Raw genomic sequence first — 55,699 nt, 5'->3', positions numbered from 1 at the left:
CCCGCGAGCAGGACGTACTGCGTCTGCTCGCCCTCGGCCGCAGCAACCGGCAGATCGGCGAGGAGCTGTACATCACCGGCAAGACGGCGAGCGTCCATGTCTCCAACATCCTCGCCAAACTGGGCGCGGCGAGCCGTACGGAGGCGGTGGCCATCGCCTATCGGGAGGGACTGATCACCCGCGAGGAGACCGTGGGCTGACGCCTGTCACCCGCCGGCGTCGCAGTCGAGGGCGGTCAGGTCGACGGCGTCGGCCATCGCCTGCATGCCCTTGTCGTTGGGATGTATGTGGTCGCCGCCGTCGAGGGCGGGAAGCATCCTCGCCTGGTCGTAGGGGCTGCGCAGGACGCGGTCGAAGTCGGTGACGGCGTCGAACTCGCCGCCGCTGCGGATGAAGCTGTTGACCTCCTGGCGCACGGCCTCGGCGGCCGGGTCCCATTCGTGCCAGCCCTTGAACGGGCCCACGGTCGCGCCGACGACGCACTTGCCGGCCGCGTGCGCCCGGTCGACGATCTCGCGGTAGCCCTCGATCAGGTCCTCGGCCGTGACACCCGTATGGGCCTTGATGTCGTTCACGCCCTGGAAGAGGAACACGGTCCGCACGCCCGGCTGGGACAGCACATCCCGGTCCAGCCGGTTCGGGGCGCTCTGGCCGGGGCCGTCCGCGAGAACCTTGTTGCCCGAGATCCCCTCGTTGGCCACGCCCTTCACCGCCGTGTCCGTCTTCTGCAGTCGGCGGGCCAGGTAGTCGGGCCAGCGGCGGTTGAGGTCGGTGGTGGACTGCCAGCCGTCGGTGATGGAGTCGCCGAGGGCGACGACCGCTCCGGTGCGCGCGGGGGCGTGCACGGAGACGGCGTCGAGGTAGAACCAGGAGCCGGTCGGGATCGTCCAGGCGTCCCCGCTGTCCTCGGCGGTGTGGTCGCCCTGGGTGGCGTACGACGTCACGACGTCTGCATGGCCATCCAGTGGCCGCTCACCGGGCCGCCCGCGTCGGGGCTGTGCAGGCTGACGACGAGGTTGGTCGCCGGGGGCAGCCGGCCGGGCAGCGGGTCGCTCCACACCGTCTCGCCCGCCGGCACGGTGACCGAGCGTTCACCGCCGAAGGCCAGCCGCCGGTTGCTGCCCGGCCGCAGCTCGGCGCCCTGCTTCTGGACGCCCGCGTAGACGCTGTCGAAGGTGATCGGCCGGTCGCCGAAGGCGTTGGAGAGCCGGACCCGGACGCCGGTGCCGCCGACGCTGGTGTGCACGACGAGCCGGTAGCTGCGGCCGGCGGCTCCCTCGCTCATCCGATCGGCACTGGCCGCCCAGGTGACGACGCCGCTGGGGTCGGCGGTCGCCTCGGCGGGCGCGGACTGGCAGGCGGCGACCGTCAGCAGGACGGCGGCCAGCGGAAGCGCGGCCCTCACCGGGTGAAGTCCTTCAGGGTGACGGAGGCGCCGGGCGCGAGGGTGACCGTGCGGGACACGTCACCGTACGCGACCGTAGTGGTGCGGCCGCCGACGCTGTGGATCCTGGCCTCGGTCGGTTTTCCGTCGCGCCAGCGCAGGTCGACCTCGAAGCCGCCTCGCGCGCGGACGCCCTTGACGAAGCCGGAGCCGGCCCAGGCATCGGGGAGGGCGGGGAGGAGTTCGAGGTGTCCCGGCCGGGAGTACAGCAGCATCTCCACCATCGCGGCCGGTGTTCCGAAGTTGGCGTCGATCTGGAAGATGCCCCGGCCGCGCTCCACCTCGTAGATGTCGAAGAGGTTGAACGCCGTGCCGTTGCTGCCGTCGGTCGAGGGGCGGAGGTTGTTGACGACGAGCTGGTAGGCCTTGTCGGCGTCCTTCAGGCGGGCCCAGCACAGGCTGCGCCAGGCATTGGCCCAGCCGAAGCTCTCCATACCGCGCGCGGTGAGCAGGGCGGTGGCGCCGGCGACGAGGCCGGCCGGGGTGGAGCCGTCGGGGCGGATACGGTCGCCGGGGAACAGGTTGATCAGCGGCGACAGGTGGCGGTGCGTGGTCTCACCTAGGTTGTCGGGCGACATCCACTCCTCCAGCCAGCCGGTGGTGGGGCTGACTAGCGGCAGGTACAGCTTTCTGCGCAGTGAGGCGATCGTATCCGCGTAGTCGGTGTCCCGCCGGAGCTCGGCGGCCGCGGTGCAGTAGTTCCCGAACAGTGTCCACACGACTTCCTGAGCATAGGTGATGCCCTTGGCGTCCTGCGGGCCGTGCTCCGGGGACCAGTCGCTGTCGTCCACGAGCACCTCCTTCGAGGTGCCGGGGAGGGTGATGGTGAGCAGCCGCGCCTCCCAGAACTCGCAAGCGCCCTTGAGGAGCGGGTAGATCTTCCTCAGGTACTCGCGTGACCCGGTGTACTCGTAGTGCTCCCACAGGGTGGTGCACAGCCAGGCGTTGCCCGCCGGATGCCACCACCAGCCGCTTCCACCGTAGGGGTTGGTGGAGAAGGCGACGGCCCAGCCGGCCCTCTTGCCGCTGGAGTTGCGGTAGCGGTTGCGCGGGTCGCTGAACAGGCGGCGGGTGAGGTCGGTCCAGGACGGGAGCTGGGCGAGGCAGTAGTCCGTGAAGGCGTCGAAGCAGGGGGACAGGCCCGTGCGGTCGGCCATCCAGTAGTTCATCTGGATGTTGATGTCGGTGTGGTAGTCGCCCATCCAGTCCGGGTCGTTGCCACCCAGCCACAGGCCCTGGAGGCCCAGGGGCAGGCTGTCGCGTGAGCGCAGATCATCAGGTAGCGGCCGAACTGCAGGTAGGCCGCCTCCAGCTCGGGGTCGGGTTCGGGATCCCGGGTACGGGCGTGCAGGCGCTCCCAGGTGTCCAGTTCGCGCTGTGCGTCGGTGGATGTGCCGAGGGAGAGGTCGAGCCGTCCGTACAGGGCGCGGTAGTCGGCGACGTGGCTGCGTCGCAGGGCGTCGGCCGGTTCCGCGGCGGCGGCGCGGACCTTCGTACGGGCCAGTCGCTCGGGGTCGAGGGAGGGGTTGCGGAAGCCGGCCTCGGCGTCGGGCGCGTAGTCGGTGCCGGCACTGACCACCACGGTGAGGCTCCGGCAGCCGGAGAAGTCGATGCGGGTGCCGTTGACGGTGACCTTGCCGCCGCTGCACCTGGCGCTGACGGCGGCGCCGTAGCGCAGGCCGTTGGGGAGGGTCGCGCCGAAGGACTCGGCGGCGGTGGGGTTCTCACCGTGGGTGCCGGTGAGGGTGATGGTGCCGGTGTAGTGGCCGCCGCCGCTCTGGGTGAAGTGCAGGACGATGACGTCGTCGGGGTGGCTGGCGTACATCTCGCGCCGGTAGGTGACGCCGGAGCGGACGTAGGAACTGGTGACCAGGCCCTGGGCGAGGTCGAGGGTGCGGCGGTAGCCGCTGACGGCGCCGAGGTCGTGGTCGGGGAGGTCGACGGTGAGCTTGGCGAGCAGTGTGAACGAGCCGAAGTCGGAGCGCCCGTAGGGGAACTGGCCGTCCTGGTCGAGGGTGTCGTTGAGGCCGCCGGTCCACATGGTGGCGTCGGTGATCAGCAGCAGTTCGCGGCCGGGGTCGTTGCTCGCGAGGGCTCCGATGCGGCCGTTGCCGAGGGGCAGGCCCTGTTCGATCAGCGAGCCCTCGTCGCCGGGGGCCTGCCACCACAGCCGGTGGCGGGCGGAGTCGGCGGGCAGCGGGACTTCGGCGGGGCGGGCGGGCGCGGCGGAGGCGGTGAAGGCGGGCAGGGTGCCGAGGGCGGCGGTGAGGCCGGCAGTGGTGGCGAGGGAGAGGACGGATCTTCTGCTCGGCTCGTTCGTGCTGGTGTCCATGTGCGGCTCCGGGGGCGGCTGGGCGGGGCCCGGCGGGCGGCCGAGCCCCGAAGACGGTGGGAGGTCAGAGAGACTTCTGTACGTCGATCCGGTCGATGTCCGGCGCGTAGCCGGTGCCGCTGTCGAACGTGATGGTGTTGGCCCCGGCCCTGAGCCTCACCGGCACGTAGACGCTGTTGACGGTCCCCCAGTCACCGGTGGACGCGAACCTGTGCGCGGTGGCGCCGCCTCCGTTGGCCGAGACGAGGGCCGAGCGGGAGTCACCGCTGACGTAGGCGACCTTGACCTGGTAGGTGCCTGCCTTGGCCACCACGACGTCGTCGACGGTGACCTTGCCGCCTATGTAGAGGTTGCCGACCTTGTGGCCGTCGGAGCAGACGGAGCAGTCCACCGCGGAGGCGTTGCCGCTCAGCGTGCCCGCTTCGGCCTCGTACCCGGTCCACGCGAGGTCGGTGCCGCGCGGGGTGACGGTGAAGAGCCGGGAGCCGTGCGCGGGGAGAGCCTGGGTGATCCTGTCGGTGTAGGTGCCGAGGCTCTCCTTGTTCCACACGTCGCCCACCGAGGCCTTGCCCTTGAAGCCGAGGGGCGACCAGTTCGCGGTCACCGAGGCGGGGGCGTCGGAGAGGTTGAACAGCGCCACCGTGTAGGTGCCGTCGGGGTTCTTCGCGGCCCAGACCTGCTGCGGGTCGGATGCGGTGACGGGCTCGGCGGGCGGGGCGCTGCTCTGGTTGATGGCGATGACCTCACGGTTGGTCAGCAGCGAGAGGCCGTAGGAGTCGAGCTTGGTGAGGTCGTCGCCGGTGAACAGCGGGGACTTGGCGATGGCCCACAGGGTGGCGTAGCTCTGCCGCTCGGCCCTGGTGAGGCCGTCCATCTCGCCGTTGCCGACGTTGAGGGAGTCGAGGTCGTTCCAGCCGCCGGGGCCGGCGTGGTCGGTCCAGGCCGGGGTGTCGTCCCAGCGGTCGTCGACCGAGTTCTCCCAGCTGACCAGGGTGTTGCAGTAGCACTCGACGTCGGTGTCGATGCGCCAGCCGTTGGAGTACTTCTTCCAGTCCTCGACGTGCCCGTAGTCGAGGGACCAGGACAGCTCCAGGTGGATCGGGCGGCCGGCGGTCTTGATGGCCTTCTGCCAGGCGGCGACATCGGCGACGTTGTTGTAGTGGTCGCCGCTCTTGAACGAGCCGGGGCCCACGCCGTCGAGCTTCAGGAAGTCGTAGCCCCAGTCGGCGAACATCTGCGCCTGGGAGTCGATGTACTTCTGTGCGCAGGGCTCCGAGAAGTCGATCTTGTAGGCGCTGTCCCAGCCGTTGGTGGTGCGCAGGTCGTCGTGGACGATGTCGCCGGTGGTGCAGCCCTCGGCGTTCCAGATCGGGTTCTCGCCGTCGTTGTACGCCCCCTTCTCCAGGCCGACCGGGAGGTAGATGCCGGCCTTGAGGCCCTTGGAGTGGATGCGGTCGGCGACGGCCTTCATGCCGCTCGGGAAGCGCGCCGGGTCGGCCTTCTGCCGGCCGTACTCGTCGAACTGGGACTTCCAGGACCAGTCCATCCACCAGCCGGCGTCTATGTTGACGTACTCGTAGCCGTACTTCTTCAGCTTGGCGGCCATGGCGTCGGTCTGCTTGGTGACGTTCGCCTCGGACAGATAGCTGTAGTCGCCCTTGGGGTTGAGGCCCGGGTACTTCGACGACTGCATGGTCCAGCTCGTCCAGCCCATGTAGGGCTTGGCGGCCACGGTGGTGGTCGCAGGCGCGGGGGTTCCGGCTCGGGCGGCGGGTACGGCGGCGGTGACACTGGCGGTGAGCGCCAGGACCACCATGGCTCTCAGGGCGCGTGCGGGCATGACGGAGTACGAGGATGACCGCATGGGTCGTGCCTCCCTGGGTTGGTTCAGCGGCTCTGGCGCTGGTCGTCGGCTCTGATGAAGGACTGGATCGCGGTGGCGGCGGCCCCGCGCGCCCACTCCTCGAAGGGCAGCGGGCGGGTCTGTACGTCGCACCGGTCGGCGGAGCCGAACGCGGCCGCGGTGAACGCGTCGCGGATCTGCTCGGCGAACAGGTCGTGGGCGGCGAGGCCCTCGCCGGAGATGATCACCCGCTCGGGCCCGAGCAGGTTGGCCACGGTGGCGATGCCGCGGCCGATCGCCTCGCCCGCGCGGGCGTAGGCCTCGCGTGCCCCGGCGATCCCCTGGTGGGCCAGCGCCACGGCCTCGGCGGTGTCGGCTACTTCGAGGCCCGTGGTCTCGCGGATCCGCCGCAGGATCGCCGCGTCCCCCGCGATGGCCTCCACGCAGCCGCGGTTGCCGCAGTGGCAGGGCGGGCCGGCCGGGTCGACGGTCACATGGCCGATCTCGCCCGCCACGCCGTGGGCTCCGGCGACCACCCGGCCGTGCACCACGAGGCCGCAGCCGATGCCGGCGCCGACGGTCACCACGGCGAAGTCGGACAGCCCGACACCGGCGCCGAACCACTGCTCGGCGACGGTGAGGGCCCGGACGTCGTTGTCGACGGTGACCGGCAGTCCGGTGGTCGCGGCGGCGAGTTCGGCGAGGGGGATGTCCCGCCACTCCAGGAACGGCGAGTAGCGGACGACGCCCGCGCCGCGGTCCACGTCTCCGGAGACGGCGATGCCGAGGCCGAGCACCGGGATCCCCAAGTGGCCGGCTTCCGCGAGCAGTTCGCCCGCCAGCTCGGCGATCGAGGCCAGCACGTCCTTGGGTTCCCGGTCGGGGAGCGGGGTGTGCCGGGCGACGCGGATGCGGCAGCACAGGTCGGTGAGCACGCCGATGATCTCGTCGCCGGTCACCTTGACGCCGATGAACAGCGCCCGTCCCCCGTCGACCCGCACCGGGTTGGCGGGCCGGCCGAGCGTGGGGCGGGCGGACTCGTCCACGTCCTCCACCAGGTAGCCGGCCTCGATGAGGGGCCGTACCGCCTTGGTGACGGCGGCCGGGGACAGTCCCGCCCGCCGGGCCGCCTCCAGGCGGGTGAGGGGCCCATGGCTGAGGACCGTGGTGAAGATCTGCGAGGCGGCCGGCGTGTGCGCCGGGAACGACTCGGCGTGGTGGATCGAGGACATGTGCGGAACCTATGACCCTTAATTTCCGCCGTCAATAAAAGAACCAGGATCAGTTGAACGAACACCGAAGGACTCCCACTCAGTGATCGACCTCTGTCCAACTGTGCGTCGTCTGTGGCGATGTGACGGGATGCGAGAAGGTTGCCCCGCACCAAGGTGATCGTTCTCGTATCGGCAGCACATCGACCCAAGCAGGAGGAATCCGGATGCTTTCCACAGCGGTGGTCAGAGGTACGGCGGTGGCGGCGGCCTTTGTGTCGCTCCTGGCGGTCCCCGCACATGCCGCGCCCCAGGAGCCCGGCGCCGTCACGGTCGCCGCCTCGGCGGGCGCGCCGGCCGCCCCGGACGTCACGGGCCTGTGGAACGTGCTGCGCACGGCGAGACGGCAGGGCGCGCCCGGTGCGATGGCGCGCCTCGACGACCGCGACACGGTCCACTGGGCGGCCGTGGGCGTCGCCGACCGCGGGACCGGACGGGCGCTCAGCAACGCCGACCGGTTCCGCATCGGCAGCGTCACCAAGGTCTTCTCGGCGGTCGTGCTGCTGCAACTCGCCGATGAGCGCAAGCTGAAGCTCGACGCCCCGGTCAACCGCTATCTGCCGGGGCTGCTGCCGGACGACCGCATCACGGTGCGCCATGTGCTCAGCCACCGCAGCGGCCTGCACGACTACACCAACGAGATGTTCGCGCGGTCGGTTCCCGGCTTCGAGGCGGTCCGCAAGCAGGTCTTCACCTACCGGCAGTTGGTGAACCGTTCCCTGAGCAAGCCGCGCACCACCAAGCCCGGGGGCGCATACTCGTACTCCAACACCAACTTCGTCGTCGCCGGCATGCTCATCGAGAAGCTGACCGGGCACTCCGTGCGGACGGAGTACCGCAACCGGATCATCGAGCCGCTGAACCTGCGCGACACGTTCTATGTGCACCCCGGCACGAAGATCCCCGGCCGGCACGCCCGCGGCTATCTCACCCCGGACACCGCCGGCGCGAAACTGGTCGACGCCACCGAGCAGACGGTGTCCTGGGCGCAGAGCGCGGGCGCGGTCATCTCCAGCACACGGGACCTCAACACCTTCCTGTCGGCGCTGCTCGGCGGCCGGCTGACCTCCCGCGCGCAGCTGGCCCAGATGCAGCGGTGGGTGCCGGCGGGCAGCACACAGGCGTACGGGCTCGGGCTCAGGCGGCGTGATCTGTCGTGCGGGATCTCCGTCTACGGCCACACGGGCGCCGTACAGGGCTACTACTCCTACGCGTTCGCGTCCAAGGACGGCAGGCGCAGCCTCGCCGCGCTGGCCAACGCCTCCAACAACGGCGCGGTGCACAACACGATGCTGAGCACACTGGAGTCGGCGTTCTGCGGCAAGCGGGCGAAGAAGTCGGGGCCGCCCGCCACGCCCGTCGAACGGCACGAGGACGTCGCGCCAGGGAACCTGCTGGATCCTGACGAGCTCTGAGGGCTCACGCCGGGCGGGAACCCTCGAGATCCGGTGTGCGTTTTCCGGACATCCCCACCGGATCTCGAAGCACCCACCAGGACGGCGCGATGAGCGAGTTGGTTCCCGGGGGCAATCTGCCCCTCCCGGGCGGCAGCGTGACCGTCCGGGTGCCCGGCCCCTTCGATGTGTCGGCGCTCATCACCGACGACAGCGGCAAGGTCCGGGGCGACGCCGACTTCGTCTTCTACAACCAGCCGTCCGCGCCGGGCGCCCGGCTCCACGGCGACACACTGACCGTCGACCCGCCACGCCTGCGCCCCGGGGCGACCCGGGTCACGGTGGTCGTCAGCCCGGCCGACCCCGGCACCCCGCTGGGCCGGCTGCCCGCCCCCTCGCTGCACGTCACCGACTCCGGCGGTCGGCCGGTCGCCCGGTTCGCCCCGCCGCGTCCACGACAGGAGACGTTGCTGCTGCTCGCGGAGCTCTACCGGCGGGGCGGCGGCTGGAAGTTGCGGGCCCTGGGACAGGGGTACGCGGACGGACTGGCGGGGCTGGCCCGCGACTTCGGGGTGGACGTGGTCGAGGAGGCCACGCCGACGCCGGCCCAGCGGGCCCCTGCCCCAGCCGCCGCGCCCACCGCGCGACCAGTGATGCACACGCTGTCCGATTTCAGCGTCCCGCACGCCCCCACCTCCGACCCCGACGGCTTCCTGGGCCTCGTCAACTCCGCCCGCGCGGGCGCCGGTTCGCCGCCCGTCAGCCTCGACACCCGGCTCGCCTCCGCCGCGCGGGCCCACGCCGCCGCCATGGCCTCGGCGGGACAGCTCGGTGTCGAGGGTCCCGACGGCGTCTCCGTGTACCAGCGCATCACCGCCGCCGGGTACACGTACGTCACCGTCGGCGAGCAGCTGGTGTCCGGTCCCCGCACCCCGAGCGAGTTCGTCTCGTACTGCCTGCGCACCGAACGCCCCCGCCGCACCCTGCACGACCCTGCCTTCACCCACGCCGCCCTGGCGTACGTCACGGGCGGCCGGTCGGGCGACACGTACTGGACGGCGCTGTGGGCGAGGCCGCTCACACCCGGTGACCTGTCCCGCACCGCGGCCGAGGTCGTCGACCTGACCAACCGGGAGCGGGCCCGGGCCGGGCTGCGCGCCCTGGCCGTCGACTCCGCGCTCTCCACCGCCGCGGGGGCCTACAGCACCGACATGGCGACCCGCGCCTTCTACTCCCACACCTCGCCCGAGGGGAGCCAACCTTGGGACCGGGCGGCCGCCGCGGGCTCCCGAATGCGCACGATCGGCGAGAACATCGCGTGCGGCCAGCGCTCCCCCGCCGAGGTCGTGGAGGGCTGGATGAACAGTCCCGGCCATCGCGCCAACATCCTCAAGCATGACTTCACCCACATAGGCATCGGCTTCGCGGGCGGCGGCCCGGCGGGCACCTACTGGACCCAGCTCTTCGGCGGCTGACGGCCCGAGACCGGCGCCACACCGCGATCTAGGCGGAAGGGAACCGTCCGGGACAGGATGCCCCTATGAAGGGTGACCTCTTTTCCAGCGAGTACATGGTCCAGCCCGCCACCGCGCCGGGCATGACGACAGAGAACGCCAAGTGCATCAAGTACGCGGTGAACGGCGAGATGCACGCCCGCCAGGGCGCGATGGTCGCCTACCGCGGCAACCTCCAGTTCGAGCGCAAGGGCCAGGGCGTCGGCGGGATGCTCAAGCGGGCGATGACCGGTGAGGGGCTGCCGCTGATGGCGGTGCGCGGACAGGGTGAGGCCTGGTTCGCGCACGAGGCACAGAACTGCTTCATCGTCGACGTCGACCCCGGCGACGAGTTCACGGTGAACGGCCGCAACGTCCTGTGTTTCGACGCGACGTTGTCGTACCGGATAGCGACGGTGAAGGGGTCGGGCATCGCCGGTGGCGGCCTGTTCAACAGCGTCTTCACGGGCCAGGGCAGGCTCGGGCTGGTCTGTGAGGGCAATCCTCTGGTCATCCCGGTCTCGCCCGAGTACCCGGTGTACGTCGACACGGACGCGGTGGTCGGCTGGACCGCCGGGCTCCAGACCTCGCTGCATCGCTCGCAGTCCCTCGGCTCGATGCTGCGCGGCGGTTCCGGGGAGGCCGTGCAGCTGATGCTGCAAGGTCAGGGCTATGTCGTCGTACGCCCGAGCGAGGCGACACCGCAGAAACCGCAGCAGCACTGAAACGGCGCCGCGAGGTGATCTGCGCCTCACAGGCAACCCCGTCCGCCCTGCCGACGTCTTGATCGACAACAGGTGAAGCCCTGGCCGACCTTTCGGTCGGGGCCGGTTTCCAACGCTCTATACACGCCGTGTATACCCATCACGTATACACACCGCCTATACACCGTGCGTATACATGGCGTGTATATCGATCGAAAGGCATCGATGTACGGTAAGGCATTCGCCCCGGAGTACCAGGGGGCCCTCACCACCCTGTCCGTGAACTCGTCGCTCACCGACGTACTGGCCGCCGGCACCGAGCAGTTGAGAGCGGCCGAGCGGGCCGGTCAGCACGGCGAGGCGGCGCGCTCGGGGCTCGCGGTCGCGGAGGCGCACCGCCGGCTGGGACAGGTCGGTGACGCGGACCGGGCGTGGAAGGCGAGCTATCGCGCCGCCCGCGAGGCCGACGACACCGCGGCGATGGCCTGGGCGCTGTGGAGCGGCGGCACGCTGGCCCGGCAGCGCGGCGCGTTCCCGCTGGCCCGCCGGCTCCTTCAGCTCGCGGCGGACCTCGGCGAGCGCGGCGGCGACATCGTCGTACGCGGCTACTCGCTGGCCGGTCTGGCGGAGACCGGCCGCATCCAGGGGGACTACGAGGCCGTCCACCGGCTGCACGAGCAGCTGCTGGCCGAGGCACGGCGGCGCGGCGAGGCGCGGCACACCGTGTGGGCGCTGGAGGGCATCGCCCAGATCCATCGCAACACCGGCTCGTACGACACGGCGTACGCCCTGTTCGAGGAGGCGGCCGAGATCGCCGCGCGGGCCGAGGACCGGCGCGGTCACGCCTGGGCGCTGCGCGGACTCGCGGACATCGTCTCGGTGCGCGACGGCGACGTGGAGCGGGCCCTTGCGCTGCTGTCCGAGGCGGAGACCATATGCCGGGCGATGAAGCTCTCCAGCGCGCTGGCCTACAACCACAAGATGCGCGGCAACGTCCTCTACCGCGCCGAGCGCTACGCCGAGGCCCGGGAGCTGTACGAGCAGGCGCTCGCGGAGTTCCGTGCGATGAGCGAGCCGCGCGGGGAGGCGCTGTCCCGGCTGGGGCTGGCCAAGTCGCGGGCCCGGCTGGGGCGCGACCGTACCGAGACCGCCGCCGAACTGGCCGAGCTGGCCGGGGTGTTGGAGCGGATCGGGTTGCGGCACGCGCGGCAGATGGTGGCGCGGGCGCAGGAGGAGTTCGGTATCGACGAGGACGCGATGGCGGGGGTCGGACGGTGACGGCGCTCCCTTCGGCGCTGCGGACTCCGACGGACACCCACCAGCGCGCCTCGTCGGTACACGCTCCGGTGGACGCCCGCCAGGTCCTCGACCGTTGCCGTGCCTTGGTGCGGCCCGCACTGCGGGAGACGGTGGGGCGGACGCATCCCTGGGTCGGTGAGATGGCCGCGTACTCCTTCGGCTGGTGCGAGGTGGGCGGCGCGCCGTCCGCCGGCTCCGGCGGCAAGGGCGTACGGCAGGCGCTGGCCGTGCTCGCCGCCGAGGCGGCCGGTGCGCCCGGCCGGGTCGCGGTGCCCGGGGCGGTCGCGGTGGAGCTGGTGCACGCCTTCTCCCTGCTGCACGACGACATCATGGACGGCGACGAGGCACGGCGCCGGCGCCCCGCGGTGTGGAAGGCGTACGGCACCGGCCCAGCCGTCCTCGCGGGCGACGCGCTGTTCGCCCTCGCCGTCGAGACGCTCGCGGCGGCACCGGCCGGCCCCGAGGCCGTACGACTGCTGTCGGTGGCGCTGCGGGACCTGGTGCGCGGGCAGGCGGACGACCTGCTGTTCGCCACCCGTCCCTGGACCGGGCCGGAGCGGGTGCGGCCGGACGAGTACCGGACGATGGCCGAGCACAAGACGGGCGCTCTGCTGGGCTGCGCGGCCGCGCTGGGCGCCCTGCTCGGCGGTGCGCCGCCCACGACCGTCTCCGCCCTCGACCGTGCGGGCCGGCATCTGGGCATCGCCTTCCAGATCGTGGACGATCTGCTGGGCATCTGGGGCGACCCGGCCGTCACCGGCAAGCCGGTGTACGGCGATCTTCGGGAGCGCAAGAAGACGTATCCCGTGCTGGCCGCGCTCGACTCCCCCGCCGCCGGACGGCTCTGCGCACTCCTGGAGTCGCCCGCCGACCCCGGCGAGGCGGCCGCCCTGATCGAGGAGGTGGGCGGCCGCACGGCCGCGCTCGCGCGGGCACGGCGTCATGTCGCCGCCGTGGAGACAGCCCTGGCGGACGTACCGTTGGCGGAGGGACCCGCCGAGGAGCTGCGGTCGCTGCTGGACTTCCTCGTGCGGCGCGATCTGTGACAGCGCGCCGCACACGTCCGGCGGTGTCTTGCGCCGCCCTCGCGAAACCGGGTTGACCGGCGACGTCTCCCGCGTCAGGGTGCCGAGCGGTGCGGATCCCGCCCCCGCGCCGGAAGGGTGACTGCCTTGATCGGGATCTCGGACGTCGAAGCCGCGGCCGGCCTCATCGCCGGACATGTGGTGCGCACCCCGACCGTACCCAGCCCCGGCCTCACGGCCCTGCTCGGTGTTCCGGTCACGGCCAAGCTCGAACTGCTCCAGCGCACCGGGTCGTTCAAGGCCCGCGGCGCGACGGCGAAGCTGCTGTCGCTGAGCGAGGCCCAGCGGGCCGCCGGGGTCGTGGCGGTCAGCGGGGGCAACCATGGCATCGCCCTGGCGATGACGGCCGCCGTCCTCGATGTGAAGGCCACGGTGGTGATGCCGCGTTCGGCGCCGGCCCGCTCCATCCGGATCGTCGAGGACGCCGGGGCGGCGGTGCGGCTGACGGACGACATGGACAGCGCGTTCTCGCTCGTCACCCGGTTGCGGGACGAGGGTCTGACGCTCGTCCATCCCTTCGACGACGCCCTGGTGATCGCCGGGCAGGGCACCGTCGGTCTGGAGCTGGCCGACGACGCCGGTGAGCTCACGGACGTGATCGTCAGCGTCGGGGGCGGCGGGCTCATCGCCGGTGTCGCGGTGGCGCTGCGGGCCAGGCGTCCGGGCGTGCGTGTCTGGGGCGTGGAGACCGAGGGCGCCGAGGCCATGTCCCGGGCGCTGGCTGCGGGCGGGCCGGTGCCGGTGGCGCTTTCGTCGATCGTGTCCACGTTGAGCGCGCCGGCCGTCTCGCAGTTGACGTACGACCATGTGTCCGAGTTGGTCGACGAGGTGCTGGTGGTGCCGGACCGGGAGGCGGTGCGGGGCGTGCTCGACCTCGCCGAGCACGCCAAGGTGTGGACCGAGCCGGCGGCCGGCTGTCTGCTGCCCGCGGCCCGCCGGGTCCTGGAGCGAGTGGGGGACGGTGCCCGGCTCGGGCTGATCGTGTGCGGAGGCAACGCGGCGACTTCGGACGTGCTGCGCTGGGCAGCCGATTTCGGCGTTCGCTGAAGGATTCGAACTCCATTTCCCTGCGCTTTTCCCGAAGTTACTCCCGCGTCAGAATCCAAATGAAAAGAAGCGCCCTTTAGTTGAGGTTTTGGTTGAACGCTTCCCGTCATGTCTCTCGTACTTCCTGTGAGAAATGAGAGCCCGGGTTCAGCGAGGGATGGCCATGGTCAAGGCGCGCGTCTCCACAGCCGAGTTGGTCGCCGCGAGGTATCGGCTCGTCGATGTCGTCCATCGCGAGACGAACCGCGTCAGCTACTACGCCGAGGACGTGGAGACCGAACGCCCGTGCCTCCTCACCCAGATCGGGCTCCCCGACGATCCGTGCCCGGACGACCGTCGCCGGGCGACCTCACGCCTTCTGCGGACGTCCGAGCGGATGGGGCTGCTGCGTCCGGGCCGGGTCGCAGCCGTGCTGGACGCCGTCGAGGACTCCGGGAGCCTGTGGATCGTCACGGAGTGGATCGATGGCACGCCCCTGGGCGAACTCATCGCCCAGCAGGGCTCGTTCAACTATGTGCGGGCCGCGCGCATCGGACTCGAACTGCTCGATGTGCTGGAGGCCGCGCACGTCGCCGGCATCACGCACGGCGAGTTGAGCCCTGGGCAGGTGTTCGTCGGCGGCGACGGGTCCGTCGTGGTCACCGGCTTCGGGCTGGCCGGCGCGACCCTCTCGCCCCGCGTGGCCGCGCCGTCGTACGCGTCGCCGGAACAGGCCCGTGACGAGCGCATCGGGCCGGCGTCCGATCTGTGGGCGCTCGGCGCGATCCTCTACACGATGGTCGAGGGGCGTCCGCCGTACCGCGAACGGGACCGCCCCGAGGCCACGTTGAAGGGAGTGGACCGGCTTCCGCTGCGCGCCCCGGTGCGCGCCGGTCCGCTCACCCAGGCCGTGCAGGGGCTGTTGCGCAAGGACTCCCGGGAGCGACTGAGCAGACCGGTGGTCCGTGAGGCGTTCACGCGTGTGCTCAACGAGGATCCCGACGCGGCCACCCAGGCCCTGAAGAGCCCCCGGCTGCGCGGTCGCTGCGCCGTCGGCCCCGCTTGGGGCAGACGCGCCATGGTCATCGGCACGGCCCTGGCCGTGGTCACTGTCGCGGCCGCCGTCCTCGTGGTGACCAACGGCCGCAATGACGACTCGGGCTCGGCGACGGGTGCGGCGCCCACTCCTTCCACCTCCGCCGGGGCACCGACCGGCGCTTCCCCCTCGGCCACGCCCAGCACATCCCCCTCCCAGGAAGCGACGGGGCCGGCGACGGAACCGGCGACGCCCACCGCCTCCCCCTCGGACCCGGGCCTGCCCGCCGGCTACCGGACGTACAAGGCGCCGGAGGGCTTCTCGGTCGCCCTGCCCGAGGGGTGGCAGCCGCTGGGCACCAAGCGTGCCTCGGACCTGGCGTTCCGCGTCTTCCTCGGCGCCGACGGCGATGAGCGCAGGCTGGCGGTCACCTACAGCGAGGCCCTGGGCCCGGACCCCGTCGCCGTCTGGCGCGACGGGGTCCAGCCCGAACTGGAGGAGCGCACCGGCTTCCAGCGGATCGGCGACATCGAGGCGACCACGTACCAGGGATACGAGGCCGCCGACATGGAGTGGGTCTCCGAAACGGACGACGGCACCCGCTTGCGTACCTTCGGCCGCGGCTTCCTCCTCGACTCGCACCGCGGCTACTCACTGCGCTGGACCGCCCCGGAGGACGACTGGGACGACCCCGAGAACCAGGAGGCCCTGGACTTGCTCCTGCGGACCTTCCGGATTCCCGGGGACTGAGTCAGGCCGACGCCCGGGGTGCGCCCATCGCCCGCAGCGGCAGTCCGTGCAGCGGGTCGGTGCGCCAGCGGGCCGTGAACGTCCGGTCCTTGAGCGAGCACGTCACGGCCAGATGGTGCGGGGTCTCCAGGAAGGCGACGTCCACGACGAGGGTGTCCTGGTCGGTCCAGCCGCCGCTCACCGCGGTGGGCACCGGGTCCTCGGTGACGGTCCAGCCGGCGCCCCCGAGCCGCAGCCGCAGCGGGTGGCCGTCCTCGGTGAGCGTCAGCGTCCAGCCGTCCCCGTCCGGCGCGAGGTCGACGGCGGTCAGCTTGGGGAGCCGCTCGCAGAGACCGCCCTCCGGGGTGAACGCCTCGGCGGACCAGGACCGGGCCCGCTCGGGCGGTGCCGGCTCACCGGCCGCGGGCGGCAGCGCCAGGCCGGCCAGCCGCTCCGCCAGGGCCGCGTCCGCCTCCTCGCCGCCGGTCAGGGGTGCTTGCCGGAACGCGGGCAGGAGATGCTCCCAGACCAGGTTCAGCAGGGCCTGCATGTCCCAGGTGTCCGCGGTCGTCGCGATCACGGCGTCGTGCTCCGGCAGCACCACACAGAACTGGCCGAACGCGCCGTCGCCGCGATAGCCGTGCCGGGACATCCAGAACTTGAAGCCGTACCCCCGTTGCCAGTCGTCCCCGGGCATGAGCTCCGAGTTCGAGATCTGCGCGCGCGTCGCCTCCGTCACCCACCACTCGGGCAGGAGCCGCTCGCCCTCCCACACCCCGCCCTGCAGATACAGCAGGCCGAGCCGGGCGATGGCGTCGGTGGTGGCGTGCAGTCCGCTGAAGCCGAGCTCCCGGCCGCTACGGTCCCTCAGCCAGGCGACGTCGCCGATGCCGAGCGGATCCAGCAGGCGCGGCCGCAGATACTCGGTGAGCGACACACCACTCACGCGCTGCACGATGGCGGAGAGCGTGAAGGTGGCGGGCTGGTTGTACGCGAAGACGGTGCCCGGGTCGCGGGGCGGCGGCACCTGGAGGAAGCCGCGCACGAGGTCCTCGCCGTCGCGGCTGCGTGCCTCGAAGAGGGTGTCGGTCTCGTGGCCGCTCGCCATCGACGCCACATGCCGCACGAGCATCGCGCGGCTGCGCGGATCGGTGATGTCGGCCTCGAATTCGGGGAAGTACGAGATCACCGGGTCGTCGAGCCGTATCAGCCCCTCGGCGGCGGCGAGTCCGGCGGCGGTCGCGGTGAAGCTCTTGCTGATCGAGTAGAGCAGATGCGGGCGTTCGGGGGTGTACGGCGCCCACCAGCCGGAGGCGACCAGGCTGCCGTGTCGCAGGATCATCAGGCTGTGCGGCTCGATCGTGGTGGCGGCGTCGAGTGCGTCGAGGAAGGCGAGGACGCCGGAGGCGTCGACGCCCTGGGCGGCGGGGGTGCTCGAAGGCAACGGGCGCGCAGACATACCGGCATCCTCTCCCGATGCTCGGGCGATGATCGAGGGTTTTCGCGTCCCGGACCCCGGCATCTCGTCCCGTCCGTCCCGTTTTCACCACCCGTGCCCGGGGACTCGGCGCGTATGGTGCAGATCGGATACACGATGATGACCGAGCAGGCCGGCCCGCGTGCGCTGGTGGACCATCTGGTCCGCGCCGAGGAGGTCGGCTTCGATTTCTCCGTGACCTCGGACCACTACTTTCCGTGGCTGGACTCGCAGGGTCACTCTCCGTACGCGTGGAGTGTGCTGGGCGCGGCCGCCCAGGCCACGTCGCGGATTCCGCTGATGACCTACGTGACGTGTCCGACGTTCCGCTACCACCCGGCTGTGGTGGCGCAGAAGGCGGCCACGATGCAGTTGCTGTCCGAGGGCCGCTTCCGGCTGGGTCTCGGCTCCGGCGAGAATCTCAACGAGCATGTCGTGGGCGGCGGCTGGCCGTCCGTGGACGTTCGGCACGAGATGTTCGAGGAGGCGGTGGAGATCATCCGGGCGCTCTTCGGGGGCGGCCATGTGAACCGCCGCGGCACGCACTTCGACGTGGAGTCGGCCCGTCTGTGGGACCTGCCGGACCAGCCGCCGCCCATCGGCATCGCCGTCTCCGGCGACCAGTCGTGCGAGCTCGCGGGCAGGCTCGGCGACCTGGTGATCGCCACGGAGCCCAAGGCGGACCTGCTGGCGGCGTTCGACCGGCACGGCGGCGAGGGCAAGCCGCGCGTGGGGCAGCTGCCCGTCTGCTACGACCCCGACCGGGACACCGCGATCAAACGCGCCCACTCCCAGTTCCGCTGGTTCGGCAGCGGCTGGAAGGTCAACTCGGAGCTGCCGCACCCGGATTCCTTCGACGCCGCGACCCAGTTCGTCACGCCGGACGACGTCGCGGAGTCGATCCCGTGCGGCGACGACCCCGACGCCTTCGTCGAGGCCGTACGCCCGTACGCCGAGGCGGGATTCACCGAGATCGCGCTGGTGCAGATCGGGGGCGAGGAGCAGTTGCCCTATCTCGACTGGGCGCAGACAACGCTGCTGCCCGCGCTGCGGGACGCTCTCGGCTGACCGCACTCGTGCCGCGGCGGGCGGGGCGGACAGCGGGCGAGCGTCGTCCGCTGGTGCCATAAGCTGCCGGTCGGCACTTCTGCCGTCCGAGCAGCCCTACAGGAGAGTCACCCGTGACACTGGCGTTCGTCCCGCCCGAGACGTCCCCCGCGCCCCAGGCCCCGCTGTCCGATCTCGTCGCGCGGGACGCGCGTGAGTTCGGGGTCTACGCGCGGACCGGAGGGTGGGCCTTCGGTCTGATGGTGGCGCGCAGCGTGCGGCCCGGCGGCCAGGGCGCGGGCGAGACGCCCAAGGTGTCCGCGAAGGAGTTCGCGGAGCTCGCCGGGTGCTCCGCCGACCGCGTCATGCGCTACTACAAGGCCTGGGACCGGGCCGCCGACGACGGTCTCGTCCCGCACTTCGAGGCGCTCGCGCCGGGCCAGGAGGTGGAGCTGCCGGACGCCGACGTATGGCTCAGCTACTACGTCTCCCGCAACAGCGCCACCTCCGAGCGCGGCACCGCCATCGCCGAGGCCGCCGAGGCCGAGGGCATCCGCCCGACGAAGGCCCTGGAGGTCGCCGAGAACCCCACCGCGCTGCGCGCCGCGATCCTCGCCGACCCCTCGACCGCCCGCGCGGCCCGCCAGGCCCTGCTCGACCGGGTGCGCGAGGACCCGGACCTGCAGGCCGAGTTGGCGCGGGACGTCGTACGCACCGACGATCTGAAGAAGGCCGTCGCCACGGAGAGCCGGTCGGCCGACCGGATCGGCTATGTCCGCCAGATCGCCGAGTCCGGCCAGATCAAGACGCCGGCCGGGCAGACCGTGGACGCGCCTCTCGATCTGCGTCAGGAGGCCGAGCGGCATCTGTCGCTCATCGACGAGCTGGAGGACGACGAGGACACCGGAGAGTGGGCCAGCGACGCCTACGACACCATGAAGTCCCTCGTCGTGGAGGCGGTGGAGGCCGATCCCGAGCTGCGGGTGCAGGAGCGGCGGACGAAGTTCTACAGCAGCCTGCAGCGGGCGACGAAGGTCTTCGAGGAGCTGACCTTCGACGATGTGCAGGAGTTCGTCGAGGACGACATGGTCGAGCAGCTGGAGGAGCTCCAGCAGGCCATCTCCACGTGCATCACGGCACTGCGCGGGGCGCGGGGCGGCTCGGCGCCGCAGGAGTAGCCGCCCTCGTCGCAGCCGGACGCCGCCGCTCACTCGGTGTAGCGGCGGCGGGTCCACATGGGCAGCACGAACCAGCACACGACGTACCAGACGACCACGCCCGCGACCAGCCACGGCACATAGTCGTCGTGGGTGGCGACCCGCAGAATCAGCAGCAGCGAGGACGCCATGGTCACCAGGAGCAGGACCAGGCCGACAAAGGTGAGCCTGGAGGCCCACTCCACCGCCTTCGGCTTGATACGGCGCCCGGCCACCAGGCGGTGCAGGGACACGGGGCCGATCAGCGCGCCGGTGGCCGCGGCACCCAGCACGACCGTCACGATGTAGATGGTCCGGTCGGTGGAACTCAGGGTGTCGTACTTGTTCGTGAACACCACGGTCAGCAGAAAGCCGAACAGGATCTGCACGCCCATCTGGGCCACACGGACCTCCTGGAGGAGCTCGCCCCACATGCGGTCGGCTCTCTCCTCCTCGGTCTCGTTGCGCCCCCTGCGCCTGGTCTCAGCCCCTTCGGTGGCCGTCACGTTGTCCTCCCGGGTTCGAACGACCTGAGTCCTTCCGTCCCGCGAGTACCCCCTGAGCGGGAGTTCTGTCCCGTCGGCCAGACGTACGTCCTACCAGCGGCCCTCGACCTGGTCCTTGATCCGCCGGTCATAGAGGTCCCGGATCGCCGTGAGCGTGTCGTCGGACAGCTCCGGCAGCGTGGCGGCGGCGGCGTTGGCGCGGGCCTGCTCGGGCGAGCGGGCGCCCGGGATCACGGTGGTCACACCCGGCTGCTGGATGATCCAGCGCAGTGCCAGCTGCGCCGGGGTGAAGCCCTCCGGGGCGAGGGCGGCGAACTCGACGGCCGCCTCCACACCGGACTCGTAGTCGACGCCGGAGAAGGTCTCGCCCTGGTCGAAGGACTCGCCGTGCCGGTTGTAGGTGCGATGGTCGTTCGCGGGGAAGACGGTGTCCTTGGTGTACTTGCCCGACAGCAGGCCGGAGGCCAGCGGCACGCGGGCGATGATGCCGACGCCCGCCTCCCGGGCCGCGGGCAGCACCTCGAGGAGGGGCTTCATGCGGAACGGGTTGAGGATGATCTGCACACTGGCCACGCCCGGCCGGGCGACGGCGGTGAGCGCCTCGGCGCAGGTCTCCACGCTGACGCCGTACGCCGCGATGCGCTCCTCCTCGACCATGGTGTCCAGGGCGTCGAACACCTCGTCGGTCGAGTAGACGGGCGTCGGCGGACAGTGCAGCTGGACCAGGTCAAGGCGGTCCACCCCGAGGTTGCGCCGTGAACGGTCGTTCCAGGCGCGGAAGTTGTCGAGGACGTAGTTCTCGGGGATCTGGTCGACGCGGCGGCCCATCTTGGTCGCGACGAGGATGTCGAGCTCGGGCCGGCCGCGCAGGAAGCCGGCGATGGTCTCCTCGCTGCGCCCGTCGCCGTACACGTCGGCCGTGTCGAAGAAGGTCACCCCTGACTCGACGGCCGCGTCCAGCACCGAAAGGGCTTCCTTGTCGTCCACGTCGCCCCAGTCGGCGCCCAGCTGCCACGTACCGAGACCGACGACGGATGCCCACTGACCCGACCTACCGATTACACGCTCGTCCATGGCGTCAGTGTGTCATCGACCTTCCGCCCGCACGGAGCGGGCCCCTCCGGTCTCGCCACCTGTGAATCGTTCACCCACAAGAGTGAATCGGTTCGATGGGCAAGCGATTGCTGTCAGGCCGATCCTAGCTTGGACATGTGATCGACAACTTCAGCCGCAGGGGCTTCCTGCGCACCGCCGCCGCACTGGCCGCTGTACCGACCCTCCTCCCGGCCGACCCGGCCGTCGCGGCACAGGAGTTGCCGGACTTCCCGCCGGATGTGCCGCTGTACCGCTCGGCGTACCGCAACTGGGTCGGCGAGATCACCGCGGACGGACTGTGGGCCTGCGCCCCGACCGGCCCGGACCAGGTGGTCACCGCAGTCAACTGGGCCTGGCGGCACGGCTGGAGGGTCCGGGCCCGGGGTTCCTCGCACGGTTGGTCTCCGCTGACCATCACCCAGGGCACTGCGTCGGACGCGCCGGTCCTCCTGGTCGACACCGCCTCCCATCTCACCGGCCTGTCCCTGGCGTCGCCCACCTCGGTGCGCGCCGGCACCGGCGTCACACTGGAGGCTCTCCTCACCCACCTGGAGGAACACGGCCTCGGCCTCACCGCCGCCCCCGCGCCCGGCAACCTCACCCTGGGCGGCGCCCTGGCCATCGACGCGCACGGCACCGCCGTACCGGCGCGGGGCGAGCGGCGACTGCCCGGTCACACATACGGCTCGCTGAGCAATCTCGTGCTCTCGCTGACGGCCGTCGTCTGGGACGAGGACAGCGGCGCGTACGCGCTGCGGACCTACGACCGTGCCGAGGCCGACTGCGCCGCACTGCTCACCCACCTCGGCCGCTCGCTGGTCACCGAGGTCGTGCTGCGCGTGGGCGCGAACGCCGACCTGCGGTGTGTCAGCCGTACGGACATCCCGGCCGGCGAACTCTTCGCCGCGCCCGGCACCGGCGGACGCACCTTCGAGAGCTTCCTCGACCGGGCCGGACGCGTCGAGGCGATCTGGTTCGCCTTCACCGAGCGCCCGTGGCTGAAGGTGTGGAGCGTCTCCCCCACTCGACCGCTGACCTCGCGGCATGTGACGACGCCGTACAACTACCCGTTCTCCGACCGCGTCCCGACCCCCGTGGCGGACCTCGTCGGGCGCATGGTGTCGGACGGGGCCTGGTATCTCGCGCCCGTGCTCGGCAACGCGCAGTACGACGCGGCCGCGCTCGGCCTGGTGGCGACGCTGTCGGCGGACATCTGGGGGCCGTCCAAGAACACGCTTCTGTATCTGCGGCCGACGACGCTGAGGATCGCCACGAACGGGTACGCGGTGCTGACCGGCCGGGACCAAGTGCAGCGCGTCCTGGCCGAGTTCACGGCCTTCTACCGGGAGAGGCTCGCGGCGTACGCCGACCGGGGCCAGTTCCCGGTCAACGGTTCGGTGGAGATCCGGGTGACCGGCCTCGACGATCCGGCGGACGCCGGTCTGGACGGGGCGCGGACCCCGCTGCTGTCGGCGCTCCGCCCGCGCGGCGAGCGACCCGAGTGGGACACCGCCGTGTGGCTGAACATCCTGACGCTGCCCGGGACTCCGTACGCGGAGGCGTTCCTGAGCCAGATCGAGCGGTTCCTGCTGCGCACCTTCGACGGTGAGTACGCCATGACCCGCGTCGAGTGGTCGAAGGGCTGGGCCTACACGAAGGACGCCGCCTGGAGCGACGGCGAGGTGCTGGGCGCGGTCGTGCCCGGCACCTTCGGGGAGAACGTGTGGGAGGAGGCTTCCGGGACCTTGGACCGGCTCGATCCGCACGGTGTGTTCGGCAACGCCTTCCTCGACCGGCTGTTCGGGTGAGGCGCGGCTACTTACGGGACGCCCTGGTCTGCGCGGCACGCGCGAGCCTCGGTCCGAGCCAGCGCTTGAGGCGGCGCAGCGCCTCCGACTGTGTGACCGCCTTGTCGAGTCGGTAGTACAGCTGGGGCGGCACATGGGGCAGCAGGGGCGAGTGTCGCTGGCCGAGCAGGGCGAACATCTGCTGTGGGGGCAGGTGGATGTAGCGGGGCAGGTTCTCGTACCACCGGGCGCTGTGGCGGGCCGCGCTCTGGACGGCCAACAGGGCCTGCTTGCGCTCCTGTTCGTAGCGGGCGAGCGCCTGCGGGATGGCGGGCTCTTCGTGCAGGGCGCCGGCCAGGGCGATGGCGTCCTCCAGGGCGAGCGTCGTGCCCGCGCCGATGGAGTAGTGGGTGGTGTGGGCGGCGTCGCCGATCAGGACCAGGTTGTCGCGGTGCCAGGTGCGGTTGGTGACGGTGCGGAAGTTCAGCCACCGGGCATCGCCGTCGCCGGACGCGCGACCGACGAGGGGGTGACCGTCGAGGACACCCGCGAACAGCTTCTCCAGCAGGGCCAGTCCGTCGGCCTCGTTGGCGGTGTCGAGGCCGAGGCCGGTCCAGGTCTCGGGGGCGCATTCGACGACGCAGGTGCTCGACTCGCGGCCGTAGCCGTAGCCGTAGCACCAGATCCAGCCGTGGTCGGTCCCGACGAAGGCGAAGGTGAAGGCGTCGAAGACCTTGCTGGTGCCGAGCCAGACATAGCGGTTGCGACCGGTGCCGATCTCCGTGCCGAAGTGGGCCGCGTGCCGGGTGCGCAGAGCGCTGTGGACGCCGTCGGCCGCCACGACCAGGTCGGCGGCCGGCAGGTCCTGCGGGGTGATCCCGTGCTCGAACTCCAGGCGTACGCCCAGTGAGCGGGCACGCTCGGCGAGGATCTCCAGCAGCCGGTGGCGGCCGATGCCGTGCCCCTCGTCGCCGGGCCGGCGGGTCGTCAGGCCCCGTACCTGCGCGACGCCCTCGCTCCAGCGGACCGAGTTCGTCTCGATGGCGTGTGCCGACTCGGGGTCGTGCCTGTGCAGTGTGTCGAGCAGGCCGCGCCAGTACGTGACGCCCCAGCCGTAGGTGGAGCCTTCGGGGTCGCGTTCGTGGACGGTGACGTCGTGGGACGGGTCCCGCAGTTTGAGCAGGATCGACAGATACAGGCCGGCGGGCCCGCCGCCGACGCAGATGACCTTCACGCGCACCTCTATCAATTACTCAATCCGGGCATTACGGAGCATTTCGGGTCCGCAGAGTAGCAGGGCGATACCGCCGTCCCGCGACGTTCCGGATCGCGCCAGTTTCAGCGGGTGAGGCGCACCACTGACGCCCCCTCCGTCAGCCAAGGACCACCGGCAACCTGACCCCCAGGAGAAGGAATTCCCCATTCCGGAGGTTCGCGAAGGTCACCACAGCAAGATCATCTTCATTCAACCTTGCACGACATGTAACTACTTGTCCGAATCGGACCCAACCACTGCCGACCGATTTCTCCCGCTCTCATCCGACCCGATAGGCATACGGAGCCAGCAACCGAACAAATCACCGAACGAACCCAGGAGGTCCGCATGCCGGAACTCAGCCGTCGCCGTGCGCTCACCGCCGCGGCCGCCCTCGCCACCGCCGCCGGTGTCCAGACCGCCCTCGCCCCCACGGCGTCCGCCTCGGGGCACGACCACCACTCGCCGACGTCCTTCGACGAGGTCTACAAGGGCCGCCGGATACAGGGCCGGCCGGCCTCGGGCGGCGGCCACGAGCATCACGGCGGCGGCTACGCCGTGTTCGTCGACGGGGTCGAGCTGCATGTGATGCGCAACGCCGACGGCAGCTGGATCAGCGTCGTCAGCCACTACGACCCGGTGCCCACCCCGCGCGCCGCCGCCCGCGCCGCCGTGGACGAGCTCCAGGGCGCCGCGCTCCTGCCCTTCCCCGCCAACTGATCAGCCGCACCCGCACCTTGGAGCACCTCCGAACATGACCGTCCGCAAGAACCAGGCCGCCCTGACCGCCGACGAGAAGCGCCGATTCGTCGCCGCCCTCCTGGAGTTGAAGCGCAACGGCCGCTACGACACCTTCGTCACCACGCACAACGCCTTCATCGTCGGCGACACCGACAACGGCGAGCGCACCGGCCATCGTTCACCGTCGTTCCTGCCCTGGCACCGCAGATTCCTGCTCGACTTCGAGGGCGCGTTGCAGGAGGTGGACGCCTCGGTCGCGCTGCCGTACTGGGACTGGAGCACCGACCGCTCGATACGGTCCTCGCTGTGGGCGCCCGACTTCCTCGGCGGCACCGGGCGCAGCCGCGACGGGCAGGTGATGGACGGGCCGTTCGCGGCGTCGACCGGCAACTGGCCGATCAATGTGCGCGTCGACGGCCGTACGTTTCTGCGCCGCTCCCTCGGCACCGCCGTAAGGGAGCTGCCGACCCCGGCCGAGGTGGAGTCCGTGCTGGCCATGCCGACGTACGACATGGCGCCCTGGAACAGCGGCTCGGACGGCTTCCGCAACCACCTCGAAGGCTGGCGCGGCGTCAATCTGCACAACCGGGTCCATGTCTGGGTCGGCGGCCAGATGGCGACCGGCGCGTCGCCCAACGACCCGGTGTTCTGGCTGCACCACGCCTACATCGACAAGCTGTGGGCGGACTGGCAGCGGCGGCACCCCGGCTCCCGCTATGTGCCGGCCGCCGGGACACCGAACGTGATCGACCTCAACGACACGATGAAGCCGTGGAACGACGTACGCCCGGCCGATCTGCTGGATCACACCGCGCACTACACGTTCGACGCGGCCTGATCCACCGCCCGCCCGTCGGTCAGGCCTCGGCGGTACGGCACTCCGGGTGGCCCCAGCCCTGGGCGTTCTTGGCGATGGGCTCTCCCGCCGCGTAGCCGCGACCGCAGACGCAGCGGCCGGGGAACTTGGCCTTGATGGTGCGCGAGGAGGTGCCGTTCTTCCGGGACGCCGTCGCCTTGCGGCGCGGTGCCTTGCTCTGCGGGGTGTCCGGGGAGGGCGGCGGCGCCGGTGAACCGAGCTCGCTGCCCGCGGACTCCTGCACGATGGCCGCCTGACTGGCGGCGCGGTCGGCGAAGTCGTTCAGCGGATCGCCGTCGACCTGGTGGGCGGGGACGTAGCGGAACTCGACCGTGCGGCCGTCCAGCAGTTCGTCGATGCGTACGACGAGGTCCTGGTTGGCGACCGGCTTGCCGGCGGATGTCTTCCAGCCGTTGCGCTTCCAGCCCGGCAGCCAGGTGGTGACGGCCTTCATGGCGTACTGCGAGTCCATGCGGATCTCCAGCGGTACACCGGGGTCGGTGGCGGTGAGCAGGCGCTCAAGGGCGGTGAGTTCCGCGACGTTGTTGGTGGCCCTGCCGAGCGGACCCGCCTCCCAGTGGGCCGGGGTCTGAGTCTCGTCGGCGACGACCCAGGCCCAGCCCGCCGGCCCGGGGTTTCCCTTCGAAGCCCCGTCGCACGCGGCCACCACACGTTCACGCATGTGCCCGATCATGCCATGGGCCGGCGGGCCGTCCGGTCGCAGGTGCGCTACACGTCCGTCGTCTTCGGCATGTCCCCCTCGGTCGTGGTGACGTCGATCACCGAGAAGTTCGCGCCCTGCGGGTCGCTGAGCGCCGCGAACCGGCCGAACGGAGAGGTCATCGGGCCGAAGCGCAGCACGCCGCCTTGCTTGGTGGCGCGGGCCACGGCGTCGTCGCAGTTCTCGACCGTGAAGTAGACGTTGATGTAGGAGGGGACCTCGGGCGGGAAGTCGTCGGTCATCTGCATCCGGCCGAGAGCCATGTCCTCGCCGATCGAGTAGATCCGGAAGTCGACGGCGTCGTCCTCCATCTGCTTCGCGTTGTACCCGAAGACCGCCGGGAAGAAGGTGTCCGGCTTCTCCGGCTCGCGCGTGAAGACCTCGCCCCAGCAGAACGCGCCCGGCTGCTCCGGCGGCGCCTCGAAGCCCTCGTGGGTGCCGGCCTGCCACAGGCCGAAGACCGCGCCGCTGGGCTCGCGGGCCAGGCACATGCTGCCGAACTCGCCGACCGCCATCGGCTCCATCAGGATCTCGCCACCGTTGTCACGGATCTTGGCGGCGGTGGCGTCGACGTCGGGGGAGGCGAAGTAGAGGCACCACTGCGACTGGCCCTCCTGGCCCGGCATGGGCGGGACCACCGCGGCGGCGGCCTTGCCGTTCGCGTAGGCCTGGGTGTAGTTGCCGTACTCCGACGCCTGCTCGCCGAACGTCCAGCCCAGGACGTCGCCGTAGAAGCTCTTGGCCTGCTCGATGTCGGTGAACATCGCGTCGGCCCAGATGGGGGTTCCCTCAGGTTTCACGGCCATGACTGCGGCCCTCTCCCGGCTCGGTGAGTTGTCCGGATTCTTACGCTAGTCACCGGGTGGACGGGTCGCGCGCCGAATGCCCGGTTCCGTTCCAGACTGGGGTGCGAGGGCGACCGGTCGACGGACGGGACTCGGCATGGCGGACGGAACGATGCGCGCGTGGTCGGTGGTCGAGCCGGGGCCGGTCGAGGCAGGGCCGCTGCGGCTGGTCGCAAAACCGGTACCGATGCCGGGGGACGACGAGCTGCTGGTGCGGGTGCGGGCGTGCGGGGTGTGCCGTACGGATCTGCATGTCGCCGAGGGCGATCTTCCGGTGCGCCGGCCGGGCGTGACCCCGGGGCACGAGGTCGTCGGGGAGGTCGCGGGGTTCGGGTCGGCGGTGCGTGGCTTCGGCGTCGGGGAGCGGGTGGGGGTGGCGTGGCTGCGGCGGACTGACGGGACGTGCGGCTACTGCGTGCGGGGCGCGGAAAATCTGTGCCCGGCCTCGTCGTACACCGGCTGGGACACCGACGGTGGGTACGCCGAGTACACGACCGTGCCGGCCGCGTTCGCCCACCGGCTGCCGGGCGGCCTCGACGATGTGACGCTCGCGCCGCTGCTGTGCGCCGGGATCATCGGCTATCGCGCGCTGCGGCGGGCGGCGCTGCCGCCGGGCGGGCGGCTCGGGCTGTACGGCTTCGGCGGCAGCGCTCATCTGTGCGCGCAAGTGGCGCTGGCCGAGGGCGCCACCGTGCACGTCCTCACGCGCGGGGCGGCCGCCCGGAAGCTGGCGCTCGACCTGGGTGCCGCCTCGGCGCGCGACGCGCACGAGATGCCGCCGGAGCCGCTGGACAGCGCGATCCTCTTCGCGCCCGCCGGTGAGCTGGTGCCGATCGCGCTGCGGGCGCTCGACCGGGGCGGAACGCTGGCGGTCGCGGGCATCCACCTCAGTGACATTCCGGCGCTGAGGTACGAGAGCGAGCTCTTCTACGAGAAGCGGCTGCTCAGCGTCACCTCCAACACGCGCGAGGACGCCCGTGAGTTCCTCGCGCTCGCGGCCGAGCACCATGTGCACGCCACGACACACACATATCCCCTGTCGCGGGCGGACGAGGCGCTGCGGGATCTCAAGGCCGGCCGGTTCGACGGGGCGGCCGTGCTGGTGAACGACCTGTCCTGAGCCTGCTGCTCCCCCGGCGTCCGACGGGACGGGCGAGCCGGTGCTCACGCGTCGTGCGCCCGCCCGTCCCCGGTGATCGCAACCGGCGTGAAAGGACGGGCCCGTGCGCCCTCCGCTTCGAGGGAGGGTTTGCGCACCTCAGGTGGTGAAGCCGCCCCCTTCACGCCGTACCGGGCCCACCACCGGCGCTGTTTGGCTTGTCCCTGCGGCGCGTACGACCCACCCGTGCCACGAGGACGCCGTCATCGCGCCCAGAGGCTGCCGTCGTCATCGACCACTCCGCTCACCTCTGATCACCCTCCAGGGAGGGACAAGTGTCCGTATCCGAGAGCGTCACCGGACCCGCCGCCGACGACCCCGCCCCCGACGGACCGCTCACCAGTCTCAGCACCGAGGCCGCGCGCCAGCTGGCGACGACCACCAAGTCCGAACCCCAGATGCAGGCCATCTCCTCGCGATGGCTGCTGAAGATGCTGCCGTGGGTGGACGTCAAGGGCGGCACCTACCGCGTCAACCGGCGCCTTCAGCTCCGGGTGGGGCGCGGCCGGGTGCAGTTCGACCAGAACGGCGCCGACGACATCAAGGTCATCCCCCAGACGCTCACCGAACTGCCGGTGCTGCGCGGCTACTCCGACATCGACGTCCTCAAGGAGGTCGCGAACCGCTTCCGGGTGCGCGAGGTCCGGGCCGGCCAGGTGCTGGTCTGGGCCGGGCAGCCGGTCACGGAGGCCTACCTCGTCGTGCACGGCCGCTTCACCCGCTTCACCGAGGGCAAGTACGGCGAGGAGGAGATCCTCGGCGTCGTCACCGACGGCGACCAGATCGGCGACGAGGCCATCGGCCAGCCCGACCCGCTGTGGCTGAGCTCGGTGCGCGCCGAGACCGCGGGCGTGCTGCTGGTGCTGCCCTGGACCGTGGTCCAGGAGCTCACCGACCGGGTGCCCTCGCTCGCGGCGCACCTGGAGGCCTACGCCGAACGCCAGAACCTGCCGATGAACCGCAAGGGCGAGGCCGACGTGCCCGTGCAGGCGGGCCACATCGGCGAGCCGACCATCAGCGGCGGCTTCGTCGACTACGAACTCTCCCCGCGCGAGTACGAGTTGTCCCTGACCCAGACCGTGCTGCGGGTGCACACCCGGGTCGCCGACCTCTTCAACAACCCGATGAACCAGACCGAGCAGCAACTGAGGCTGACCATCGAGGAGATCCGCGAACGCCAGGAGTGGGAGCTGGTCAACAACCGGGACTTCGGGCTGTTGCACAGCGCCGACTACGGGCAGCGGATCAGTACCTTCAGCGGGCCGCCGACGCCGGACGACATGGACGAGCTGCTGTCGATGCGCCGCAAGACCAAGCTGTTCATCGCCCATCCGAAGGCCATCGCGGCGTTCTTCCGGCAGTGCAACCGGCGCGGCCTGGTGCCCGGCACGGCGAGCGTCGACGGGCACGAGATCCCCGCCTGGCGCGGGGTCCCGATTTTTCCCTGCAACAAGATCCCGGTCAGCCCGCAGCACACCAGCAGCATCATCGCGCTGCGCACCGGAGAGGGCGACCAGGGGGCCATCGGGCTGTACCAGACCGGGATTCCCGAGGAGCACCAGCCCGGTCTGAACGTGCGGTTCATGGGAATCGACGCCAACTCGATCATCCGCTACCTCGTCACCGCCTACTACTCGCTGGCGATCCTCGTGCCCGACGCGGTCGGGATCCTGGAGAACGCCCAGATCGGCCGGACGGCCGAGTGACCGCTTGGAGCACCCGATGAGTACGACGGCCTCCTCGCCGTCCCTGCCCGGACCGCCGAACCTGGCCCGGACCCTCCGGACCCGGCGCGGCGGCGCGATCCCCGGGCTCAAGTACCGGCAGGTCGCCCCCGCCGACCCCGAGAAGGTCGCGGAGGTCGACCGCAGGCTGGAGGACTGGGCCCGCCGCCTCGACCTGTTCCCGCCGGCCTGGTCGGGGGACTTCTCGGGGTTCCAGTTCGGCCGGGCGGTAGTGCTCCAGCATCCGGCCGCGGCCGACCTGGAACGCCTGACGGTGGCCGGGGAGCTGCTGCTGGCCGAGAACATCGTCGACTCCTGCTACTGCGAGGAGGACGAGGGCAGGGGCGCTTCCCGCAGCGGGCTCGGCGGACGGCTGATCATGGCCCAGTCGGCGCTCGACCCGTTCCACGGCACCCCGGAGTTCCAGGAGCAGTGGGCGCACGGCGTCCAGGGGGACGGTCCGCTGCGCTCGTACCACTGGGCGCTCAAGGACTACTCCGTCGTCGCCACGCCCAGCCAGACCGACCGGCTGGTGCACGATCTGGCCCGGCTGCATCTGGGCTATCTCGCGGAGGCGGCCTGGAGCGAGACACGGTACGTCCCGCAAGTGTGGGAGTACCTGGTGATGCGGCAGTTCAACAACTTCCGTCCCTGTCTGTCGATCGTGGACGCCGTCGACGGCTACGAACTGCCCGAGGCGCTGTACGCCCGCCCCGAGGTCCAGCGCATCACGGCGCTCGCCTGCAACGCCACCACGATCGTCAACGACCTGTACTCCTTCACCAAGGAACTGGCCAGTGACCCGACCCATCTGAACCTGCCGCAGGTCATCGCCGCCAACGAGCGCTGCGGTCTGAAGGCCGCCTATCTGAAGGCCGTCGAGATCCACAACCGGATCATGGAGGCGTTCGAGGAGGAGTCGGCCCTGCTCGCTCCCACCTCACCGCTCGTCGAGCGCTACGCCCGCGGTCTGTCCGACTGGGTGGCCGGGAACCACGAGTGGCACGCCACCAACAGCCACCGCTATCACCTGCCCAACTACTGGTAGAGCGCGATCGAATGACAGAACGTCACAAGCACCAACGCGAGGAGTCACCGTTGACCATCGCCCCCGAAGCCGGCGCCGCCGCAGTGTCGCTGCCGGCCCAGTCCACGTACCAGACCCGCGTCGCGGACTACTGGAACGCCGAGGAGAACCCGGTCAACCTCGAACTCGGAAAGCTCGACGACCTGTACCACCACCACTACGGCATCGGGAACGCCGACCGCTCCGTGCTCGACGAGCCCGATCCCGAGCTGCGCCGTGAGCGCATCACCGCCGAACTGCACCGGCTGGAGCACGCCCAGGCCGAACTCCTCGCCGAGCGTCTCGGTCCCCTCTCCCCCACCGACCGGGTCTTCGACGCCGGCTGCGGGCGCGGCGGCGGCAGTGTGGTGGCGCATCTGCGCCACGGCTGCCACGCCGACGGGGTCACCATCTCCGAGAAGCAGGCCGAGTTCGCGAACGCGCAGGCGCGCAAGCGGGGCATCGACGACCGGGTGCGCTACCACCACCGCAACATGCTGGACACCGGGCTGGCCTCCGGGGCGTACGCCGCCTCCTGGAACAACGAGTCCACCATGTACGTCGAGTTGGACCTGCTGTTCGCCGAGCATGCCCGGCTGCTGCGCCGGGGCGGCCGCTATGTGGTGATCACCGGCTGCTACAACGACACCTACGGGCGTGCCTCGCGGGAGGTGTCGCTCATCAACGCCCACTACATCTGCGACATCCATCCGCGTTCGGAGTACTTCCGCGCCATGGCCCGCAACCGGCTCGTCCCGGTCCATGTGGAGGACCTGACCGAGGCGACCATCCCCTACTGGGAGTTGCGCCGCGAGGCCGATCACCTGGTGACGGGCATCGAGGACACGTTCCTGAACGCCTACCGCAACGGCAGCTTCCAGTATCTGCTGATCGCGGCGGACCGCGTCTGAGCGACCGTCAGGCACACGTCGGCCGCGGGTGTTCCGTGGCCGACGCGTGTCTTCCCCCTTGCGCCCGGCCGTGCTTGCCTGGGGAGCCGTTTTCGGTGTCCGGGGCAGGAGTCGCCGTATGCGCAAGCCGTGGATCGTGGGGGTGCTGCTGGCCGCCGTGCTGCTCGGCGCGTGCGGCGATCCGGCGTCGGGGCCTCAGGCCGCGCCGCCTCCGGAAGTGCCCCGCGCCTCCGTCACCACGCAACAGCAGGCGCCCGCCTCGCGCAGTCCCCGGCCCGCGACGGCACCCACCGTGCTGTATCTCGGCGACTCGCTCGCGATGGAGGCCCAGAACGTGCTCGGGCAGGAGCTGCGCCGCGAGCTGCGGGCGACGTTCACGAGCGCCCCGTACTCGGGCACGACCCTGTGCGACTACGTGGAGGGCACGGGCAAGCGGTCCCTCGTCCCGGACGCGGAGAAGGCGGCAACCCTCGTGCGCAGACTGCGCCCCGACTTCGTGGTACTCCAGTTCTGGGGCAACGCGTGGGGTTACACGCCGTGCATGGACGGGATCACCCATGACGCCTCTCCGGAGCGGTACTTCGCGCGGTACGCGGCCGACCTCAAGCGGCTCTCCGACCAGATCGCCGGCGCCGGCGACGCGCGGATCGTCTGGGTGCTCCAGGGCCCGGACCCGATCACTCCCGACCGGGTCCGACGCGTCAACGACCTGTACGAGGAGCGGGCCGCCGCCTCCGGCGACCTGGTCGCCGACGCGGGCAGGGCGGTGAGCGGGGCGGGGGCCCGCTATGCCTGGGTCCAGTACCTGCCGTGCACGGCGTACGAGCACGCGCACACCGAGTACTGCACCCAGCCGGGCCGCGACCGGACGGCCCTCCACCGCGACGACGACTACCTGCACTTCTGTCTCGCGCCGACCACCTCCACGCCCAAGCCGTGCCCGGTCCGCTCCCCCGGCATCCAGCGGATCGCCCTGGAGATCACCCGGGTGATCCGCGAGAACCCGTAAGACGGGGCTGACGGGGCTGACGGGGCTCACTCCCCGGCGTACGCCTTCTCCAGGGCCGCGATGTCGAACTTGTGCATCGCCATGAACGCCTTGGTCACGCGGGCGGCCTTCGCCGGGTCGGGGTCGGTCACCATCTCGTCGAGGCGGTCCGGGACGACCTGCCAGGACACGCCGTACCTGTCCTTGAGCCAGCCGCACGGGCCGGGCTCGCCGCCGTTCTCGGTGAGCTTGGCCCAGTAGTGGTCGATCTCCTCCTGGTTCTCGCAGAAGATCATGAAGGAGGTCGCCTCGGTGAACTTGAACTGGGGCCCACCGTTCAGAGCGAGGAACTTCTGGCCGTTGGCCGTGAACTCGACGGTCATCACGCTGCCGGCGGGCTGCATCGCACCCTCGGGGTAGCGCGCGACCTTGCCGACGCTGGAGTTCTTGAAGACGGAGACATAGAAGTGGGCGGCTTCCTCCGCCTGGCCGTCGAACCAGAGACACGTGGTGAAACCTTCGCTTGCCATGACTACCTCCTGGAGCGTGGATCCGCTGTCATCGGTGTCGACCGATCCTCGCCCCGGAACTCATCGGTCGCAGCGCCGAATAATCCAGGTGGCCGTTACACCGGTCGGAACTAGCATCGCGGTCATGACGTCCTCGCCCGCCGACAGCGGCATCCACCCCTTCCGCATCGACATCCCGCAGAGCGACCTCGACGACCTGCACGGCCGGCTCGACCGGATCAGGTGGCCCGACGAGCTGCCCGGGGTGGGATGGGCGTACGGCGTACCGTCGGACTACCTGCGCGAGCTGGTGCGCTACTGGCGGCACGAGTACGACTGGCGGGCGGCGGAGGCACGGCTGAACGAGTGGCCGCAGTTCACTACCGAGATCGACGGCGCGCATGTGCATTTCGCGCACATCCGCTCCCCCGAGCCCGACGCCACGCCATTGATCGTCACGCACGGCTGGCCGGGGTCGATCGTCGAATTCCTGGACATCGTCGGTCCGCTGACGGACCCCGCCGCACACGGCGGCGATCCCGCCGACGCCTTCCATGTGGTGCTGCCGAGCATTCCCGGTTTCGGGTTCTCCGGGCCCACCCGGGAGACCGGCTGGGAGGCACGCCGGATCGCCGACGCGTGGGTCGAGCTGATGACGCGCCTCGGCTACGAGCGGTTCGGCGCCCAGGGCGGCGACTGGGGTGCGGCCATCTCGCGCGAGCTGGGCCGCGTCCACCCCGACCGGGTGATCGGCATCCACCTCAACCTGCTGCCCGGCGCGCAGGCGGCCACCGAGCCGACCCCCGCGGAACTTCAGGCGCTGAGCCCCGCGGAGCGTGAGCGGACGCTCACCTCCTGGCGCAGGTGGGCGGCATGGTTCCGGGACGGGACGGGCTACTTCCACGTGCAGTCCACCCGGCCGCAGACCCTGTCGTACGCGCTCACGGACTCGCCGGTCGGCCAACTCGCCTGGATCGTCGAGAAGTTCCAGGAGTGGACGGACTCCGAGCGACTGCCCGAGGAGGCCGTCGACCGGGACCTGATGCTCACGAACGTGATGCTGTACTGGCTGACGGGCACGGCGGGTTCGTCCGCCCGGGTCTACTACGAGCGCGCCCACGCCAAGGGTGACCGGGTCGCCGCCCCGCACGAGCCCTCGACGGCCCCGACCGCGGTGGCCTCCTTCCCCGGCGATCCGCAGATCCCCCTGCGCCACAAGGCGGGGCGGACGGAGAACATCGTGCGCTGGACGGAGCTCGACCGAGGCGGCCACTTCGCGGCGATGGAGGAGCCGGACCTGCTGGTGGGCGACGTGCGGGCGTTCTTCCGGCAACTGCGCGAGAAGGGCTCTGCCGTCAGCTGATCTGCCACGGGCAGAGAATCCGGCGTTCGGCCTCGTCCGAGGTCAACAGTGGAGTCGACGGCATCCCACCACCAAGAGGAGACCCGATGACTCCACTCGCCGCGCTCGCGCCCCGCGCCGAGGAGGGCGACGCGCCGCCGACCCGCTTCGACGACCATCTCGCCGCCCAACTGCTCGGCCAGCGCATCGTGTTGCTGGGCACCGAGGTCACCGAGGCCTCCGCCAACCGGGTCTGCGCCCAGCTGCTCCTGCTGTCGGCGGAGGACCCGCGCACCGACATCAGCCTGTACATCAACAGCCCGGGGGGCTCGGTGCACGCGGGGCTGGCCATCTACGACACGATGCGGCTGATCCCGAACGACGTCGCCACCCTCGCCATGGGATTCGCGGCCAGCATGGGCCAGTTCCTGCTGAGTGTCGGCACCGCGGGCAAACGGTACACGCTGCCGAACGCGCGGATCATGATGCACCAGCCGTCGGCGGGCATCGGCGGCACCACCGCGGACATCGAGATCCAAGCGGAGAACCTGGAGTTCACGAAGAAGACCATCGAGCGGATCACCGCCGAGCACACCGGCCAGAGCCCGGAGACCATCTCCCGGGACGGTGACCGCGATCGCTGGTTCACGGCCGAGGAGGCCACGGAGTACGGCCTGGTGGACCGGGTCGTGGAGTCCCTCGCGGACGTCCGCCCGGCCGCCTCGAAGCGACGGATGGGGCTCTGACATGGGCAACTACACGATTCCGTACGTCGTCGAGCGGACCGCGCACGGGGAGCGCTCCTCCGACGTGTTCAGCCGGCTGCTGTCGGAGCGGATCATCTTCCTCGGCACCGAGATCGACGACGGCGTGGCCAATGTCGTCATCGCGCAGCTTCTCCATCTGGAGTCCTCGGCTCCGGAGAACGAGATCGCGATCTACATCAACTCCCCCGGCGGATCGTTCACTTCGCTTATGGCGATCTACGACACGATGACGTACGTGCAGGCGCCGATCTCCACGTTCTGTGTGGGGCAGGCGGCGTCGACGGCCGCCGTGCTGCTGGCGGGCGGGGATCCGGGGCGGCGGTTCGTGCTGGAGCACGCGCGCGTGCTGCTCGGTCAGCCCGCCACGGGCGGCAGCCGGGGCATGGTGTCCGATCTCGCCCTGCAGGCCAAGGAGATGGTCCGGATCCGCTCGCAGGTCGAGGAGGTGCTGGCCCGGCACACACACCACGACATCGCGACCCTGCGCGCCGACATGGACCGCGACAAGGTGTTCACCGCCGAGGAGGCCGTGGCGTACGGCCTGGCCGACGAGGTGGTGAGCCGGCGCCTCGTGCGGGTCTGAGGCGCCGGCACGACCTCATGCCGCCAGGCACAGCCCGTCGTACGACGAACCCGCCCTGCCGCGGCTGCCGCTCGGCACCCGGCGGCTGGTGACCCGGACGAGCTCGCCCTGCGCCAGCGACAGCAGGTCGCCGAGTCCGAGCCCGAGGGCGTGGGCGGCGGCCGCGAGAACCTCCGAGGAGGCCTCCTTGCGGCCGCGTTCCACCTCCGAGAGATACGGCATGGAGATCCGCGCCGCGTCGGCCACGTCCTTGAGTGTGCGCTCCTGGGCGAGGCGTTCGCGGCGCAGGACGTCGCCGATCAGGTCGCGCCAGAGGGGTTCCTTGGGCGCGGCGGCGGGAGCGGGGGCCTGTGGTGCGGCGGTGGCAGGGCGTGCGGACGGGGGGCGGGTCGTTCCCGGGCGGGCGGCCGACGGGTGGCCGGCCGGCGGGCGCAGGGGAATGACGCGGGCTTCGTTCGGCGCTTGTTCGCTCACCTTCTCAGCCTAGGAGCGCCGGGCCTGAGGGGAAGGCATAGGCATTCCGCCCTGGGGGAAATCGCGGCCGTTGCCCTTCCCGGCCGTCGATCCGTCATGGGGCTCAGCAGTGCACGCAGCGCGAGCGGTTCGTCGAACGTCAGGCGTTGGTCGCTCAGACAGCCGACGGGCGTCGCGAGTTCGCCGCGCGGACGGTCGGCATCCGGACCGCCACGGGATTTCCGGCCGCGGCCGTCACTCGTCGGCCAGCCGCATCACGGCCCGCACCCGCTTGCCGACCGGTACACGCTCGACGGCGACCTCCGCCGCGAGCGCGTGCACGATCTCCAGGCCGTGCCGGCCGACCCGCTCCGGATCCTTGGGATAGCGGCGGGGCAGGGCGGAGCTGCTGTCGTACACGCAGACCGTCACCGCGTCGTCCGTGCCCTCCAGGTCCAGGATGTACGGGCCGTTGCTGTGCCGGTCCGCGTTGGTCACCAGTTCGCTGACCACCAGGAGCACCTTGTCCTGGGCGGGCTCGCCGATCGTGGCGCACCACTCGGTCCTGAGCCGGCCCAGGAACAGCGCGGCGAAGGACCGCGCCTCGGCGATGCATCCCGGTTCACCGCTGTAGTGCGCTGCCCGCCTCAGTGGTTCCACGGGAACGTCGAAACCAGTAGGAATCACTGCCCCGTCCGCGTGCTCGATCATGCGTTTCTCTCTCGGAAGCCGGCACTGGCCGGATGCTGCTGCACCAGTCCTGTTACCCAGAGCCGCGCAGTGCAGTCACAGTGCAGGTGGCGCTGTACGTCACAGCGGCGACGACCGGGGTGCGGAGTCGGTGGGGCCGCGTGTGACGTGGTGGCCGTGTCCTCGTCCGGGGCGGCGGGGCGGGCCTCCCGGGTGACTCGGGCAGCAGCGGGGCCAGGGTGAGCGGGCGCGGGTAGGCGGGGACGGCGGAGGCCTCGACGCGGGCGACCGGCATGAGCGCCTCGTTCTCGATGCCGAAGATCGCTCTCGGCGGGCCGCCGCCATCGCTGGACGGGCGGCGAAGGCGGGGTGGAGGGCGGTTGGGAGGGACCCGGCATGGGGGGGCTTCTTCCCGACGCGGGACTCGTGCAGACGGCCCTCCCGGCGGGCGCGGCGCGAGGGTGCTGCTTAGCGTGGGCAGGGTGAGCGCGCCGCCCCCGTCCCGTCCGGCCTTGGCCGCCCATGGCTGGGTGCGGGCCGTCGCGGTGGTACTGGCCGGGGTGGTCGCGATGGGGGTGGTCGCCTCGCTCGGGCTGTGGGCGGCCGGGGCGGCGGACCTCCCGGACGGAGCGTTCCCTCGGGTCGCCGCGGCGACCGTGGTCACGGCCGTCGGCGGCACGGTCGAGCTCTCGGGGAGCGCCGGAGGGCTGGCCGAGTCCGATGCCGGGCTGACCGTGATACCGCTCTCCGTCACGCTCACCGGCGCTCTCGTGCTGGCCGCCGGTTTCCTGTGGCCGCTGCGGCACCGGGCCGTCGCCGGCGTCGGGGAGCTGGCGGGGTGGGCCGGGAGGATCGCCGTACTGTGGCTGACCGCGGTGCTGGCGCTGGCCTTCTCCGCCCGCCAGACCTTCTCCCTCTCCCTCGGCGACCTCGGGCAGGACGCGCTGGGCGACCTCGGCGACCTGTTCGGCATCTCACCAGAGGTCAGCTTCACCACGGACGTCCCGGCGACCCTGTTCTTCGGACTGCTGTGGCTGGCGGGCGTGCTGGTGCTGGCCCTGCTGGTCTCGCGCCGGGCCCCGTTGCCGGGGCGGCTGCTGCGCTTCCAGGAGTCGGTACGGCCGGCCGCGTACGCCATGGTGGTGCTGTTGCTCGCTTACGTCGGGCTGGGAGTCGTCATCGGCCTGGTCGTCGCGGCGACGCGGGGACAAGCGGCCGAGACCTTCGCGGTGATCCTGCTCGGGCTGCCGAACCTGGTGTGGCTCGCCCTGACGATCGGGCTCGGCGCGACCTGGAACGGCAGGGTGGACGGGCCGTTCGGGCTGCCCATGCCACATGTGCTCGACGAAGTGCTGCGCGGCAAGGACATGGCCGAACTGAATCTGGGCACGCTCGCCGAGCACGACGGGCGGGTGTGGTGGCTGGTCGGCGTCGACGCGGTGCTGCTGCTGGCCGCCGCGTTCGTGATGGCGAGGCGCTCGCCGGCCCGGATGCGGGCCTGGCAGCATGCCGTGCACATGGCGTTGGCATTGGCGCTCACGGTGCTGATGATCTGCCTCGTCGGCCGGATCTCCGCGCACTACGGCCTGTCGGTCCTCGGCATCGGCGACCTGGGCGGGGATCTGGGCGGCGAGCTGTTCCTGCGGCCCGAGGTGTGGACGGCCCTCGGACTGGCGCTGCTGTGGGGGCTGGTCACCGGCTTCCTCGGCGGGCTGCTGGCACGGCGGGTACGGCACCGGGGCGAGGTGGTGGCGCCGTCCGCCGCGGGCCGCTGAGGGGGTGCGGTTCACCGGCGGAAGACCCCCTCGGCCCAGCGGGGCGGCGGCTGCGGCGCGTTCCTCGCGGACTCCTACGGTGCGTCCCGCGATACCTCCCTCGCGGACGCCTTCCGCAGTGCTGCGACCTCCGGGTCGACCTCCGTCGGCGGACGGGCGGGGCGGGTCCGGGCGCGCCTCGGTCAGGGGCGGCGGCGCGTCGTACTGGTGGGCCCACAGAAGCGCGATGTCCTCGTCGCGACGGAACGGCGGACGGCCGGACGGCCAGTTCGGCCAGACGTTCGTCGTCGGCCGGCTTACCGGAGATCTGCTCGGAGGCCACGTAGTCGAGGGTGTACAGGACGCCGTCCGTCTCGCCCGCCTCGAAGACCGGCACGGGGCTCAGGCGACCGGTACGACCAGTGCCGGGATGGTCCGCTGCATGCGCAACGCGTCCACCGACTCGGCGAGCAGTTCGTACTCGGTGGTCTCGTCGCTCACGGCGATGCGCACCAGCCGTCCGGCCGCCAACTCGTCGGCGACCAGCTCCTGCTGGCCGACGTCACCGCACCATGTGCGCAGTACGGCGGGGACGTCGGGCACGGTGTCGGCGACCGGAACGAGCGCCCTCGGGGGGAAGTGCTCGGCCTCCGGTCGCGGATCTAATCGCTCGGCGATCCACGACGCCCGGTCCCGCAACCACCACAGGGCGAGGGCCAGGGTGGGTGCCCGGTAGGTCCCGAGGGGTACTCCGATGCGCCGCCCGCCGCAGACGCCGTACGCGGTGACATGGCAAAGGAACTCGTCGTGCACGTAGCCTCCCCCGTGGTGCCGTGTTCGCCTGTCGGCGGACCTCGCTTTCCGTGCGGCTCATGAGCGGTGCGTGAGGGAGCCGTCGCCCCATGTGAGGCACCCTCGTAGTTGAGTATGTTCACTACTGAAACACTGTCACCATGACTTTCCGGCCACTCTCCTGGCATATTCACAGGAATCGTTGGCCGAAATAAGGCGAGTACACGTCAATGGCGTGGTCGGCGGGCATTACCTCGGGCGTAATCGAGCTTTCGGGCGCGGGCGGGCATCGTTGCGGTACCGGGTCGCCGCGAGACGGGATCCGGATCCGCAGCAGCAGTTACGACCTCGATGGAGGCTGATCGCCCATGCCCGCGAACACCGATCGCTACGAGAGCGCCGTCGCCCGCTACTTCGAGGCCTGGAATTCCCGCGAACCGGAAAGCCTGGCGAAGGCGGTCGCCGCCGCCTGGGCCGAGAACGGCACCTACACCGACCCGCTCGCGGACGTCGGCGGTCATGCGCAGATCGCGGCGGTGATAGCGGCCGCCCATGAGCAGTTCCCGGGATTCGCCTTCCGGCTCACCGGCACCGCGGACGGTCATCACGACACGGCGCGCTTCTCCTGGGAGCTGGTGAACGAGGTCGACGGCTCGGCGCCGGTGGCCGGGTCCGACGTGATCACGCTGGACGGCGAGGGACGGATCACGGCCGTCCTCGGCTTCCTGGACCGGGTGCCCGCCGAAGCGTGAGCGATGAGTTCCGCGCCTCGCGGCGGTCTGTGCCAGTGAAAGCCGGAGAGACCGCCGCGAACGGAGAACATCATGACCACGAGCGCGCACGTGGACGCGGAATTCACCGCCGTCCTGCGCAAGAGCCCGAGCAAGGGCGGCTGGACCTATGTCGTATGGCCGGAGTCCGTCGACTTCTTCGGCACCCGCGGACTGGTCAAGATCCGCGGGACGATCGACGGACATCCGTTCCGGAGTTCGTTCATGGCCCTCGGAGACGGCACCCACAAGCTCCCCGTCAAGGCCGATGTGCGCAAGGCCATCGGGAAGCAGGAGGGCGACTCCGTGACCGTTCACCTGGTCGAGCGGCTCAGCCCTTGATCACCGCGTCGATCCGGGCAAGCTCCTCCGCCTCGAAGTCCAGGTTGCCGGCCGCGGCGACGCTGTCCTCGATCTGCCGGGCGCTGCTCGCGCCGACCAGCGCGGAGGTCACCCGGCCGCCGCGCAGGACCCACGCCAGGGCCAGCTGGGCCAGCGTCTGCCCGCGGGACTTGGCGATGTCGTCGAGGGCGCGCAGCCTGCCGACCAGGTCCTCGGTGACCGCGTCTGAGTTCAGGAACGGGCTGTCGCTCGCGGCCCGCGAGTCCTCCGGGATGCCGTTGAGGTAGCGGCCGGTCAGCAGGCCCTGCTCCAGCGGGGAGAAGACGATGGAGCCGACCTGGAGTTCGTCCAGGGCGTCGAGCAGGCCCTCGTCCTCGGGGCGACGGTCGAGCATCGAGTAGCGCGGCTGGTGGATGAGCAGCGGGGTGCCCAGCTCGCCCAGGATGCGGGCGGCCTCACGGGTCTGCTCGGCCGAGTAGTTGGAGACTCCGACGTACAGCGCCTTGCCCTGCTGCACCGCCGAGTGCAGGGCGCCCATCGTCTCCTCCAGCGGAGTGTCCGGGTCGGGGCGGTGCGAGTAGAAGATGTCGACGTAGTCCAGGCCCATCCGCGTCAGGCTCTGGTCGAGCGAGGACAGCAGGTACTTGCGCGAGCCCCACTCGCCGTACGGGCCGGGCCACATCAGATAGCCGGCCTTGGTGGAGATGATCAGCTCGTCGCGGTACGGCGCGAAGTCCGACTTCAGGGCCTCGCCGAACGCCGACTCGGCGGCGCCGGGCGGCGGGCCGTAGTTGTTGGCCAGGTCGAAGTGGGTGACGCCGAGGTCGAAGGCGCGGCGCAGGATGGCCCGCTGGGTCTCGACCGGGCGGTCCGGACCGAAGTTGTGCCACAGTCCGAGGGACAGCGCGGGGAGCTTGAGGCCGCTGCGTCCGGTGCGCCGGTAGGGCATGTCCGCGTAGCGGTCGGGGTGTGCGGTGTACAACGCGACTCCAGAGGGGTTGGCACACGAAGGAAGGCTCCGCAGAGCCGGCATTCCAGTCGCCGTCCATGCTGTCGCGACCTGCGGGCAGTGGTCCAACAGGTAAATCAGATGGGATTCAGCGGCTACGCTGCTCAATCATGGAACTGCGCCATCTCCAGCACTTCGTGGCGGTCGCCGAGGACCAGCACTTCACCCGGGCGGCCGAGCGCCTGCTCGTGTCCCAGTCGGGCCTGTCGGCCTCGATCCGGGCACTGGAGCGGGAGTTGCAGACCCCGCTGTTCGTGCGCACGACCCGCAGGGTGACGCTCACTCCGGCGGGCCGGGCCCTGCTGTGCGAGGCGGAGCGGATCCTGGCGCAGGTGCGGGCCGCCCATGAGGCGGTGGCCGCGGTGCAGGGCGTGCTGCGCGGGATGCTGGCGCTCGGGTCGGAGCAGTGCATCGCCGGGGTGCATGTGGCGGGGCTGCTGGCGGCCTTCCGGCGGGAGCATCCCGACGTGGAGATCTGTCTGCGGCAGGCCGGTTCGGGCGCGCTGGCGGACGAGGTCGCGGCCGGGCGCCTCGATCTGGCCTTCGCCGTGCGGACCGCGCAGGAGGACACCGACCAGTTGCGCGTCGTACCGCTGACCAGCGAGCCGATGACCGTGCTGTGCCATCCGAGTCACCGGCTCGCGACCGCCGGGGCCGCGGTCACCCCGGAGGAGCTGGGCGGGGAGGTCTTCGTCGACTTCCACCCGGACTGGGGCCCGCGCCGGGCGACCGACGCGGTGTTCGCCGCCGCGGGCGTACGGCGGACGGTGTCCCTTGAGGTCAACGACGTGCACAGTCTGCTCGACCTGGTGGACGAGAACCTCGGCATCGCCGTCGTACCGCGCCACTTCCGGCACAAGCGGCCGGCCCTGACCGCGCTGCCGGTGAAGGGCACCGGCGAGACGGTCTACGAGACGGTCGCCCTGCTGCCGCCGGCTCAGGCCACGAGCCCGGCGGCCCGGGCGCTCATGGCTCTGCTGGAAACCGAAGGCGCCTGACGGACGGGTGCGCGATGGTGGAACCATGCATGCCAAGGACATCCTCATCGACGGTTTCAACCGCATCCAGGAAGAAGTCCACGCCGCCGTCGAGGGCCTCGACCCCGACGCCCTGCACGCCCGCCCGTCCGCCGACGCCAACTCCATCGCCTGGCTCGTCTGGCATCTCACCCGGGTCCAGGACGATCACATCGCCGATGCCTTCGAGCTCGACCAGGTGTGGCTGACCGATGGCTGGCAGAAGACCTTCGGGCTCGACCTGCCGCGCCACGACACCGGCTACGGCCATACCCCGGCGAAGGTCGCCAAGGTGCGGGTCGACTCCGGTGAGCTGCTGACCGGCTATTACGACGCCGTGCACGCCCGGACGCTGGGGGCGCTGCGCGAGGTGGCCGCCAAGGATCTGGAGCGCATCGTGGACGAACGCTGGGATCCGCCGGTCACGCTCGGCGTACGGCTGGTCAGCGTCCTGTCCGACGATCTCCAGCACATCGGACAGGCCGCCTATGTCCGCGGGCTGGTCTCCTAGGCCGTGTCCGCAAAGTCCCGCCTGCCCCACGACGCCTGGCACGCTCCCCCACTGCCTTAAGGGCGTGGGAGGTGCCCCCACTCGCCGCACCGGGCAAAGCCCCGAGTACATCCAGTACAAGGGGCTCCGCCCGGCACGCCGAGAGCACGCACCAGACGCCGCGGGGCCCGCCCTCCGGGCGGACGACGGGACTTTGCGGACACGACCTAGCACCGGCCCGCGAGCCGCTTCACAGCTCGGCCGCGTAGCCCGGCAGCACGACGTCCTCGATCAGGGCCTTGCGCTCGTCGAACGGGATGAACGCGCTCTTCAGGGCGTTCACCGTGACCGTGCGCAGGTCCTCGACCGTCCAGCCGGCCTCCTCGACCAGCAGGGACATCTCGCGCGTGATCGTCGTCCCCGACACCAGACGGTTGTCGGTGTTGAGGGTAACGCGGAAGCCGAGGTCCTTCAGCGCAGTGATCGGGTGCTCGGCTATGGCTGTGGCGGCGCCGGTCTGGAGGTTGGAGGTCGGGCACATCTCCAGCGCGATACGCCGGTCGCGCACCCAGCCGGCCAGGCGGCCGAGCTTGCCGTCCACGATGTCGTCGGTGATGCGCACGCCGTGGCCTATGCGCTGGGCGCCGCAGATCTGGAGGGCCTGGTGGATGCTGGACAGGCCGTCGGCCTCGCCGGCGTGGATGGTGAACGGCACATTCTCGCGACGCAGGTGCTCGAAGGCGTCGAGATGGTCGGCGGCGGGGAAGCCTGCCTCGGCACCGGCGATGTCGAAGCCGACGACACCGGCGTCCCGGAAGGCGACGGCCAGGTCGGCGGCCTCGCGCACCCGGTCGAACATCCGCATGCCGCACAGCAGGGTGCCGACGCGCACCGGGGTGCCGGCGGCCGCGGCCTTCGCCATGCCGGCCGCGAGGCCCTCCTGGACGGTCTCGACGACCTCGGCCAGGGTCAGCCCGCCGTTGGTGTTCAGCTCGGGTGCGTAGCGCACCTCCCCGTAGACGACACCGTCGGCGGCCAGGTCGAGGACGTACTCCTCGGCGGTGCGCAGCAGGCCCTCGCGGCTCTGCATCACGGCGAGGGTGTGCTCGAAGGTGGCGATGTAGCGGACCAGGTCGCCGGAGTTCGCGGCGTCGAAGTACCAGGCGGCGAGCTCGTCCGGGTCGGTGGTGGGCAGGGTGTGGCCGACCGCTTCCGCGAGCTCCACCACGGTGGCGGGGCGCAGGCCGCCGTCGAGATGGTCGTGCAGGACGGCCTTGGGAAGGCGGCGGATCACTTCGGCGTCTACGCGCGTAGCGGTCATGGCGTGGTCTTTTCTCGATCGGAGCGGTTCGAAGGGGCGGGAGGCGGCTCAGCCGGTCGGCTGCAGCAGGTCCCAGCGGTTGCCGTACAGATCCTGGAAGACGGCGACCGAGCCGTACGGCTCGTGCCGGGGCTCCTCCAGGAAGGTCACGCCCGCGGCGAGCATCCGGGCGTGGTCGCGGGCGAAGTCGTCGGTGTGCAGGAAGAACCCGACGCGCCCACCGGTCTGGTCACCGACCCGGGCACGCTGGTCCTCGCCCTTGGCGCGGGCCAGCAGCAGTGCGGTGCCCTGGTCGCCGGACTGGACGACGACCCAGCGGGAGCCGTCCGGGCGCGCGGTGTCCTCGACGAGCCGGAAGCCGAGGGCCTCCGTGTAGAAGCGGATCGCCTCGTCGTAGTCGTCGACGACGAGGGTGACCAGGGCAATGCGGCTCATCGGGACCTTCCGGGGCAGTCGGTTGACGGGAGAGGTTATACGTAAAACGTCGACGGCGCCAGTCATGACCGGGACCACGGTCCTACGTCTGCCGCCCGAGGTGCGACGGGCGGTCGGCGACTAGCGTTCCGGGCATGACGATCATGGAGACGCCGCGCAGCCCCGAGCGCCGCAAGCGGGACGTTCTGGACCGGCTGGAGCGGGAGACGGACATCTGGGTGGCCTCGGCGGACGCCGACGGAGTGCCGTGCCTGGTCGCGCTGTGGTTCGTCTGGGACGGCGAGGCGCTCTGGATGGCCACGCGCCCGGGCAACCCCACGGGCCGCAACCTCCGGACCGGCCGCCGGACGCGGCTGGCCTTCGGCGACACCCGCGACGTCGTCCTCATCGACGGCGACGTGGACGTCCACGACTGCGAGGAGGTGCCGGTCCGGGCGGCCGAGGCGTTCCACGCGAAGACGGGCTGGGATCCACGCGTTGACTCCGCCGGGTATGCCTTCTACCGGGTACGTCCGCGCTCGGTGCAGGCATGGCATGAGGAGCGCGAACTGCCGCAACGGCATCTAATGCGAAGCGGAACGTGGCTTGTCTGAACAAGTTTCCTGCGTACGTCCCTTCGCCATCCATTTCCCGCACAGGTGTTACCTAGGAGTAATCCCTGATGATTTGATGTGCGGCGCCACTCAACCCCCTTCGATCACAGGGAGATCCAGTGACGCTCATCGCACAACGCCGTGCACAGGGCTCGTTCGTGCTCGCGCTCTCGCTCGCCACCGCCGGTCTCGTGGGCGCGGCGCCCGAGGCGTCGGCCGCCGAGCAGACGCCGCCGCTCAAGGTGCTGTCGTACAACGTCTTCCTGTTCAGCCAGAGCCTGTACCCGAACTGGGGCCAGGACCACCGGGCCGCCGAGATAGCCAAGGCTCCCTTCACACAGGGCAACGACATCGTCGTGTTCCAGGAGGCGTTCGACAACTCCTCCTCGGACGCGCTGAAGAGCTCCCTCGCGGGCCGCTACCCGTACCAGACCCCGGTGGTCGGGCGCAGCAAGAGCGGCTGGGACGCCACGGGCGGCGCGTACTCGGCGACCACGCCCGAGGACGGCGGGGTCACGATCCTCAGCAAGTGGCCGATAGTGCGCAAGGAGCAGTGGGTCTACAAGGACGCCTGCGGGGCGGACTGGTGGTCCAACAAGGGCTTCGCGTACGTCGTGCTGAACGTGAACGGCACCAAGGTGCACGTCGTCGGGACGCACGCGCAGTCGACGGATCCGGGCTGTGCCGCCGGCGAGGCCGCCGCGATGCGCAGCCGGCAGTTCAGGACGATCGACGCGTTCCTGGACGCCAAGAACATCCCGGCGAACGAGCAGGTGCTGCTCGCCGGTGACCTGAACGTCGACTCGCGCACCTCCGAGTACGCCTCGATGCTCGCCGACGGCGGGCTGGTGGGGGCAGACGCGCGCACCGGACACCCGTACTCCTTCGACACACAGGAGAACTCCATCGCCCGGGACCGCTACCCCGACGACCCGCGCGAGGACCTGGACTACGTCCTGCACCGCGCGGGTCACGCCCGTCCGGCGGTCTGGAAGAACGAGGTCGTCAAGGAGCAGAGCGCGCCCTGGACGGTGTCGAGCTGGGGCACGGACTACACGTACACGAACCTGTCCGACCACTACCCGCTGACCGGGTACGCGGGCTGAGCACCCCGCAAGGCCCGGCTCAACCGGCGTGCTCGCGCACCCCGTTGAGCCGGGCCAGCTCGTCCGGGGTCAGGCGCAGGGCCCCCGCGGCCACGTTCTCGGCCAGGTGGTCCGGGTTGCCGGTGCCGGGGATGGCCAGGACATGCGGACCTTGGTGCAGGGTCCAGGCGATACGCACCTGGGCGGGGCTAGCGTCGTGCGCCCGCGCCACCGCGAGCACCTCGTCGTCGTGGGCCGCGGTCGCGCCCCGCTCCCCCACCTCTCCGGCGACGGCGTAGAACGGCACGAAGGCGATGCCCTGCTCACCGCACAGGCGCAGGAGTTCGTCGGCCTCGGGGTCGGGCCGGTCGAGCGCGTACCGGTTCTGCACGCACACCACCGGCGCGATGGCCCGCGCCTCGGCGAGATGCCGTGGCTCCACGGCGGAGATGCCGAGGTGCCGGATCAGGCCGGCCTCCCGCAGCTCGGCCAGCGCGCCGAAGTGCTCGGCGATGGAGTCCTGCCCCATCCGGCGCAGATAGACGAGGTCCAGGTGGTCTCGGCCGAGCTGGCGCAGGTTCTCCTCGACATGGCCGCGCAGTTGGTCGGGGCGGGCGGAGGTGCCCCAGTCGCCGCCTTGGTCGCGGTAGGGGCCCACCTTGGTGGCGATGACCAGGCCGTCGGGGTACGGCGCCAGCGCGGTGTTGATCAGTTCGTTCGCGGAGCGCAGGGCCGAGAAGTAGAAGGCGGCCGTGTCGATGTGATCGACGCCGAGCTCGACCGCCTTGCGCAGTACGGCGATCGAGCGTCCCCGGTCGCTCGGCGTTCCGTGGTGGAACGCGGCGCTGCCCGTGAGCCGCATCGCGCCGAAGCCGACGCGGCTCACGGGCAGGTCGCCGAGTCTCCAGGTGCCCGCGGCGTCCGCGGTGATCGTTTCGGAGGTCATCGGCGGAGTCTCGCACACGCCACGGGCACGCGGCGCCTCAGCAGTAGAGGTTGCCGCCGGGCGAGACGCCGAGGATGGAGGTGAACCGGTTGTAGGCGTCGACGCGGCTCTGCACCTGCGCCGGGTTCTTGCCGTCGCACTCCAGGGAGCCGTTGATGGAGCGGATGGTCTGGCCGAAGCCGGCCTGGTTGACCATGGCGTTGTGCGGGGTCATGGTGCCGGGGCCGGTCTGTGTGTTCCAGTACCACAGGCCGGTCTTCCAGGCGACGGCCGACTCGTTCTGCACCCGCCAGGGGTTGTTGAGCAGATCGATACCGAGCGCGTCACCGGCGGCCTTGTAGTTGAAGTTCCACGACAGCTGGATGGGGCCGCGGCCGTAGTAGGCCGCCTGGCCCGCCGGGCAGCCGTAGGGCTGGCTCCAGTCACAGTAGTGGGGGTAGTTGGCGGTGTTCTGCTCGACGATGTGGACGAGTCCGCCGGTCTCGTGGTTGACGTTGGCGAGGAAGGCGGCGGCCTCCTGCTTCTTCACCGTGTCGCTGCCGGTGTTGGCGAAGCCCGGGTAGGCACTCAGCGCGGCGGTCAGACCGCTGTACGTGTAGAACGAATTCCGGTTCGGGAACATCTGGTTGAACTGCGCCTCGCTGACGACGAACCCGGCGGCGGAGGCGCTCGGGGCCGGCTGGAGGAGGAGGGCGGCGCTGCCCAGGGCGAGCGAGGAGACAAGTGCGGCTGTACGGCGCCTCGACACAGGATCAACTCCTTTGCGGAGCACGGCCGCACCCCTACAAGGGCAGGGCGAAGCAGAGCCTTGTGCGCACGCGCCGACCGTGTCGGCCACGGCGTGGGGGCGGCCGTGGTGGGGGGTGTGGGGACACACTCAACCGCTTTGGTCTGTACCAGTCAAGGGTATAGACCAGACAAGGTATAGACCAAGCAACGGGGCTTGTTCCTCCGGCAGTCGGGGCGGTCCGGTCAGCGCGCCGCCCGCCCCGCGTACGCACGGACGTCCGCGTCGGGGTCGTCGACGGCTGTGGCCAGTGCGGTACGGGCTTCCTCGTGGGCGGAATGCCGTAGCAGGGCGAGTACCGCGGCCTTGCGCACATCGGCGTCCGCGTCGCCCAGCAGTCCGGCGAGAGCGGGAACGCCGTCTTCCGGTGCCGCTCCGCCGAGGGCCTTCGCGGCACCGGCGCGGACCTGCCAGGCCGGGTCGGTGAGGGCCGCCGTCACGGTGCCGAGGAGTGCGTCCGGGACGCCGAGGACACCGAACGCCTCCAGGGCCGCGGCGCGTACGAGGGCGTCGGGATCGTGGAGCAGGCGGTGCAGAGCGGCGCCTCCCCCGTCTCGCGGGGCCAGCGCGGCGAACCCGCGCGCCACCGCGACCCGTACCTCTCGAGCGACGTCACCGGCCGCCCCGGACAGGTCCTCGACCGCGTCCACCGACACCAGGGCGCGTACGGCGGCCAGGCGCACGTCGAGGTCCGGGTCGGCCAGGCGCTCGGTGAACAGCGCCGCGTTCCCGAGGCGCAGGGCGCGCAGCACGTCCAGGGCCGCCGCGCGGACCGTCGGATCGGGTGCCGTCAGGGCGGAGACCAGCGGGGCGCGCAACTCCGGCTCCGCGGGCAGGACTTCGGCGAGCTCGCGCAGCGAGGAGGCGGCCGCGGCCCGCACCTGCCCGTCGCTGTCGTGCAGGGAGTGGGCCAGCGCGGGGCCCGCTCCGGGTGGCGCCGTCTCGGTCAGCGCCGCCACCGCGCCGAGCCGCACGGCGGGGTCCGAGTCCTTCAAGTAGGGCTCCAGGGCCTGCAGATCGGGTTCCTCCTCCGTGAGTGCGACGAGTTCGAGGAGCCGTTCCCGAGCGGATTCCGACGAGGTCGCGTGGGTCGTGCCCGTGGGCGGACGGGCGTCGTCCGGAGCCTCGTCGGACGCTGCCGGGGGTACCTGCGCACGTCCCGCCGTCGCGGTCGGCAGGGGACGCACCTCGCCCAGGTGGCGGGACGGGCCGCCGGTGGGGGTGAACTCGGGCACGGGGACGAGGTACGGGTCGACGGGGCGCGCCGTGAACTCCATCGCCCCGGTGGGGCCCTTGCGCAGGTCGAGGTGGTGCAGCCAGTCCGTGTCGTCCCGCTGCGGATGGTCCAGGCGCTCGTGGTAGAGGCCCCACCGCGACTCGGTACGGGCGAGGGAGGACCTCGCCGCCATCTCCGCGCAGTCGCGGATGAACGACACCTCGGCGCAGCGCATCAGTTCGTGCGGTGTGCTCGCCCCCATGCCCGCGATCTCGTCCCGCATCCGCTCGAAGTGCTCCAGCGCGAGGGAGAGCCGGGCGCCGCTCTTGGGCGGGGCGACGTAGTCGTTGACGAAACGGCGCAGCTTGTACTCGACCTGGGGCTGGGGCGGGCCCGCCGGATTGCGCAGCGGCCGGTAGATCAGCTCGTGGGCCTCGGCCAGCTGCTCGCGCGGCAACTCGCCCTCGTACGCGGTGTACCGGGCGGCGTCCTCGCCCGCCAGATCGCCGTACACGAACGCGCCGATCATGTAGTTGTGCGGTACGCAGGCCAGGTCACCGGCAGCGTACAGACGCGGCACGGTGGTGCGGGCGTGGTCGTCGACGCGTACTCCGGAGGCGGAGTGGCCGCCGCACAGGCCGATCTCGGAGATGTGCATCTCCACGTCGTGCGTGCGGTAGTCGTGGCCGCGTCCGGCGTGGAAGGTGCCGCGGGTGGGGCGCTCGGTGGAGTGCAGGATCGACTCCAGCGCCGAGACCGACTCCTCCGGCAGATGGCTGAGCTTGAGGTAGACGGGGCCCCGGTCGGAGGCTACCTCGGCGGCGAACTCCGCCATCATCTGCCCGGACCAGTAGTCGGAGTCGACGAACCGCTGCCCGTGCCGGTTGACCTGGTAGCCACCGAAGGGGTTGGCGACATAGGCGCAGGCCGGGCCGTTGTAGTCCTTGATGAGCGGATTGATCTGGAAGCACTCGATACCGGTGAGCTCGGCGCCCGCGTGATACGCCATCGCATAGCCGTCGCCCGCGTTGGTCGGGTTCTCGTACGTGCCGTACAGATAGCCGCTCGCGGGCAGCCCCAGGCGCCCGCAGGCGCCGGTCGCGAGGATCACGGCGCCCGCCCGCACGGTCACGAAGGCGCCGGTGCGGGTGTGGAAGGCGGCGGCGCCGACCGCCCTGCCGTCGGCGGTCAGGACCCGCACCGGCATCAGCCGGTTCTCGATCCGGATCCGCTCACGGTTCTCCCGCCTGCGCAGCTGCCGGTAGAGGACCTTCTTGACGTCCTTGCCCTCGGGCATCGGCAGCACGTACGAGCCGGAGCGGTGCACCTGGCGGACCGCGTACTCGCCGTGTTCGTCCTTCTCGAACTTCACCCCGTACGACTCCAGCCGCCGCACCATCTCGAAGCCCCGGGTGGCGGTCTGACGGACCGTCGACTGGTCGACGACGCCGTCGTTGGCGCGGGTGATCTCGGCGACGTAGTCGTCCGGTTCGGCGCGGCCGGGGATGACGGCGTTGTTGACTCCGTCCATGCCCATGGCCAGTGCTCCGGAGTGCCGTACATGAGCCTTCTCCAGCAGCAGCACGGACGCGCCGCGCCCGGCGGCGGTCAGCGCGGCCATGGTGCCGGCGGTGCCGCCGCCGATCACGAGGACGTCGCAGCTCAGCTCCTCGGCCGAGTCGAGGGCGGGGATCTCCGTCAGGGGCGCGGGGGTCATGGCGGGGTGCCTTTCATGACGTACGGGGGCGGCCGGGGGCCTCAGGGTGTCGGGGCCGAGGGACTCTCAGGCCGTACGGGGGCCCAGGGAGTCGAGGATGTCGCGGCGCAGGGCCACGGTCGCGGGGTCGTCGCGAGCCCCGCGGTCACGGGGCCGGGGCACCGGCCGGACCCCGGTGAGGCCGCCCTCGCCGAGCAGCGCGACCCGGTCGCCGAGGAACAGGGCCTCGTCCACGTCGTGGGTGACGAAGACGACGGTGGCACCGGTCCCGTGCAGGGCCTCCACCAGCAACTGCTGCATGCCGGCCCGGGTCTGGGCGTCCAGGGCACCGAACGGCTCGTCCATCAGCACGGCGCGCGGCTGTCCGGCGAGGGCGCGGGCGAGCTGGACGCGCTGGCGCTGCCCACCGGAGAGCCGGTGCGGCAACTGCCCTTCCCGGCCCGCCAGTCCGACCCGATCCAGCCACTCGTGCGCCCTGGCCCGGTGCCGCGCGGTGCCTGGAGCACGGTGGCGGAGTGCGCGTCGGCGTTGACGGCCTCCAGGGTGATCTCCGCGTGTCCGAGCGGTTGCCCGGTGATCTGCTCCAGCAACCGGAAGACGTCGGTGTTCTCCAGGTCGGCGCCGATGAGCTCGCCGCCGATGTCCAGGGGCAGATAGGTGAGGTCGAGCGAGAGCGGCAGCCCGTTCAGCTTGCGGAGCCGCTCGATGTAGAGCACGTCGGTGCCGGTGGGCAGCCGCAGTCGTTCGGCCACGGGTGCGGGCGCGGCGACGGGGCCCAGGGTGCGTACCTCGTTGGTGACCCGGCCGTGTTCCCGCAGGGTTTCCGCGAGTCCCATCAGCCGGTCGAGGCCGTGCGAGTACTTCTCGGCGACGACGACGGTGCCGACGCCGGGCAGCCGCTCGACGAGCTGCTCGGCGCGCAGCAGGTCCAGTGCGTGCCGGACGGTGTTGCGCGACACCTGGTAGTCGGCGGCGAGCACGTCCTCGTGGGGCAGCGCGCCGCTGGGAAACCCTCCGGTCAGGACCAGGTGCCGCAGCAGGTCCGCGAGCTGCCGCGCCCGGTCCGCCCGCAGCCGTCGGCGGCGTGCGGCGGCGAGCGGAGCGGTGTGCTCGCGGGTTCGTTCGGCTGGCATGCGCTGACCATACCGACGGTGTCGTCCCCATGGTGTTACCGCGTCATTGCGCCACCTGAGTGCCCTTCACCTGCTCGCTGACCTGCGATTTCTTCGGCACAGGAGACACTTTCGCCACCATCGCCGCGGCACGGGCGCGACGCTCACGCACGGACGAGTTCCCGGCGCCGCCGTTCGAGGTACGCGCGCTCGGCCGGGTTCCGCGAGAGCTCGATGGCGTTCTCGTAGGCGCGCACGGCCTCGGTGCCACGGCCGAGGCGGCGCAGCAGGTCCGCGCGGACCGCGTGGAAGACGTGGTAGCCGTCGAGATCCAGTGCGTCCACGAGGTCGAGGGCCGGGGCCGGACCCTCCGTCTCGGCCACGGCGACCGCCCGGTTCAGGGCCACGACCGGGCTCGGTGCCACGGCCATGAGGTGGTCGTAGAGCTGTCGGATCTGTCCCCAGTCCGTGTCCCGCGGGGTCGGTGCGTCGCTGTGCACGGCCTGGATCGCGGCCTGGAGCTGATACGGCCCCGGCGTGCCCCGGCGCAGGCAGCGGCGGACGAGCGACTGGCCCTCGGCGATCAGGTCACGGTCCCAGCGCTCGCGGTCCTGTTCCGGCAGCGGCACGAGCATGCCGTGCTCGTCCTGCCGGGCGGGCCGGCGGGACTCGACGAGGAGCATGAGCGCGAGCAGCCCGGTGACCTCGGGCTCGTCCGGCATGAGTTCGGCCAGGAGCCGGCCGAGACGTACGGCCTCCGCACCCAGGCCCGGCTCACCCTCGTACCCCTGGTTGAAGATCAGGTAGACGACGGCCAGCACCCCGGTGAGCCGGTCCGGCAGATCGGCGTCACGAGGAACGCGGTACGGGATGCCGGCGTTGCGGATCTTCGCCTTGGCCCGCACCAGGCGCTGGGCCATGGTCGGTTCGGGCACCAGGAAGGACCGCGCGATCTGTGCGGTGGTCAGCCCGCCGAGCAGGCGCAGGGTGAGCGCGACCCGCGCCTGGACGGCGAGGGCCGGGTGGCAGCAGGTGAAGACGAGCCGGAGCCGTTCGTCGCGCACGGGGCCCTCCTCGCGCGGTGCGTCGGGGGCGTGCAACAGGGCCGCCTGGGCGTGGCGTTCGTCCCGGCCGGCCTCGCGGCGCAGCCGGTCGACGGCACGGTTACGGGCGGTGGTGATGATCCAGCCGGCCGGGCTCGGCGGCACACCGGACTCGGGCCAGCGCCGCAGGGCGGTGGTGAAGGCGTCCTGGACCGCCTCCTCGGCGAGGTCGATGTCGCCGAGGAAGCGGACGAGGACGGCGACCGCGCGGCCGTACTCCGCGCGGAAGACGGCCTCGACGTCCAGGGCCGTCATCAGCCCTCGGCCTCGCCCATGAACGGCCGCACCTCGATCGGCAGGGTGGTCGCCAGGGCCAGCTTTCGCCCCCATTCCAGGGCCGCGTCCAGGTCGGGCGCCTTGATGAGGCTGATGCCGCCGAGCATCTCCTTGCCCTCGGCGTACGGCCCGTCGGTGACCAGGACGTCGCCGTCGCGGGGCCGCAGCACGGTGGAGGACTCCGGGCCGTGCAGTCCGCCGGCGAACACCCAGGCGCCGGCCTCCCGCAGTTCCCGGTTGAGTGCGTCGAGGTTCTTCTCGATCTCGCCGAGGACGTCCGGGGCGGGCGGTTCCCCGACGGGCTGCATCACATTGAGCAGGTAGTACTTCATGACGGTCTCCTCGGGCGTCGTCGTGTTCTCTCACCTCCTACACGAACGACACACCCCGCAATCGACACCCCGCACGGGGGCCCCGGAAGAATTTCGTCCATGACCATCACGGACCATCCCCTCGTCGCCCGCGCCCACCATCTCGCGCACGATCTGCTCGCCCCGCTGGCCGAACGGGTCGATCAGGAGGGCGTGCCCACCAGCCACATCGAGGCGATCAGGGGCTCGGGGCTGCTCGGGGTGAGCGCGCCGGAGTCGTACGGCGGATGGGCGGCCCCCGCGGCGGTGGCCCGGCGCACGGCGGAGATCCTGGCCGGGGCCTGCTGCTCGACCTGGTTCGTGCAGACGCAGCACCACACACCCGTCGCCACGCTGACCCGGTGCGAGGGCCCGGTGCGGGAACGGCTGCTGGGTCCGCTGGCACGCGGCGAACTGCTGTCGGGAGTGGCGTACGCGCATCTGCGTTCGTATCCGCGCACACCCGTGCGCGTCGCCCGTGGGCGCGACGGGTGTGGTTCGACGGGACGGTGCCCTGGTACACCGGCTGGGGGCTGAACGACGTGATGCTGCTCGCCGGTGTCACGGACGGCGGCGAGGTGGTGTTCGCCTTCACCGAGGCCCGGGAGCAGCCGGGGCTGCGTGCCTCGGAGCCGATGCGTCTCGCGGCGCTCTCCGCTTCTCGCACGGTGTCGCTGGAGCTGGACGGACTGTGGCTGCCGGAGGAAGCCGTCGCGCTGCGCAAGCCCTACGGGGAGTGGGCCGCCACGGACCGTGCGAAGACGGTCGACGCCTCCCCGGCCGTGTTCGGGATCACCGAGGCGGCCCTCGCCCCGCTGGCCCCGGGGAGACCGCGGAGCCCCTGCGCTCCCGCCTGGACGAGATCCGCGGCAGAGCCTATGAGTTGGCCGACCTTCCCCTGACGAGCGAGCGGATGGCGGAGCGCCTGACGCTGCGCATCCGGGCGGCCGAGCTGATGCGTACGGCCACCACCGCCGGGGTGGTGGCCGGCGGCGGCCGGTCGCTGTCACTGACCGGCACGGCGCAACACCTGGCGCGGGAAGCCCTGTTCCTGCTGGTGCAGGGCCAGACCGCTCAGTCGCGCGCGGCCCATCTGGACCTGCTGGTGACCCAGGCGTCCTAGTACTGCAACGGTGCTTGTTCTGATTGCTGGGCAGTTTCAGGGACTGTGTCCGCGTCGTTTGTAGTGGCTGATGCGGGCTTGGTGCTGG

General features: G+C 71.2%; 50 protein-coding genes and 3 pseudogenes (1 of these 53 cut by a window edge). 29 read left to right on the top strand and 24 right to left on the bottom strand.

Annotation, left to right across the window (positions count from 1 at the left end):
* Positions 1–200, top strand: partial view of an ATP-binding protein gene (locus ACZ7NC_RS34895; protein WP_471494308.1) — the 3' portion only. The gene continues 2,743 nt to the left of window position 1, outside the view; only the last 200 of its 2,943 coding nucleotides appear in the window; its start codon lies beyond the left edge, outside the window; its stop codon occupies positions 198–200.
* Positions 201–206: 6 nt separating this feature from the next.
* Here the strand turns inward: ACZ7NC_RS34895 and ACZ7NC_RS34890 are convergent.
* The 4 genes and pseudogenes from ACZ7NC_RS34890 to ACZ7NC_RS34875 all read right to left on the bottom strand — a co-directional run bounded on the left by ACZ7NC_RS34890 (position 207) and on the right by ACZ7NC_RS34875 (position 6,851).
* A pseudogene (locus ACZ7NC_RS34890) lies at positions 207–1,387 on the bottom strand (SGNH/GDSL hydrolase family protein).
* Between the two features lie 14 nt (positions 1,388–1,401).
* Positions 1,402–3,776: pseudogene (locus tag ACZ7NC_RS34885) on the bottom strand (glycosyl hydrolase family 95 catalytic domain-containing protein).
* 64 nt (positions 3,777–3,840) lie between these two features.
* Complete coding sequence (locus ACZ7NC_RS34880; protein ID WP_471494306.1) at positions 3,841–5,640, bottom strand: alpha-galactosidase D; 1,800 nt, start codon at positions 5,638–5,640, stop codon at positions 3,841–3,843.
* Between the two features lie 23 nt (positions 5,641–5,663).
* Entirely contained in the window at positions 5,664–6,851 is a 1,188-nt protein-coding gene (locus ACZ7NC_RS34875) for an ROK family transcriptional regulator (RefSeq protein WP_471494304.1), read from the bottom strand.
* 206 nt (positions 6,852–7,057) lie between these two features.
* Here ACZ7NC_RS34875 and ACZ7NC_RS34870 point away from each other — a divergent pair, with 206 nt between their 5' ends.
* From ACZ7NC_RS34870 to ACZ7NC_RS34840, 7 genes are all read left to right on the top strand, one after another.
* Complete coding sequence (locus ACZ7NC_RS34870) at positions 7,058–8,305, top strand: serine hydrolase domain-containing protein (RefSeq protein WP_471494302.1); 1,248 nt, start codon at positions 7,058–7,060, stop codon at positions 8,303–8,305.
* 89 nt (positions 8,306–8,394) lie between these two features.
* Positions 8,395–9,759 carry a CAP domain-containing protein gene (locus ACZ7NC_RS34865; RefSeq protein WP_471494300.1) on the top strand — a complete coding sequence of 455 codons (1,365 nt, stop codon included), beginning with the start codon at positions 8,395–8,397 and terminating at the stop codon, positions 9,757–9,759.
* 65 nt (positions 9,760–9,824) lie between these two features.
* Positions 9,825–10,502 (top strand): AIM24 family protein, encoded by a 678-nt coding sequence (locus ACZ7NC_RS34860; protein WP_471494297.1) that lies wholly within the window; start codon positions 9,825–9,827, stop codon positions 10,500–10,502.
* 204 nt (positions 10,503–10,706) lie between these two features.
* A complete protein-coding gene (locus tag ACZ7NC_RS34855; protein ID WP_471494294.1) occupies positions 10,707–11,759 on the top strand; it encodes a tetratricopeptide repeat protein in 1,053 nt (350 codons plus the stop codon).
* Positions 11,756–12,826 (top strand): polyprenyl synthetase family protein, encoded by a 1,071-nt coding sequence (locus tag ACZ7NC_RS34850; protein ID WP_471494291.1) that lies wholly within the window; start codon positions 11,756–11,758, stop codon positions 12,824–12,826. Before ACZ7NC_RS34855 ends, ACZ7NC_RS34850 begins: the two co-directional genes overlap by 4 nt.
* A gap of 126 nt (positions 12,827–12,952) precedes the next feature.
* A complete protein-coding gene (locus ACZ7NC_RS34845; protein WP_471494289.1) occupies positions 12,953–13,912 on the top strand; it encodes a threonine/serine dehydratase in 960 nt (319 codons plus the stop codon).
* 157 nt (positions 13,913–14,069) lie between these two features.
* Positions 14,070–15,677 carry a serine/threonine protein kinase gene (locus ACZ7NC_RS34840; protein ID WP_471494287.1) on the top strand — a complete coding sequence of 536 codons (1,608 nt, stop codon included), beginning with the start codon at positions 14,070–14,072 and terminating at the stop codon, positions 15,675–15,677.
* Between the two features lies 1 nt (position 15,678).
* Here the strand turns inward: ACZ7NC_RS34840 and ACZ7NC_RS34835 are convergent, their stop codons facing one another.
* The gene (locus ACZ7NC_RS34835; protein ID WP_471494285.1) at positions 15,679–17,115 is read right to left on the bottom strand and encodes a serine hydrolase domain-containing protein; all 1,437 of its coding nucleotides are present in this window, start codon (positions 17,113–17,115) and stop codon (positions 15,679–15,681) included.
* A gap of 114 nt (positions 17,116–17,229) precedes the next feature.
* Between ACZ7NC_RS34835 and ACZ7NC_RS34830 the strand changes: the two genes are divergently transcribed.
* Together ACZ7NC_RS34830 and ACZ7NC_RS34825 are read left to right on the top strand one after the other, a co-directional pair.
* Positions 17,230–18,201: an LLM class F420-dependent oxidoreductase gene (locus ACZ7NC_RS34830; protein ID WP_471494283.1), complete on the top strand. Its 972-nt coding sequence runs from the start codon at positions 17,230–17,232 to the stop codon at positions 18,199–18,201.
* A gap of 113 nt (positions 18,202–18,314) precedes the next feature.
* Complete coding sequence (locus ACZ7NC_RS34825) at positions 18,315–19,358, top strand: hypothetical protein (RefSeq protein WP_471494281.1); 1,044 nt, start codon at positions 18,315–18,317, stop codon at positions 19,356–19,358.
* Between the two features lie 29 nt (positions 19,359–19,387).
* Here ACZ7NC_RS34825 and ACZ7NC_RS34820 read toward each other — a convergent pair whose 3' ends face one another.
* Both ACZ7NC_RS34820 and ACZ7NC_RS34815 read right to left on the bottom strand, forming a co-directional pair.
* A complete protein-coding gene (locus tag ACZ7NC_RS34820; protein WP_471494376.1) occupies positions 19,388–19,810 on the bottom strand; it encodes a DUF6328 family protein in 423 nt (140 codons plus the stop codon).
* Between the two features lie 162 nt (positions 19,811–19,972).
* Complete coding sequence (locus tag ACZ7NC_RS34815; protein WP_471494279.1) at positions 19,973–20,956, bottom strand: aldo/keto reductase; 984 nt, start codon at positions 20,954–20,956, stop codon at positions 19,973–19,975.
* A gap of 137 nt (positions 20,957–21,093) precedes the next feature.
* Here ACZ7NC_RS34815 and ACZ7NC_RS34810 point away from each other — a divergent pair, with 137 nt between their 5' ends.
* Positions 21,094–22,785 carry a cholesterol oxidase substrate-binding domain-containing protein gene (locus tag ACZ7NC_RS34810; RefSeq protein WP_471494276.1) on the top strand — a complete coding sequence of 564 codons (1,692 nt, stop codon included), beginning with the start codon at positions 21,094–21,096 and terminating at the stop codon, positions 22,783–22,785.
* A gap of 7 nt (positions 22,786–22,792) precedes the next feature.
* On the opposite strand, the gene ACZ7NC_RS34805 is transcribed toward ACZ7NC_RS34810, so the two are convergent.
* Complete coding sequence (locus ACZ7NC_RS34805; protein WP_471494274.1) at positions 22,793–24,004, bottom strand: FAD-dependent monooxygenase; 1,212 nt, start codon at positions 24,002–24,004, stop codon at positions 22,793–22,795.
* A gap of 363 nt (positions 24,005–24,367) precedes the next feature.
* On the opposite strand from ACZ7NC_RS34805, the gene melC1 reads away from it, so the two are divergent.
* Both melC1 and melC2 read left to right on the top strand, forming a co-directional pair.
* A complete protein-coding gene (melC1, locus tag ACZ7NC_RS34800; protein WP_471494272.1) occupies positions 24,368–24,739 on the top strand; it encodes an apotyrosinase chaperone MelC1 in 372 nt (123 codons plus the stop codon).
* Positions 24,740–24,773: 34 nt separating this feature from the next.
* Positions 24,774–25,598, top strand: a complete 825-nt coding sequence (melC2, locus tag ACZ7NC_RS34795) for a tyrosinase MelC2 (protein ID WP_471494270.1) — start codon at positions 24,774–24,776, stop codon at positions 25,596–25,598.
* A 19-nt stretch (positions 25,599–25,617) separates the two neighbouring features.
* Here the strand turns inward: melC2 and ACZ7NC_RS34790 are convergent, their stop codons facing one another.
* Together ACZ7NC_RS34790 and ACZ7NC_RS34785 are read right to left on the bottom strand one after the other, a co-directional pair.
* Entirely contained in the window at positions 25,618–26,310 is a 693-nt protein-coding gene (locus ACZ7NC_RS34790; protein WP_471494267.1) for a ribonuclease H family protein, read from the bottom strand.
* A 35-nt stretch (positions 26,311–26,345) separates the two neighbouring features.
* Positions 26,346–27,143, bottom strand: a complete 798-nt coding sequence (locus ACZ7NC_RS34785; RefSeq protein WP_471494265.1) for a VOC family protein — start codon at positions 27,141–27,143, stop codon at positions 26,346–26,348.
* A 151-nt stretch (positions 27,144–27,294) separates the two neighbouring features.
* Here ACZ7NC_RS34785 and ACZ7NC_RS34780 point away from each other — a divergent pair, with 151 nt between their 5' ends.
* From ACZ7NC_RS34780 to ACZ7NC_RS34760, 5 genes are all read left to right on the top strand, one after another.
* Positions 27,295–28,302 (top strand): zinc-binding alcohol dehydrogenase family protein, encoded by a 1,008-nt coding sequence (locus tag ACZ7NC_RS34780; protein WP_471494374.1) that lies wholly within the window; start codon positions 27,295–27,297, stop codon positions 28,300–28,302.
* A gap of 314 nt (positions 28,303–28,616) precedes the next feature.
* Positions 28,617–30,047, top strand: a complete 1,431-nt coding sequence (locus ACZ7NC_RS34775) for a family 2B encapsulin nanocompartment shell protein (RefSeq protein WP_471494262.1) — start codon at positions 28,617–28,619, stop codon at positions 30,045–30,047.
* A gap of 16 nt (positions 30,048–30,063) precedes the next feature.
* On the top strand, positions 30,064–31,113 hold the full coding sequence (locus ACZ7NC_RS34770; protein WP_471494260.1) for a family 2 encapsulin nanocompartment cargo protein terpene cyclase: 1,050 nt from the start codon (positions 30,064–30,066) through the stop codon (positions 31,111–31,113).
* A gap of 50 nt (positions 31,114–31,163) precedes the next feature.
* Positions 31,164–32,042, top strand: a complete 879-nt coding sequence (locus ACZ7NC_RS34765) for a geranyl diphosphate 2-C-methyltransferase (protein WP_471494258.1) — start codon at positions 31,164–31,166, stop codon at positions 32,040–32,042.
* Positions 32,043–32,160: 118 nt separating this feature from the next.
* Complete coding sequence (locus ACZ7NC_RS34760; protein ID WP_471494256.1) at positions 32,161–33,051, top strand: SGNH/GDSL hydrolase family protein; 891 nt, start codon at positions 32,161–32,163, stop codon at positions 33,049–33,051.
* 26 nt (positions 33,052–33,077) lie between these two features.
* Here ACZ7NC_RS34760 and ACZ7NC_RS34755 read toward each other — a convergent pair whose 3' ends face one another.
* Positions 33,078–33,560 (bottom strand): VOC family protein, encoded by a 483-nt coding sequence (locus tag ACZ7NC_RS34755; protein WP_471494254.1) that lies wholly within the window; start codon positions 33,558–33,560, stop codon positions 33,078–33,080.
* Positions 33,561–33,684: 124 nt separating this feature from the next.
* Between ACZ7NC_RS34755 and ACZ7NC_RS34750 the strand changes: the two genes are divergently transcribed.
* The 3 genes from ACZ7NC_RS34750 (at position 33,685) to ACZ7NC_RS34740 (ending at position 36,231) form a co-directional block, all read left to right on the top strand.
* Positions 33,685–34,902 carry an epoxide hydrolase family protein gene (locus ACZ7NC_RS34750; RefSeq protein WP_471494252.1) on the top strand — a complete coding sequence of 406 codons (1,218 nt, stop codon included), beginning with the start codon at positions 33,685–33,687 and terminating at the stop codon, positions 34,900–34,902.
* Positions 34,903–34,988: 86 nt separating this feature from the next.
* On the top strand, positions 34,989–35,627 hold the full coding sequence (locus tag ACZ7NC_RS34745) for an ATP-dependent Clp protease proteolytic subunit (RefSeq protein WP_471494250.1): 639 nt from the start codon (positions 34,989–34,991) through the stop codon (positions 35,625–35,627).
* Position 35,628: 1 nt separating this feature from the next.
* Positions 35,629–36,231, top strand: coding sequence for a ClpP family protease (locus ACZ7NC_RS34740; protein ID WP_471494247.1), 603 nt, complete (start codon positions 35,629–35,631; stop codon positions 36,229–36,231).
* A gap of 15 nt (positions 36,232–36,246) precedes the next feature.
* Here the strand turns inward: ACZ7NC_RS34740 and ACZ7NC_RS34735 are convergent, their stop codons facing one another.
* Positions 36,247–36,705, bottom strand: a complete 459-nt coding sequence (locus ACZ7NC_RS34735; RefSeq protein ID WP_471494244.1) for a helix-turn-helix domain-containing protein — start codon at positions 36,703–36,705, stop codon at positions 36,247–36,249.
* 234 nt (positions 36,706–36,939) lie between these two features.
* Positions 36,940–37,395 carry an ATP-binding protein gene (locus ACZ7NC_RS34730; RefSeq protein ID WP_471494242.1) on the bottom strand — a complete coding sequence of 152 codons (456 nt, stop codon included), beginning with the start codon at positions 37,393–37,395 and terminating at the stop codon, positions 36,940–36,942.
* 461 nt (positions 37,396–37,856) lie between these two features.
* Here ACZ7NC_RS34730 and ACZ7NC_RS34725 point away from each other — a divergent pair, with 461 nt between their 5' ends.
* Positions 37,857–39,149, top strand: a complete 1,293-nt coding sequence (locus ACZ7NC_RS34725; protein ID WP_471494240.1) for a streptophobe family protein — start codon at positions 37,857–37,859, stop codon at positions 39,147–39,149.
* Between the two features lie 381 nt (positions 39,150–39,530).
* Here the strand turns inward: ACZ7NC_RS34725 and ACZ7NC_RS34720 are convergent, their stop codons facing one another.
* A complete protein-coding gene (locus ACZ7NC_RS34720; protein ID WP_471494238.1) occupies positions 39,531–39,941 on the bottom strand; it encodes a hypothetical protein in 411 nt (136 codons plus the stop codon).
* A 347-nt stretch (positions 39,942–40,288) separates the two neighbouring features.
* Here ACZ7NC_RS34720 and ACZ7NC_RS34715 point away from each other — a divergent pair, with 347 nt between their 5' ends.
* Both ACZ7NC_RS34715 and ACZ7NC_RS34710 read left to right on the top strand, forming a co-directional pair.
* On the top strand, positions 40,289–40,672 hold the full coding sequence (locus ACZ7NC_RS34715; protein ID WP_471494236.1) for a nuclear transport factor 2 family protein: 384 nt from the start codon (positions 40,289–40,291) through the stop codon (positions 40,670–40,672).
* A gap of 72 nt (positions 40,673–40,744) precedes the next feature.
* On the top strand, positions 40,745–41,032 hold the full coding sequence (locus ACZ7NC_RS34710; protein WP_471494234.1) for a DUF1905 domain-containing protein: 288 nt from the start codon (positions 40,745–40,747) through the stop codon (positions 41,030–41,032).
* On the opposite strand, the gene mgrA is transcribed toward ACZ7NC_RS34710, so the two are convergent.
* Positions 41,022–42,014, bottom strand: coding sequence for an L-glyceraldehyde 3-phosphate reductase (gene mgrA / locus ACZ7NC_RS34705; protein WP_471494232.1), 993 nt, complete (start codon positions 42,012–42,014; stop codon positions 41,022–41,024). The genes ACZ7NC_RS34710 and mgrA overlap by 11 nt on opposite strands.
* Positions 42,015–42,151: 137 nt before the next feature.
* On the opposite strand from mgrA, the gene ACZ7NC_RS34700 reads away from it, so the two are divergent.
* Both ACZ7NC_RS34700 and ACZ7NC_RS34695 read left to right on the top strand, forming a co-directional pair.
* Positions 42,152–43,039, top strand: a complete 888-nt coding sequence (locus ACZ7NC_RS34700; protein ID WP_471494230.1) for a LysR family transcriptional regulator — start codon at positions 42,152–42,154, stop codon at positions 43,037–43,039.
* 25 nt (positions 43,040–43,064) lie between these two features.
* Positions 43,065–43,568: a mycothiol transferase gene (locus ACZ7NC_RS34695; RefSeq protein ID WP_471494228.1), complete on the top strand. Its 504-nt coding sequence runs from the start codon at positions 43,065–43,067 to the stop codon at positions 43,566–43,568.
* A 229-nt stretch (positions 43,569–43,797) separates the two neighbouring features.
* On the opposite strand, the gene ACZ7NC_RS34690 is transcribed toward ACZ7NC_RS34695, so the two are convergent.
* Both ACZ7NC_RS34690 and ACZ7NC_RS34685 read right to left on the bottom strand, forming a co-directional pair.
* Positions 43,798–44,868 (bottom strand): adenosine deaminase, encoded by a 1,071-nt coding sequence (locus ACZ7NC_RS34690; protein ID WP_471494227.1) that lies wholly within the window; start codon positions 44,866–44,868, stop codon positions 43,798–43,800.
* A 48-nt stretch (positions 44,869–44,916) separates the two neighbouring features.
* Positions 44,917–45,303, bottom strand: a complete 387-nt coding sequence (locus ACZ7NC_RS34685) for a VOC family protein (RefSeq protein ID WP_471494225.1) — start codon at positions 45,301–45,303, stop codon at positions 44,917–44,919.
* A 134-nt stretch (positions 45,304–45,437) separates the two neighbouring features.
* On the opposite strand from ACZ7NC_RS34685, the gene ACZ7NC_RS34680 reads away from it, so the two are divergent.
* Both ACZ7NC_RS34680 and sph read left to right on the top strand, forming a co-directional pair.
* Positions 45,438–45,896, top strand: coding sequence for a pyridoxamine 5'-phosphate oxidase family protein (locus ACZ7NC_RS34680; protein ID WP_471494224.1), 459 nt, complete (start codon positions 45,438–45,440; stop codon positions 45,894–45,896).
* 119 nt (positions 45,897–46,015) lie between these two features.
* On the top strand, positions 46,016–47,002 hold the full coding sequence (gene sph / locus ACZ7NC_RS34675; RefSeq protein WP_471494222.1) for a sphingomyelin phosphodiesterase: 987 nt from the start codon (positions 46,016–46,018) through the stop codon (positions 47,000–47,002).
* Between the two features lie 19 nt (positions 47,003–47,021).
* On the opposite strand, the gene ACZ7NC_RS34670 is transcribed toward sph, so the two are convergent.
* The 7 genes from ACZ7NC_RS34670 to ACZ7NC_RS34640 all read right to left on the bottom strand — a co-directional run bounded on the left by ACZ7NC_RS34670 (position 47,022) and on the right by ACZ7NC_RS34640 (position 54,470).
* The gene (locus ACZ7NC_RS34670; RefSeq protein ID WP_471494220.1) at positions 47,022–47,927 is read right to left on the bottom strand and encodes an aldo/keto reductase; all 906 of its coding nucleotides are present in this window, start codon (positions 47,925–47,927) and stop codon (positions 47,022–47,024) included.
* Between the two features lie 37 nt (positions 47,928–47,964).
* Entirely contained in the window at positions 47,965–48,675 is a 711-nt protein-coding gene (locus ACZ7NC_RS34665; protein WP_471494218.1) for a chitinase, read from the bottom strand.
* Positions 48,676–48,899: 224 nt separating this feature from the next.
* A complete protein-coding gene (locus ACZ7NC_RS34660; RefSeq protein WP_471494217.1) occupies positions 48,900–51,647 on the bottom strand; it encodes a fumarate reductase/succinate dehydrogenase flavoprotein subunit in 2,748 nt (915 codons plus the stop codon).
* 66 nt (positions 51,648–51,713) lie between these two features.
* A complete protein-coding gene (locus ACZ7NC_RS34655) occupies positions 51,714–52,109 on the bottom strand; it encodes an ATP-binding cassette domain-containing protein (RefSeq protein WP_471494372.1) in 396 nt (131 codons plus the stop codon).
* Positions 51,992–52,780, bottom strand: a complete 789-nt coding sequence (locus ACZ7NC_RS34650) for a GntR family transcriptional regulator (protein WP_471494215.1) — start codon at positions 52,778–52,780, stop codon at positions 51,992–51,994. Before ACZ7NC_RS34650 ends, ACZ7NC_RS34655 begins: the two co-directional genes overlap by 118 nt.
* A 143-nt stretch (positions 52,781–52,923) precedes the next feature.
* Positions 52,924–54,117 (bottom strand): RNA polymerase sigma factor, encoded by a 1,194-nt coding sequence (locus tag ACZ7NC_RS34645; protein WP_471494213.1) that lies wholly within the window; start codon positions 54,115–54,117, stop codon positions 52,924–52,926.
* Entirely contained in the window at positions 54,117–54,470 is a 354-nt protein-coding gene (locus ACZ7NC_RS34640) for a YciI family protein (RefSeq protein ID WP_471494211.1), read from the bottom strand. Before ACZ7NC_RS34640 ends, ACZ7NC_RS34645 begins: the two co-directional genes overlap by 1 nt.
* A 99-nt stretch (positions 54,471–54,569) precedes the next feature.
* Between ACZ7NC_RS34640 and ACZ7NC_RS34635 the strand changes: the two are divergent.
* Positions 54,570–55,611, top strand: a pseudogene (locus tag ACZ7NC_RS34635) (acyl-CoA dehydrogenase family protein).
* The last annotated feature ends 88 nt before the right edge of the window (positions 55,612–55,699 follow it).

Source organism: Streptomyces sp. NPDC111802, assembly GCF_055634335.1.
The sequence above is the reverse complement of the archived record's forward strand: the minus strand, read 5'-3'. Positions and strand labels throughout refer to the sequence as shown.

What these genes read in the sequence shown, in the direction of transcription:
- ACZ7NC_RS34645 (WP_471494213.1), bottom strand. Translation starts at nt 54,117, where the DNA reads ATGACGGCCCTGGACGTCGAGGCCGTCTTCCGCGCGGAGTACGGCCGC.
- ACZ7NC_RS34790 (WP_471494267.1), bottom strand. Translation starts at nt 26,310, where the DNA reads ATGATCGGGCACATGCGTGAACGTGTGGTGGCCGCGTGCGACGGGGCT.
- ACZ7NC_RS34875 (WP_471494304.1), bottom strand. Translation starts at nt 6,851, where the DNA reads ATGTCCTCGATCCACCACGCCGAGTCGTTCCCGGCGCACACGCCGGCC.
- melC2 (WP_471494270.1), top strand. Translation starts at nt 24,774, where the DNA reads ATGACCGTCCGCAAGAACCAGGCCGCCCTGACCGCCGACGAGAAGCGC.
- ACZ7NC_RS34820 (WP_471494376.1), bottom strand. Translation starts at nt 19,810, where the DNA reads ATGTGGGGCGAGCTCCTCCAGGAGGTCCGTGTGGCCCAGATGGGCGTG.
- ACZ7NC_RS34815 (WP_471494279.1), bottom strand. Translation starts at nt 20,956, where the DNA reads ATGGACGAGCGTGTAATCGGTAGGTCGGGTCAGTGGGCATCCGTCGTC.
- ACZ7NC_RS34835 (WP_471494285.1), bottom strand. Translation starts at nt 17,115, where the DNA reads ATGTCTGCGCGCCCGTTGCCTTCGAGCACCCCCGCCGCCCAGGGCGTC.
- ACZ7NC_RS34870 (WP_471494302.1), top strand. Translation starts at nt 7,058, where the DNA reads ATGCTTTCCACAGCGGTGGTCAGAGGTACGGCGGTGGCGGCGGCCTTT.
- ACZ7NC_RS34760 (WP_471494256.1), top strand. Translation starts at nt 32,161, where the DNA reads ATGCGCAAGCCGTGGATCGTGGGGGTGCTGCTGGCCGCCGTGCTGCTC.
- ACZ7NC_RS34840 (WP_471494287.1), top strand. Translation starts at nt 14,070, where the DNA reads ATGGCCATGGTCAAGGCGCGCGTCTCCACAGCCGAGTTGGTCGCCGCG.
- ACZ7NC_RS34865 (WP_471494300.1), top strand. Translation starts at nt 8,395, where the DNA reads ATGAGCGAGTTGGTTCCCGGGGGCAATCTGCCCCTCCCGGGCGGCAGC.
- ACZ7NC_RS34755 (WP_471494254.1), bottom strand. Translation starts at nt 33,560, where the DNA reads ATGGCAAGCGAAGGTTTCACCACGTGTCTCTGGTTCGACGGCCAGGCG.
- ACZ7NC_RS34715 (WP_471494236.1), top strand. Translation starts at nt 40,289, where the DNA reads ATGCCCGCGAACACCGATCGCTACGAGAGCGCCGTCGCCCGCTACTTC.
- ACZ7NC_RS34855 (WP_471494294.1), top strand. Translation starts at nt 10,707, where the DNA reads ATGTACGGTAAGGCATTCGCCCCGGAGTACCAGGGGGCCCTCACCACC.
- ACZ7NC_RS34860 (WP_471494297.1), top strand. Translation starts at nt 9,825, where the DNA reads ATGAAGGGTGACCTCTTTTCCAGCGAGTACATGGTCCAGCCCGCCACC.
- ACZ7NC_RS34660 (WP_471494217.1), bottom strand. Translation starts at nt 51,647, where the DNA reads ATGACCCCCGCGCCCCTGACGGAGATCCCCGCCCTCGACTCGGCCGAG.
- ACZ7NC_RS34670 (WP_471494220.1), bottom strand. Translation starts at nt 47,927, where the DNA reads ATGACCTCCGAAACGATCACCGCGGACGCCGCGGGCACCTGGAGACTC.
- melC1 (WP_471494272.1), top strand. Translation starts at nt 24,368, where the DNA reads ATGCCGGAACTCAGCCGTCGCCGTGCGCTCACCGCCGCGGCCGCCCTC.
- ACZ7NC_RS34685 (WP_471494225.1), bottom strand. Translation starts at nt 45,303, where the DNA reads ATGAGCCGCATTGCCCTGGTCACCCTCGTCGTCGACGACTACGACGAG.
- ACZ7NC_RS34680 (WP_471494224.1), top strand. Translation starts at nt 45,438, where the DNA reads ATGACGATCATGGAGACGCCGCGCAGCCCCGAGCGCCGCAAGCGGGAC.
- ACZ7NC_RS34785 (WP_471494265.1), bottom strand. Translation starts at nt 27,143, where the DNA reads ATGGCCGTGAAACCTGAGGGAACCCCCATCTGGGCCGACGCGATGTTC.
- ACZ7NC_RS34740 (WP_471494247.1), top strand. Translation starts at nt 35,629, where the DNA reads ATGGGCAACTACACGATTCCGTACGTCGTCGAGCGGACCGCGCACGGG.
- ACZ7NC_RS34750 (WP_471494252.1), top strand. Translation starts at nt 33,685, where the DNA reads ATGACGTCCTCGCCCGCCGACAGCGGCATCCACCCCTTCCGCATCGAC.
- ACZ7NC_RS34880 (WP_471494306.1), bottom strand. Translation starts at nt 5,640, where the DNA reads ATGCGGTCATCCTCGTACTCCGTCATGCCCGCACGCGCCCTGAGAGCC.
- ACZ7NC_RS34690 (WP_471494227.1), bottom strand. Translation starts at nt 44,868, where the DNA reads ATGACCGCTACGCGCGTAGACGCCGAAGTGATCCGCCGCCTTCCCAAG.
- ACZ7NC_RS34745 (WP_471494250.1), top strand. Translation starts at nt 34,989, where the DNA reads ATGACTCCACTCGCCGCGCTCGCGCCCCGCGCCGAGGAGGGCGACGCG.
- ACZ7NC_RS34640 (WP_471494211.1), bottom strand. Translation starts at nt 54,470, where the DNA reads ATGAAGTACTACCTGCTCAATGTGATGCAGCCCGTCGGGGAACCGCCC.
- ACZ7NC_RS34830 (WP_471494283.1), top strand. Translation starts at nt 17,230, where the DNA reads ATGGTGCAGATCGGATACACGATGATGACCGAGCAGGCCGGCCCGCGT.
- ACZ7NC_RS34780 (WP_471494374.1), top strand. Translation starts at nt 27,295, where the DNA reads ATGCGCGCGTGGTCGGTGGTCGAGCCGGGGCCGGTCGAGGCAGGGCCG.
- ACZ7NC_RS34650 (WP_471494215.1), bottom strand. Translation starts at nt 52,780, where the DNA reads ATGCCAGCCGAACGAACCCGCGAGCACACCGCTCCGCTCGCCGCCGCA.
- ACZ7NC_RS34695 (WP_471494228.1), top strand. Translation starts at nt 43,065, where the DNA reads ATGCATGCCAAGGACATCCTCATCGACGGTTTCAACCGCATCCAGGAA.
- ACZ7NC_RS34710 (WP_471494234.1), top strand. Translation starts at nt 40,745, where the DNA reads ATGACCACGAGCGCGCACGTGGACGCGGAATTCACCGCCGTCCTGCGC.
- ACZ7NC_RS34770 (WP_471494260.1), top strand. Translation starts at nt 30,064, where the DNA reads ATGAGTACGACGGCCTCCTCGCCGTCCCTGCCCGGACCGCCGAACCTG.
- ACZ7NC_RS34700 (WP_471494230.1), top strand. Translation starts at nt 42,152, where the DNA reads ATGGAACTGCGCCATCTCCAGCACTTCGTGGCGGTCGCCGAGGACCAG.
- ACZ7NC_RS34730 (WP_471494242.1), bottom strand. Translation starts at nt 37,395, where the DNA reads ATGATCGAGCACGCGGACGGGGCAGTGATTCCTACTGGTTTCGACGTT.